The sequence below is a fragment of the Azospirillum sp. CT11-132 genome (assembly GCF_047302835.1).
In the GTDB taxonomy this organism is placed as follows: domain Bacteria; phylum Pseudomonadota; class Alphaproteobacteria; order Azospirillales; family Azospirillaceae; genus Azospirillum.
Map to the genome: position 1 here is coordinate 823,157 of NZ_JBGLZA010000002.1, position 57,671 is coordinate 880,827.

37 protein-coding genes (2 of these 37 running past the window's edge) are annotated in these 57,671 nt (G+C 66.6%); 18 read left to right on the forward strand and 19 right to left on the reverse strand.

The features are described from left to right. Positions 1-15,790 carry the 3' portion of a tandem-95 repeat protein gene (locus tag ACCD06_RS05425; protein WP_413339335.1) on the forward strand. Its footprint begins 326 nt before the window's first position, so the window shows 15,790 of its 16,116 coding nt (coding positions 327-16,116); its start codon lies off the left edge, out of view; the stop codon is at positions 15,788-15,790. Positions 15,791-15,830: 40 nt separating this feature from the next. On the opposite strand, the gene ACCD06_RS05430 is transcribed toward ACCD06_RS05425, so the two are convergent. Then, on the reverse strand, positions 15,831-16,307 hold the full coding sequence (locus ACCD06_RS05430) for a MarR family winged helix-turn-helix transcriptional regulator (RefSeq protein WP_109074666.1): 477 nt from the start codon (positions 16,305-16,307) through the stop codon (positions 15,831-15,833). 254 nt (positions 16,308-16,561) lie between these two features. On the opposite strand from ACCD06_RS05430, the gene ACCD06_RS05435 reads away from it, so the two are divergent. Both ACCD06_RS05435 and ACCD06_RS05440 read left to right on the forward strand, forming a co-directional pair. Then, positions 16,562-17,260 carry an HAD family hydrolase gene (locus tag ACCD06_RS05435; protein WP_109074667.1) on the forward strand — a complete coding sequence of 233 codons (699 nt, stop codon included), beginning with the start codon at positions 16,562-16,564 and terminating at the stop codon, positions 17,258-17,260. A 247-nt stretch (positions 17,261-17,507) separates the two neighbouring features. Continuing rightward, the gene (locus ACCD06_RS05440; RefSeq protein WP_109074668.1) at positions 17,508-17,693 is read left to right on the forward strand and encodes a hypothetical protein; all 186 of its coding nucleotides are present in this window, start codon (positions 17,508-17,510) and stop codon (positions 17,691-17,693) included. 269 nt (positions 17,694-17,962) lie between these two features. Here the strand turns inward: ACCD06_RS05440 and ACCD06_RS05445 are convergent, their stop codons facing one another. Next, complete coding sequence (locus ACCD06_RS05445) at positions 17,963-19,246, reverse strand: MFS transporter (protein ID WP_413339337.1); 1,284 nt, start codon at positions 19,244-19,246, stop codon at positions 17,963-17,965. 825 nt (positions 19,247-20,071) lie between these two features. Between ACCD06_RS05445 and nifJ the strand changes: the two genes are divergently transcribed. From nifJ to ACCD06_RS05475, 6 genes are all read left to right on the forward strand, one after another. Next, the gene (nifJ, locus tag ACCD06_RS05450) at positions 20,072-23,605 is read left to right on the forward strand and encodes a pyruvate:ferredoxin (flavodoxin) oxidoreductase (RefSeq protein WP_413339422.1); all 3,534 of its coding nucleotides are present in this window, start codon (positions 20,072-20,074) and stop codon (positions 23,603-23,605) included. Positions 23,606-23,936: 331 nt separating this feature from the next. Continuing rightward, entirely contained in the window at positions 23,937-25,442 is a 1,506-nt protein-coding gene (locus tag ACCD06_RS05455; protein WP_413339339.1) for a tagaturonate reductase, read from the forward strand. A 64-nt stretch (positions 25,443-25,506) separates the two neighbouring features. Then, positions 25,507-25,803, forward strand: coding sequence for a hypothetical protein (locus ACCD06_RS05460; RefSeq protein WP_109074673.1), 297 nt, complete (start codon positions 25,507-25,509; stop codon positions 25,801-25,803). A 51-nt stretch (positions 25,804-25,854) separates the two neighbouring features. Next, a complete protein-coding gene (locus ACCD06_RS05465) occupies positions 25,855-26,919 on the forward strand; it encodes a LacI family DNA-binding transcriptional regulator (RefSeq protein WP_109074674.1) in 1,065 nt (354 codons plus the stop codon). 177 nt (positions 26,920-27,096) lie between these two features. Further along, positions 27,097-28,140 (forward strand): serine hydrolase domain-containing protein, encoded by a 1,044-nt coding sequence (locus tag ACCD06_RS05470; RefSeq protein WP_413339341.1) that lies wholly within the window; start codon positions 27,097-27,099, stop codon positions 28,138-28,140. A 256-nt stretch (positions 28,141-28,396) separates the two neighbouring features. After that, the gene (locus ACCD06_RS05475; protein WP_413339343.1) at positions 28,397-29,839 is read left to right on the forward strand and encodes an FAD-binding oxidoreductase; all 1,443 of its coding nucleotides are present in this window, start codon (positions 28,397-28,399) and stop codon (positions 29,837-29,839) included. 22 nt (positions 29,840-29,861) lie between these two features. On the opposite strand, the gene pflA is transcribed toward ACCD06_RS05475, so the two are convergent. Together pflA and pflB are read right to left on the reverse strand one after the other, a co-directional pair. Then, the gene (gene pflA / locus ACCD06_RS05480; protein ID WP_413339345.1) at positions 29,862-30,629 is read right to left on the reverse strand and encodes a pyruvate formate-lyase-activating protein; all 768 of its coding nucleotides are present in this window, start codon (positions 30,627-30,629) and stop codon (positions 29,862-29,864) included. Positions 30,630-30,865: 236 nt separating this feature from the next. Continuing rightward, positions 30,866-33,136: a formate C-acetyltransferase gene (gene pflB, locus ACCD06_RS05485; protein WP_413339424.1), complete on the reverse strand. Its 2,271-nt coding sequence runs from the start codon at positions 33,134-33,136 to the stop codon at positions 30,866-30,868. 412 nt (positions 33,137-33,548) lie between these two features. Here pflB and ACCD06_RS05490 point away from each other — a divergent pair, with 412 nt between their 5' ends. After that, positions 33,549-34,433, forward strand: coding sequence for a MurR/RpiR family transcriptional regulator (locus ACCD06_RS05490; protein WP_413339347.1), 885 nt, complete (start codon positions 33,549-33,551; stop codon positions 34,431-34,433). 271 nt (positions 34,434-34,704) lie between these two features. Here ACCD06_RS05490 and ACCD06_RS05495 read toward each other — a convergent pair whose 3' ends face one another. Then, on the reverse strand, positions 34,705-35,082 hold the full coding sequence (locus ACCD06_RS05495) for a hypothetical protein (protein ID WP_109074679.1): 378 nt from the start codon (positions 35,080-35,082) through the stop codon (positions 34,705-34,707). Positions 35,083-35,288: 206 nt separating this feature from the next. Between ACCD06_RS05495 and rraA the strand changes: the two genes are divergently transcribed. The 4 genes from rraA to ACCD06_RS05515 all read left to right on the forward strand — a co-directional run bounded on the left by rraA (position 35,289) and on the right by ACCD06_RS05515 (position 39,306). Then, positions 35,289-35,804 (forward strand): ribonuclease E activity regulator RraA, encoded by a 516-nt coding sequence (rraA, locus tag ACCD06_RS05500; protein WP_413339350.1) that lies wholly within the window; start codon positions 35,289-35,291, stop codon positions 35,802-35,804. Between the two features lie 202 nt (positions 35,805-36,006). Continuing rightward, positions 36,007-38,598, forward strand: coding sequence for a bifunctional aconitate hydratase 2/2-methylisocitrate dehydratase (acnB, locus tag ACCD06_RS05505; RefSeq protein WP_136703202.1), 2,592 nt, complete (start codon positions 36,007-36,009; stop codon positions 38,596-38,598). A gap of 125 nt (positions 38,599-38,723) precedes the next feature. Beyond that, positions 38,724-39,002 carry a type II toxin-antitoxin system RelE/ParE family toxin gene (locus ACCD06_RS05510; protein ID WP_136703203.1) on the forward strand — a complete coding sequence of 93 codons (279 nt, stop codon included), beginning with the start codon at positions 38,724-38,726 and terminating at the stop codon, positions 39,000-39,002. Positions 39,003-39,018: 16 nt separating this feature from the next. Further along, a complete protein-coding gene (locus tag ACCD06_RS05515; protein WP_109074683.1) occupies positions 39,019-39,306 on the forward strand; it encodes a HigA family addiction module antitoxin in 288 nt (95 codons plus the stop codon). Positions 39,307-39,346: 40 nt separating this feature from the next. Here the strand turns inward: ACCD06_RS05515 and ACCD06_RS05520 are convergent, their stop codons facing one another. The 8 genes from ACCD06_RS05520 to ACCD06_RS05555 all read right to left on the reverse strand — a co-directional run bounded on the left by ACCD06_RS05520 (position 39,347) and on the right by ACCD06_RS05555 (position 46,858). Continuing rightward, entirely contained in the window at positions 39,347-40,252 is a 906-nt protein-coding gene (locus ACCD06_RS05520) for an MBL fold metallo-hydrolase (protein WP_413339352.1), read from the reverse strand. Positions 40,253-40,332: 80 nt separating this feature from the next. Continuing rightward, positions 40,333-41,109, reverse strand: coding sequence for an SDR family NAD(P)-dependent oxidoreductase (locus ACCD06_RS05525; RefSeq protein WP_413339354.1), 777 nt, complete (start codon positions 41,107-41,109; stop codon positions 40,333-40,335). A 27-nt stretch (positions 41,110-41,136) separates the two neighbouring features. Then, a complete protein-coding gene (locus ACCD06_RS05530; protein ID WP_413339356.1) occupies positions 41,137-42,666 on the reverse strand; it encodes a tripartite tricarboxylate transporter permease in 1,530 nt (509 codons plus the stop codon). A 51-nt stretch (positions 42,667-42,717) separates the two neighbouring features. Further along, entirely contained in the window at positions 42,718-43,254 is a 537-nt protein-coding gene (locus ACCD06_RS05535; RefSeq protein ID WP_413339358.1) for a tripartite tricarboxylate transporter TctB family protein, read from the reverse strand. 67 nt (positions 43,255-43,321) lie between these two features. After that, positions 43,322-44,311, reverse strand: a complete 990-nt coding sequence (locus ACCD06_RS05540; protein WP_109150023.1) for a tripartite tricarboxylate transporter substrate binding protein — start codon at positions 44,309-44,311, stop codon at positions 43,322-43,324. 65 nt (positions 44,312-44,376) lie between these two features. Beyond that, positions 44,377-45,030: a 2-dehydro-3-deoxy-6-phosphogalactonate aldolase gene (locus ACCD06_RS05545; RefSeq protein ID WP_413339360.1), complete on the reverse strand. Its 654-nt coding sequence runs from the start codon at positions 45,028-45,030 to the stop codon at positions 44,377-44,379. After that, a complete protein-coding gene (locus ACCD06_RS05550; protein ID WP_413339362.1) occupies positions 45,027-46,061 on the reverse strand; it encodes a 2-dehydro-3-deoxygalactonokinase in 1,035 nt (344 codons plus the stop codon). Before ACCD06_RS05550 ends, ACCD06_RS05545 begins: the two co-directional genes overlap by 4 nt. After that, entirely contained in the window at positions 46,046-46,858 is an 813-nt protein-coding gene (locus ACCD06_RS05555; protein WP_413339426.1) for an IclR family transcriptional regulator, read from the reverse strand. Before ACCD06_RS05555 ends, ACCD06_RS05550 begins: the two co-directional genes overlap by 16 nt. A gap of 243 nt (positions 46,859-47,101) precedes the next feature. Here ACCD06_RS05555 and ACCD06_RS05560 point away from each other — a divergent pair, with 243 nt between their 5' ends. Then, positions 47,102-48,211 (forward strand): ABC transporter substrate-binding protein, encoded by a 1,110-nt coding sequence (locus ACCD06_RS05560; RefSeq protein ID WP_109074691.1) that lies wholly within the window; start codon positions 47,102-47,104, stop codon positions 48,209-48,211. A gap of 24 nt (positions 48,212-48,235) precedes the next feature. Here the strand turns inward: ACCD06_RS05560 and ACCD06_RS05565 are convergent, their stop codons facing one another. After that, on the reverse strand, positions 48,236-51,250 hold the full coding sequence (locus ACCD06_RS05565; protein ID WP_413339364.1) for an MASE3 domain-containing protein: 3,015 nt from the start codon (positions 51,248-51,250) through the stop codon (positions 48,236-48,238). A gap of 463 nt (positions 51,251-51,713) precedes the next feature. On the opposite strand from ACCD06_RS05565, the gene ACCD06_RS05570 reads away from it, so the two are divergent. The 3 genes from ACCD06_RS05570 (at position 51,714) to ACCD06_RS05580 (ending at position 54,364) form a co-directional block, all read left to right on the forward strand. Further along, positions 51,714-52,046, forward strand: a complete 333-nt coding sequence (locus ACCD06_RS05570) for an antibiotic biosynthesis monooxygenase family protein (protein ID WP_413339366.1) — start codon at positions 51,714-51,716, stop codon at positions 52,044-52,046. A gap of 34 nt (positions 52,047-52,080) precedes the next feature. After that, entirely contained in the window at positions 52,081-52,971 is an 891-nt protein-coding gene (locus ACCD06_RS05575; RefSeq protein WP_413339368.1) for a pirin family protein, read from the forward strand. Positions 52,972-53,449: 478 nt separating this feature from the next. Further along, positions 53,450-54,364 carry a M48 family metallopeptidase gene (locus ACCD06_RS05580; RefSeq protein ID WP_413339370.1) on the forward strand — a complete coding sequence of 305 codons (915 nt, stop codon included), beginning with the start codon at positions 53,450-53,452 and terminating at the stop codon, positions 54,362-54,364. Positions 54,365-54,477: 113 nt separating this feature from the next. Here ACCD06_RS05580 and ACCD06_RS05585 read toward each other — a convergent pair whose 3' ends face one another. The 5 genes in view from ACCD06_RS05585 to sufD are tightly spaced (at most 23 nt apart) and all read right to left on the reverse strand, a layout consistent with a single transcriptional unit that may run on beyond the window. Next, positions 54,478-54,822: a HesB/IscA family protein gene (locus tag ACCD06_RS05585; protein WP_109074695.1), complete on the reverse strand. Its 345-nt coding sequence runs from the start codon at positions 54,820-54,822 to the stop codon at positions 54,478-54,480. A gap of 23 nt (positions 54,823-54,845) precedes the next feature. After that, a complete protein-coding gene (locus tag ACCD06_RS05590) occupies positions 54,846-55,295 on the reverse strand; it encodes an iron-sulfur cluster assembly protein (RefSeq protein WP_109074696.1) in 450 nt (149 codons plus the stop codon). 16 nt (positions 55,296-55,311) lie between these two features. Continuing rightward, on the reverse strand, positions 55,312-55,779 hold the full coding sequence (gene sufU, locus ACCD06_RS05595; RefSeq protein ID WP_085085654.1) for a Fe-S cluster assembly sulfur transfer protein SufU: 468 nt from the start codon (positions 55,777-55,779) through the stop codon (positions 55,312-55,314). Then, the gene (locus ACCD06_RS05600) at positions 55,776-57,038 is read right to left on the reverse strand and encodes a cysteine desulfurase (protein WP_413339373.1); all 1,263 of its coding nucleotides are present in this window, start codon (positions 57,036-57,038) and stop codon (positions 55,776-55,778) included. The genes sufU and ACCD06_RS05600 overlap by 4 nt, the downstream gene beginning before the upstream one ends. 2 nt (positions 57,039-57,040) lie before the next feature. Beyond that, a protein-coding gene (gene sufD, locus ACCD06_RS05605; RefSeq protein ID WP_413339375.1) for a Fe-S cluster assembly protein SufD crosses the window boundary here: on the reverse strand, positions 57,041-57,671 show its 3' end. The gene runs 737 nt beyond the window's last position; the window shows 631 of its 1,368 coding nt (coding positions 738-1,368); its start codon lies beyond the right edge, outside the window; its stop codon occupies positions 57,041-57,043.

Here is a 57,671-nt window from a genome sequence, read left to right on the forward strand (position 1 = left end):
GGCCGGCCCCGAAGGGTCGGGCCTGTCGGAGGGGGAGAGCCGCGAGGCCACCGGCAGCGCGGTGGAGCGGGCGGAGCTGCTGTCAAACGCGCGTACGACGACCACCTATACCGAACTCGCCGTCGCGCTTCCGGACATCCCCGTGCCCGAGACGCCCGATCAGGTGATCGACGACGGGACCGTCCCCAACGCCGCCCCCGTCACCGTCCTGGACGCCCCGACCGCTGCGCCCGACCTTACCGCCGCTGCCACCACCACTCCGGCGCCGGTGTCCGACACGCCCAGCCTGACGGTGGACGGCGTGTCGGGCGACGAGGACACGGCGATCGCCCTCGACATCGCCGCCGCCCTGACCGACACCGGCGGGACGGAGGTGCTGACCGTCACCCTGTCCGGCATTCCGGACGGGGCGGTGCTGCGCGACGGGTCCGGCGCGGTGCTGACGGTGGTGAACGGCAGCATCGTGCTGACCTCCTCGCAGGTTCCCGGCCTGACGCTGACGCCGCCGCCCAACAGCGGTGACAGCTTCTCCTTGACCGTGACCGCCACCAGCACCGACGGCAGCGCCACCCCCACCAGCGTCTCCACCACGCTGCCGGTCACCGTCAATCCGGTTTCCGACACGCCGACGCTCAGCGTCGCGGCGGTGACGGGGGCGGAGGATACGGCGATTCCGCTGACCATCAGCCCCGCCCTGACCGACACCGACGGGTCGGAGACGCTGAGCGTCACCATCGGCGGCATCCCGGACGGGGCGGTTCTGACCAACGCGGCCGGCGAGGCGCTGACCATCTCCGGCGGTTCCATCACCCTGACGCCTGCCCAGCTTGCCGGCCTGGCGATCACGCCGCCGCTGAACAGCGACGCGGACTTCACCCTGACCGTCACCGCGACCAGCCGGGACGGCACCGCCGCTCCGGCCAGCACCAGCATGCCGCTGGTGGTCACGGTGACCCCGGAGACCGATACGCCGACGCTGACGGTCAGCGCCGCGTCCGGCAATGAAGACACCGCCATCCCGCTGGCCATCAGCCCGGCCCTGACCGACACCGACGGGTCGGAAACGCTGACCATCACCATCAGCGGCGTTCCGGGCGGCGCGACGCTCAGCGCCGGCACCCACAATACCGACGGTACCTGGACGCTGACGCCGGCCCAGCTCGCCGGCCTGACCATCACGCCGCCGCAGAACAGCGACGTGGACTTCACCCTGACCGTCACCGCCACGGCAAAGGACGGCACGGCCGACCCGGTATCGGTGACACAGACCCTTGCGGTGGCGGTCGCGCCGGTGTCGGACACGCCGACGCTCACCGTCCAGACGGCGGCAGGCGACGAGGACACGGCGATCGCCCTGACGATCAATCCGGCCCTGACGGACACGGATGGATCGGAAACCCTCAGCATCACCATCTCCGGGATTCCGGACGGAGCGGTTCTGACCAACGCGGCCGGCGAGGCGCTGACCATCTCCGGCGGCTCGATCACCCTGACGCCTGCCCAGTTGGCCGGTCTGGCGATCACGCCGCCGGAGAACAGCGACGAGGACTTCACCCTCACCGTCACGGCCACCAGTAAGGACGGCGATGCCGCCACGGCAAGCACCAGCGCGCCCTTGCTGGTCACCGTCAATCCGGTGTCGGACACGCCGACCCTGACCGTCACCGCCGCCCAGGGCAATGAAGACACCGCCATCCCGCTGGCCATCAGCCCGGCCCTGACCGACACCGACGGGTCGGAGGCGCTGACGATCTCCATCGCCGGCGTTCCGGCTGGGGCGATGCTCAGCGCCGGCACGCACAATGCCGACGGAACCTGGACGCTGACTCCGGCGCAGCTCGCCGGCCTGACCATCACGCCGCTGGCGAACAGCGACGCGGACTTCACCCTCACGGTCACCGCCATCGCCAACGACGGCGTCGCTGCCGAAGCGACCAAGAGCGAAACCCTGCGCGTCACCGTCGATCCGGTGACCGATACCCCGACGCTCAGCGTCACCGCCGCCACCGGCAATGAAGACACCGCCATCGCGCTGGCGATCAACCCGGCCCTGACCGATCTGGATGGCTCGGAGACGCTGAGCATCACCATCAGCGGCATCCCCGCCGGTGCGACCCTCGGCAATACGGCGGGCGACGTGCTGACCGTCACCGGTGGCTCGATCACGCTGACCAAGGATCAGCTTGCCGGCCTGACCGTCACGCCGCCGTCGAACAGCGACGTCGACTTCACCCTGACCGTCACCGCCACGGCCAAGGACGGCACTGCCGATGCGGTCTCGGTGACCCGGACGCTGCCGGTGACCGTCAATCCGGTGTCGGACACCCCGACACTGAGCATCACCGCCGCTCGGGGCAACGAAGACACCGCCATCGCCCTGACGATCAACCCGGCGCTGACCGATCTGGACGGCTCGGAAGCCCTGAGCATCACCATCGCCGGCGTTCCGGCCGGTGCGACGCTCAGCGCCGGCAGTTCCGTGACCCAACCGGACGGCACCACCACCTGGACTCTGACCCCGGCCCAACTGGCCGGTCTGACCATCACGCCGCCGTCGAACAGCGATGTCGATTTCGACCTGACGGTCACCGCCATCGCCAAGGACGGCGCCGCCGTCGAAGCGACAAAGAGCGAAACCCTGCGCGTCACCGTCGACCCGGTAACCGACACGCCGACGCTGAGCGTCACCGCTGCGCGTGGCAACGAAGACACCGCCATCGCCCTGACGATCAGCCCCGCCCTAACCGACACCGACGGTTCGGAATCTCTGAGCATTGTCATTGCCGGCGTTCCGACCGGGGCAACGCTCAGCGCCGGCACGCACAACGCCGACGGGACCTGGACACTGACGCCGGCGCAGCTTGCCGGTCTGACCGTCACGCCGCCGTCGAACAGCGACGTGGACTTCACCCTGACCGTCACCGCCACGGCCAAGGACGGCAGCGCCGATGCGGTGTCGGTGTCCCGGACGCTGCCGGTGACCGTCAATCCGGTGTCGGACACCCCGACCCTGACCGTCACCGCCGCCCAAGGCAACGAAGACACCGCCATCGCCCTGACGATCAGCCCCGCCCTGACCGACACCGACGGTTCGGAAACGCTGAGCATCGTCATCGCCGGCGTTCCCACCGGGGCAACGCTCAGCGCGGGCACACACAATGCCGACGGGACCTGGACTCTGACCCCGGCCCAACTGACCGGTCTGACCATCACCCCGCCGTCGAACAGCGATGTCGATTTCGACCTGACCGTCACCGCCATTGCCAAGGATGGCGTCGCTGCCGTGGCGACCAAGAGCGAGACCCTGCATGTCACCGTCGATCCGGTGACCGACATGCCGACGCTCTCGGTTACCAGCGCCCGTGGCGACGAAGACACCGCCATCGCGCTGACGATCAGCCCGGCGCTGACCGATACCGACGGCTCGGAAGCGCTGAGCATCCGGATCACCGGCATCCCCGCCGGCGCCACGCTTGCCAACACGCTGAACAGCGCGCTGACGGTCACCAATGGTTCGATCACGCTGACCAAGGATCAGCTTGCGGGTCTGACCATCACGCCGCCGTCGAACAGCGACGTCGATTTCGACCTGACCGTCACCGCCGTCGCCAAGGACGGCGTCGCCGCCGAAGCGACGAAGAGCAAGACCCTGCACGTCACCGTCGATCCGGTGACCGATACCCCGACGCTCAGCGTCACCGCCGCCACCGGCAACGAAGACACCGCCATCGCCCTGGCGATCAACCCGGCGCTGACCGATCTGGACGGTTCGGAAACGCTGAGCATCACCATCAGCGGCATCCCCGCCGGCGCCACCCTCGGCAATTCGGCGGGCGACGTGCTGACCGTCACCGGTGGCTCGATTACGCTGGGTAAGGATCAGCTTGCCGGTCTTACCGTCACGCCGCCGTCGAACAGTGATGTCGACTTCACCCTGACCGTCACCGCCACGGCCAAGGACGGCACTGCCGGTGCGGTCTCGGTGACCCAGACGCTGCCGGTGACCGTCAACCCGGTGTCGGACACGCCGACGCTGAGCGTCACCAGTGCTCGTGGCAACGAAGACACCGCCATCGCGCTGACGATCGGCCCCGCCCTGACCGACACCGACGGTTCGGAATCTCTGAGCATTGTCATTGCCGGCGTTCCTACCGGGGCGACGCTCAGCGCAGGCACGCACAACGCCGACGGGACCTGGACTCTGACGCCGGCGCAACTGACCGGCTTGACCATCACGCCGCCAGAGAACAGCGACGTGGACTTCACCCTTACCGTCACCGCCATTGCCAAGGACGGCGTCGCTGCTGAAGCGACCAAGAGCGAAACCCTGCGCGTCACCGTCGACCCGGTGACCGACAAGCCGACGCTTTCCGTCACCGCTGCGCGTGGCAACGAAGACACCGCCATCGCTCTGACCATCAGCCCGGCCCTGACCGATACCGACAGCTCGGAAGCGCTGAGCATCGTCATCGCCGGCGTTCCCACCGGGGCAACGCTCAGCGCCGGCACGCACAATGCCGATGGGACCTGGACTCTGACCCCGACCCAACTGACTGGTCTGACCATCACGCCGCCGACGAACAGCGACGTTGATTTCGACCTGACGGTAACCGCCATTGCCAAGGACGGTGTCGCCACCGAAGCCACCAAGAGCGAGACCCTGCACGTCACCGTCGATCCGGTGACCGACACGCCGACGCTTTCCGTCACTGCTGCGCGCGGCAACGAAGACACCGCCATCGCGCTGGCGATCAACCCGGCCCTGACCGATCTGGACGGCTCGGAAGCGCTGAGCATTGTCATCGCCGGCGTTCCCACCGGCGCGACGCTCAGCGCCGGCACCCACAATGCCGATGGGACTTGGACTCTGACTCCGGCGCACCTGACCGGCCTGACCATCACCCCGCCGTCGAACAGTGACGTCGATTTCGACCTGACGGTGACCGCCATTGCCAAGGACGGCGTTGCCGCCGAAGCGACCAAGAGCGAGACCCTGCGCGTCACCGTCGACCCGGTGACCGACAAGCCGACGCTTTCCGTCACCGCCGCCCAAGGCAACGAAGACACCGCCATCGCTCTGACCATCAGCCCGGCCCTGACCGACACCGATGGCTCAGAAGCGCTGAGCATTGTCATCGCCGGCGTTCCCACCGGCGCGACCCTGAGCGCCGGCACGCACAATGCCGACGGGACCTGGACCCTAACCCCGGCCCAGCTGACCGGGCTGACGATCACGCCGCCGTCGAACAGCGATGTCGATTTCGACCTGACGGTAACCGCCATCGCCAAGGATGGCGTCGCTGCCGTGGCGACCAAGAGCGAGACTCTGCATGTCACCGTCGATCCGGTGACCGACATGCCGACGCTCTCGGTTACCAGTGCTCGTGGAAGCGAAGACACCGCCATCGCCCTGACGATCAGCCCCGCCCTGACCGACACCGACGGTTCGGAAGCGCTGAGCATCGTCATCGCCGGCGTTCCTACCGGGGCGACGCTCAGCGCCGGTACGCACAATGCCGATGGGACCTGGACCCTGACCCCGGCGCAGCTTGCCGGCCTGACTATCACCCCACCGTCGAACAGCGACGTCGATTTCGACCTGACCGTCACCGCCATTGCCAAGGACGGTGTCGCCGCCGAAGCGACCAAGAGCCAGACCCTGCGCGTCACCGTCGATCCGGTGACCGATACCCCGACGCTGAGCGTCACCGCCGCCACCGGCAACGAAGACACCGCCATAGCGCTGGCGATCAACCCGGCGCTGACCGATCTGGACAGCTCGGAGACGCTGAGCATCACCATCAGCGGCATCCCCGCCGGTGCAACGCTCGCCAACACGCTGAACGGCGCGCTGACGGTCACCGGCGGCTCGATCACGCTGACCAAGGATCAGCTTGCCGGCCTGACCGTCACGCCGCCATCGAACAGCGACGTCGACTTCACCCTGACCATCAAGGCTACGGCCAAGGACGGCACTGCCGATGCGGTCTCGGTGACCCAGACGCTGCCGGTGACCGTCAACCCGGTGTCGGACACGCCGACGCTCACCGTCACCGCGGCCCAAGGCAATGAAGACACCGCCATCGCCCTGACGATCAGCCCGGCCCTGACCGATCTGGACGGCTCGGAAGCGCTGAGCATTGTCATCGCCGGCGTTCCTACCGGTGCGACGCTCAGCGCCGGCACGCACAATGCCGACGGAACCTGGACCCTGACCCCGGCCCAGCTGACCGGCCTGACCATCACCCCGCCGTCGAACAGTGACGTCGATTTCGACCTGACGGTGACCGCCATTGCCAAGGACGGCGTCGCTGCCGAGGCGACCAAGAGCGAGACCCTGCGCGTCACCGTCGACCCGGTGACCGACACGCCGACGCTGAGCGTCACCGCCGCGCAGGGCAATGAAGACACCGCCATCGCGCTGACGATCAACCCGGCCCTGACCGACACCGACGGGTCGGAAACCTTGAGCATCCGGATCACCGGCATCCCCGCCGGCGCCACGCTCACCAACACGCTGAACGGCACACTGATGGTCACCGGCGGCTCGATCACGCTGACGAAGGATCAGCTCGCCGGCCTGAAGATCAAGCCGCCGTCGAACAGCGACCTCGACTTCGACCTGACGGTGACCGCCGTCGCCAAGGACGGCGTCGCCATTGAGGCTACCAAGAGCGAGACCCTGCACGTCACCGTCGATCCGGTGAGCGACACGCCGACGCTGAGCGTCACCGCCGCGCAGGGCAACGAAGACTCCGCCATCGCATTGTCGATCACCCCGGCCCTGACCGACACCGACGGGTCGGAAACCTTGAGCATCCGGATCACCGGCATCCCCGCCGGCGCCACGCTCGCCAACACGCTGAACGGCACGCTGACGGTCACCGGCGGCTCGATCACGCTGACCAAGGATCAGCTTGCCGGTCTGACCATCACGCCGCCGTCGAACAGCGACCTCGACTTCGACCTGACGGTCACCGCCGTCGCAAAGGATGGCGTCGCCGCCGAAGCGACGAAGAGCAAGACCCTGCACGTCACCGTCGACCCGGTGACCGACACGCCGACGCTGAGCGTCACCGCCGCGAGCGGCAACGAAGACACCGCCATCGCGCTGGACATCCGGTCGGCCCTGACCGATCTGGACGGTTCGGAAGCGCTGAGCATCACCATCGCCGGCGTCCCGGCCGACGCGACGCTCAGCGCCGGCACGCACAACGCCGATGGCACCTGGACGCTGACCCAGGCCCAGCTGTCCGGCCTGACCATCACGCCGCCGCACGACAGCGACGTCGACTTCACCCTGACCGTTACCGCCACGGCCACCGACCGCGGGCTATCCCCGGTTTCCGTCCAGACGACGCTGGCCGTCACCGTGGTGGCGGTGGCCGACACGCCGACGCTCGCCGTGACGCCCATCACCTACGACCTTGCGACCGGCCGGAACGACACGCTGACCGGCACCGCCGGCAACGACACGCTGTCGGGCGGCGCCGGCAACGACACCATCCGGGGCGGCGCCGGCGACGACCTGATCTACGGCGACGGCACCGGCATCTTCACCACCGCCCTGACCATCACCCCCGCCGTGACGGACGTCGACGGCTCGGAGTCGATCTCCAAGGTGACGATCTCCGGCGTTCCGGCCGATGCGACGCTCAGCGCCGGCACCCGCAACGGCGACGGGACCTGGACGCTGTCCCAGGCCCAGCTGTCCGGCCTGACCCTGACCGCCAAGGAGGGGGACAGCGCCACCCCCATCACCCTCACCGTGGTCACGACCTCGGAGGAGCGGGAGAACGGCAGCACCGCCGACAGCGTCTCCCAGACGCTGACCATCCAGTTCACCAACACGCCCAAGGGCAACGACAGCCTGGAGGGCGGCGACGGCAACGACACCGTCTATGGCGGCGCCGGCAAGGACACGCTGGTCGGCGGGGCGGGCGACGACAGCCTCGATGGCGGCACCGACAACGATCTGTTGGCCGGCGGACTTGGCAACGACACCATCGACGGCGGCGCCGGCAACGACACCGTCACCTATGCGGACTCGGCCACCGCGGTGAACGCGAACCTCACGACCGGGGTCGGCACCGGCGAGGGCACCGACACCCTGCGCAATCTGGAGAATGTCACCGGCTCGGCCTTCGACGACACCATCACCGGCGACGGCGGCGCCAACATCCTGCTCGGCGGCGGAGGCAAGGACACCATCACCGGCGGGGCGGGCAGGGACACCATCCATGGTGGGGCCGGCGACGATCTGTCGATCTTCACCGTCGGCACCGATGGCGGCACCTCGTCCAGCCCGGAATTGCAGGATGGCGATGCCGGCATCGACACCTTCCGGGTGATGCTGACCGGTTCGCAGCTGTCGAACGCATCGATCCTGGCCGACCTCCGCACCCTGCGCAACCGGATCGAGGCCACCGCCGCCGATCCCAATGCCGCGACCAACGACGCCGACGTCTCCAAGGCCGCCACCCTGAGCGCGCTCGGCATCAAGGTGGCGGATTTCGAGAAGCTGGAGCTCTATGTCGACGGCCAGCCGGTCGATGTCCGCACGGCGCTGAACTACGCGCCGACCGCGACGGCGGACAGCACCTCCACCCGCGAGGATGTCGCGGTCAACGGCCGGCTGGGCGCCACCGACCAGGACACGCTCAACGGCCGCACCGACGACACGCTGACCTACAAGGGCCCCGGCGACAACGGCCAGCCGGTGCGTCTGGCACACGGCACGCTGGTGGTGAACGCCGACGGCACCTTCACCTACACGCCGGACGCCGATTTCAGCGGTACGGAGACCTTCTCCTTCACGGTGACGGACGGCTACGGCGGCACCTCCACCGCCACCCAGACGATCCAAGTGATGCCGCAGGCCGACGCCATTGCGCTGACCACGCTGACCGCGCGCGGCAACGAGGACGCGGCCGGCGGCATCGCGCTCGCCCCGACCATCACGCTGAGCGACATCGACGCCGCCAGCCCGGAAAAGGTGGAAAGCGTCACCCTGACCATGGCCGCCTCGCAGCAGGACGTGGCCGGCGCCAAGCTGTACGTGAACGGCGTCGAGTTGACCCGTAGCGGTCCCGATGCCTCCGGAAACTACAGCTGGACCATCCCGACCACGGCGCTGGCGGCCGGCGGGACGGCCGGGACCTGGACGGTCCAGGGCCTGACGGTCGTCACCACCCACAACTCCGACGCCGACCTCGCCTACACGCTGAAGGTCGGCACCAAGGACAGCACCAGCGCCGGCACGGTGTATGGCACGCAGACGGCGACCGGCACCATCACCGTTGATGCGGTGGCAGATGCGCCCACCGTGACCGCCGCCGCCGCCGCGACGGACGAGGACACCTCCGTCGCGCTGACGATCACCCCGGCCCTGACCGACACCGACGGGTCGGAGAGCATCGGCTACGTCACCATCTCCGGCGTTCCGGACGGGGCCAGCCTGAATTTCGGCAGCGTTCTCAGCACCCAGGGCGACGGCAGCAAGACCTGGAAGGTGGATGCGGCCGATCTGCCGAACCTGCGCCTGACGCCGCAGCACGACTTCTCCGGCACCATCACCCTCAGCGTCACCGCGACCTCGGTGGAACGGGAGAACGGCTCGACCGCCGTATCGGCGCCGGCCACCCTGTCGGTGACCGTGACCGGCGTCGCCGACGCCCCCATCGTCATCCCCACGGCCGCCACCGGCAACGAGGACAGCGCCATCCCGCTGACCATCGACGCCCACCTGTCCGACGTGACCGGGGAGACGCTGGACCACATCACCATCACCGGCGTGCCGGAGGGGGCGACCCTGTCCGCCGGCACCCACAATGCCGACGGCAGCTGGACCCTGACGCCGGGCCAGTTGAGCGGCCTGAGCTTCACGCCGCCGCTGAATTATTCCGGTACGGTGACGCTGAAGATCACCGCCACCTCGGTGGAGGGGACGAGCACCGCCACCTCGGCGCAGCAGTCGCTGGCGGTGACCGTCAACGCGGTCGCCGATACGCCGGTGCTGTCGGCGTCCGACGCCGTGGGGCGCGAGGACACCGCCATTCCGCTGTCGGTGGTCGCCGCCCTGACCGACCGCGACGGTTCGGAAAGCCTCAGCATCCTGGTCGGCGGCGTGCCGGCCGGGGCGACGCTGAACCATGGCCATTACGACGCGGGCCTTGGCAAGTGGGTGCTGACCCAGGCCGACCTGTCCGGCCTGACCATCACCCCGCCGGCCAATTCCAACACCGGCTTCGACCTGACCTTCACCGCGCGGGCGACGGAAAGCTCCAACGGGTCCATCGCCGATGCGACGGCGATGACCGTTCATGTCGATGTGCAGGGCGTGGCCGACGTGGTGACGCCGAACGGCACGCTCACCGCCCGCGGCAACGAGGACACCGCGATCAACCTGCGGCTCGGCGATCTGGTGATGGTCGACAATGACGGGTCGGAGCGCCTGTCGCTGGTCGTCAGCAACCTGCCGTCCGGCTCCTGGCTGTCGCTGGCGGCTGGGCACGAGAGCGGGCTGGTCTATCTCGGCAACGGCCGCTGGTCGGTCGATGTGGAGTATCGCAACGAGCTGACCCTGACGACGAAGAAGGACTTCGCCGGCACGATCACCCTGAAGGTGGACGTCATCACCACCGACAGCAACGGCGCGCCGATCATCACCGTGAACGGCGTGACCTCCGGCGGGACGCTGAAGGACACCCGCGACCTGACCGTCACCGTCGACCCCAAGACGGACGAGCCGGTCGTCTCCATCAGCGCCCACGCGCAGGAGGACGCCGTCGGCGGCATCCCGCTGACCATCTCCGCCCTGACCGGCGACAGCGACGGGTCGGAGCATATCTCCTCCATCGTCATCTCCGGCCTCCCGGCCTGGGTCACCCTGACCAGCACGGATGCCGGCGCGCTGACCGACAACCATGACGGCAGCTGGACCGTCGATCCGGCCAAGCTCGGAAATCTGCGGCTGAACGTGCCGGCCAACAACGCCGACGACTTCACCATCACCATCAAGGTGACGGCGGTGGACGGTACCGACAGCCTGACCAAGACCTACACCCCGAAGGTCACCGTCACCGCCGTCGCCGACGCGCCGGTGTCGCATGCGGCCGACGGTTCGGCGGTGGCCTACCATGTCGATAACCTGTCGACGACCGGCGTGCCGGACGGTTTGGTTCTCGACCTGAACGCCTTCCTGCAGGACACCGACGGTTCCGAAAAGCTGGCGGTCACCATTTCCGGCGTGCCGAAGGGCACGGTGCTGTCGCGCGGCCTCGACAACGGCAACGGCACCTGGACGCTGACCGCCGAGGAGTATGCCCGGGCGCTGGGCGAGGGCGGCCTGAAGCTGACCGTCAAGGACGCCAATGCCACCGGCATCACCCACAGCGTGTCGGGCACCGTCGACACGGCCAGCGTCACCCTGACCGTCAATCCCTACAGCATCGAAAGCGAGGGCGACCGCAACACCAGCGTGTCCGACAGCTTCGTGCTGAGTTGGACCACCACGGCCGCGACGGGTGGCGGGTCCACGGGTGGTGGTGACACCGGCGGCGGCACCGGTGGCGGCTCGACCGGCGGCGGATCGACGGGGGGAGGCTCCACCGGCGGCGGCTCCACCGATGTCGCCGACAGCCCGCTGCTGACCGTTCAGGCGGCTTCCGGCAACGAGGACACGGCCATTGCGCTCGACATCACCGCCGCGCTGGCCGACACCGACGGGTCGGAGGTCCTGGCCAGCATCGTCATCGAAGGGGTGCCGACCGGCGCCTCGCTGTCCGGCGGCTATCTGGACTCCACCACCGGGAAATGGGTGCTGACTCCCGACCAGCTTTCCGGGCTGAAATTCACCCCGCCGCACGACGCCAGTGGGACCTTCCAGCTGACGGTGACCGCCGTCGCGCGTGAGATCAGCAACGCCGACCGGGCGACCACGACCAAGACCCTGGCGGTCGAGGTGGCGCCGGTCAGCGACGCCCCCGCCATCAGCGCCAGCTCCGTCACGGCGCGGGAGGATCACGCCGCCAGCCTGTCCATCTCCGCCGCCGTCACCGATCTGGTCGGCACGGGGGAGGTGATCACCGCGCTGAAGGTGACGGTTCCGGCCGGCTTCACCCTGTCGGCTGGCACCTCGCTCGGCAACGGAGTCTATGATCTCACCGGCCTGTCCGCATCGGATCGCGCGGCGCTGACGCTGACGCCGCCGGCCAACTATGCCGGCACGGTGACCCTGACGGTGGAGGCGGCCGCCCAGGACGGCACCGCTACGCCCGCCTGGTCGACCAAGACGCTGTCCGTCACCTACACGGCCGCCGCCGACGCGCCCGCCGTCATCGTCCATGACGCGACCGGCGCGGAGGACACGCCCATCGCCCTGAACCTGTCGGCCAGCCTCGTCGACACCGACGGGTCGGAGACGATGGCGGTCATCCTGTCGGGCCTGCCGGCGGGCGCGGTTCTGAACCACGGCTCCAACAACGGCGACGGGTCCTGGACCCTGAAGCCGTCGGAACTGTCGGGCCTGACCGTCACGCCGCCGCGCAACTATTCCGGCGGCATGGACCTGACGCTGACCGCGACCAGCCTGGAAAGCTCCAACAAGGACACGGCGAGCACGACCGCCAACATTCATGTCGATGTAACGGCGGTCACCGACGCCCCCACCGTCATCGTCACCAATGCGTCCGGCAACGAGGATTCGCTGATCGCGCTGAACCTGACGGCGGCGCTGGTCGACACCGACGGGTCGGAGACGATGGCCGTCGTGCTGTCCGGCCTGCCGGCCGGCGCGGTGCTGGTGGATGCCAACGGCAACATTCTGACGCCCACCGCCGGTTCGGTCAGCCTGACCGCCGCCCAGCTGTCGGGCCTCAAGCTTCAGCCGCCGGCCGATGCCGGCACCGACTTCAACCTGACCCTGACCGCGACGACGACGGAGACCGTCGGCGGCGCCACCGCGACCACCAGTCAGCTGTTCCGCGTCAGCGTCGATCCGGTCGCCGACCAGCCCATCCTGACCTGGGCGCCGCTGACTGGGACCGAGGACACGGGGTTACCGCTGAACCTCGCCGTGGCGCTGGCCGACACCGACGGGTCGGAGCGGCTGGGGCTGCTGACGATCACCGGCGTGCCGACCGGTGCGCTGCTGTCGGCCGGCACCCACAACGCCGACGGCAGCTGGACCCTGACGCCGGCCCAGCTCAACGGCCTGATCCTGACGCCGCCGGCCAACAGCGATGCGCCGATCAGCCTCACCGTCACCGCCGTCAGCATTGAATCCAACGGCAGCACGGCGACCAGGGTCGTCACCGTTCCGATCACCCTCCACGCGGTGTCGGACACCCCGACGCTGTCCGTCACCGCCGCCGCCGGCAACGAGGACTCGGCCATCGCCCTGGCGATCAACCCGGCGCTGACCGATTTCGACGGGTCGGAGACGCTGACCGTCACCATCACCGGCATTCCGGACGGTGCCCAGCTGTCCAACGCGGCGGGCGACGTGCTGACCATCACGGGCGGGTCCATCACGCTGACGGCCGGGCAATGGACCGGTCTGGCGATCACGCCACCCTCCAACAAGGGTGACGACTTCACCCTGACCGTCACGGCGACCGCCACCGACGGCACCGCCACGCCGGTCAGCACCAGCGCGTCGCTGCCCGTCACGGTGACCCCGGTGACCGACACGCCGACCCTGACCGTCACCGCCGCGACCGGTGACGAGGACACCACCATCGCGCTGACGATCACCCCGGCCCTGACCGATCTCGACGGGTCGGAGACGCTGACGGTCACCATCGCCGGCATCCCCGACGGCGCTCATCTGTCCAACACGGCGGGCGAAGTGCTGACCGTTTCCGGCGGCTCCATCACCCTCACCCCCGGACAGCTCGCCGGTCTGGCGATCACGCCGCCGTCGAACGACGACCATGATTTCAGTCTGACCGTCACCGCCACCGCCAAGGACGGCAACGCCAGCCCGGTCTCGGTGACCTCCACCCTGCCGGTGACGGTCAACCCGGTGTCCGACGCCCCGACCCTGACCGTGACCGCGGCGGCCGGCGACGAGGATGCGGCGATCCCGCTGACCATCACCTCGGCGCTGACCGACAGTTCGGAGCTGCTGAGCATCACTATCGCCGGCGTTCCGGCCGGTGCGACGCTCAGCGCCGGTACGCACAACAGTGACGGGACCTGGACCCTGACTCCGGCCCAGCTGTCCGGCCTGACGATCACGCCGCCGCTGAATGACGACGGCGACTTCACCCTGACCGTCACCGCGACCTCCACCGACGGCACCGCTACCCCGGCCTCCGTCGTGGCGCAGCTGCCGGTCACCGTCCGCGCCCTGTCCGACGCGCCGACCCTGCATGTCGATCCGGCCTCGGTGGCGGAGGATGGCACGGTCGCCCTGTCGATCACTCCGGCCCTGACCGACGCGTCGGAGACGCTGAGCGTCACCATCGCCGACATCCCGGCCGGCGCCACCCTGTCGAACACGGCGGGCGACACGCTGACCATCATCAACGGCTCGATCACGCTGACGCCGGCCCAGCTTGCCGGGCTGGCGATCACGCCGGCCCACGACAGCGGCAGCAGCTTCACCCTGTCGGTCACCGCCACCTCGACGGACGGCACCGCCACGCCGGCGACCGTCAACAAACCGCTGGCGGTGACGGTGACCCCGGTCGCCGACACGCCGACGCTGCTCACCCCCGCCGTGCACGGCAACGAGGACACGGCGATCACGCTGACGATCACCGCCGCCTCGACCGACAGCGACGGGTCGGAGACGCTGTCGGTGCGGATCACCGGAATGCCGGACGGCGCCAGCCTGAACCACGGCACCCACAACGGCGACGGTAGCTGGACCCTCGCCGCTTCGGATCTTGCCGGCCTGACCTATACCCCGCCGGCCAACGCCCATGGCACGGTCGACCTGTCGGTCACCGTGACCGCCCACGATGGCACCGACACCGCGGCGGTGACGCAGACGCTCAGCGTGACGGTCGATCCGGTGAACGACAAGCCGACCCTCCCCGCCGCCCACGCCACGACCGTCATCGCCGCGGGCACGACCGATCATCCGGCAGTTGTCGCCGACGCGACGATCACCGATGTGGACAGCAGCGTTATGTCCGGCATGTCGATCCGCATCGCCGCCGGATCGCAGACAGGCGACGCGCTGAACCTCGACAGCCTGACCATCGACACCGACCCGTCGACCGGCCGCAGGACGGTGTCGGGCACCGGGATCGAGGTCAGCTGGGACGACAGCACCCACCAGCTGTCCTTGTCGGGCAGCGCCTCCACCGCGACCTACACCGACATCCTCCAGCATCTGGCGCTCAGCCCGAACGGCGGCGGCGCCCGGACGCTGGAGGTGACGGTCAGCGACGACCAGGGACTGTCCAGCGATCCGCTGGCGGTGCAGGTGCTGGTCTCGGCCGATGCGACGATGACCGGCAGCAGCGGCGCCGACATCCTGCATGCCGGAAGCGGCACCACCAGCATGTCCGGCGGGGCCGGCGACGACCTGTTCATCTTCGCCCCGCGCGACGGCAACCTGACCATCGACGGCGGGGTGGGCTGGACCGACGTGGTGGAGGTCGGCGCCTTCGTCGCCAATGCCGGCACCAACTGGCTCCAGCAGCTGGACGGGCACGCCTACACCATCGACCCGTCGGGCCACGGCCTGACCTTCACCCAGGAGACGACCGTCACGCTGGAGGACCAGAACCATCACCAGCTGGTGCTGCAGAACATCGAACGGCTGACGTTCTGACCGGATGGAGGCAGTGGGACAGCGGAGTGGGGCGGGGCGGTCAGGCGACCGGCGCGCCGTCCTCCGCGGTCGCGGTGCCCGCCTGCATGTGGGTGATGATCCGCTTCATCAGGCGGCCCAGCATCGCCCGTTCGTCCTCCGCCATGGCGGCAAGCGGCGGGGTCAGCGACTGGCGCAGGGGGTCGCGGTGCAGCAGGGCCCGCCCCTCGTCCGTCAGGTCGAACAGCCAGCCGCGCTTGAATCCCGGATGCGGACGGCGGGCCAGAAACCCCTTGTCCACCAGGGTGGACACCGTGCGCGACACCGGTGCCAGATGGATCCGCTGGAACCGGGCCAGCGCGGTCAGGGTGCGCGCCGGCTCCGGCGCGTCATGGAAATAGCGCAACGCCACCCATTGCGCCGGGAAAAGTCCTTCGGTGAAGCTGATGCCATAGACAAGCCGGCTGACCTGATCCAGCAATGTGACCAGATCCTCGTCTGTCGACCAAGCGTCGCCATGCCCCGGCCTTTCCGACACGCGCTTCTCTCCCTACAGGCATTGCGCCGAACATACAGGCGGCAAGCTTGGGCGCGGACTGTAGCGAAGTCAACGCGCCAGCGGAAGCGCCAGTCTTCGCGTCTGCGTGGTGAAGCCACCGTGAAAGTTCGCGTGGATTATCGTCGAGGAAAATCCATCGCCGTCCTCCGCAAATCCTTGGCAAAACGCGCCGGCCGGTCCCACGTCTGGTCCTGTCGAATTCGACCCGCTTCCACAACCCGCGGACAATGGACATGACCGGCTATCCCCACGTGACCAACGCCTTCCTGTTCGACCTGGACGGCACGCTGACCGACACGGTGTACCAGCATGTGCTGGCCTGGAAGGAGGCGCTGGACGAGGAGGGGATTGCCCTGTCGGTCTGGCGCATCCACCGCAAGATCGGCATGAGCGGCGGGCTGTTCACCAACATGTTGCTGCGCGAGACCGGCCTCGCCATCGACCAGGACCTGCTCGACCGGCTGCGCCATCGCCATACGCAGGCCTACAAGCGGCTGGCCGCCGGCGTCGTCCCGCTGCCCGGCGCCCGCGATCTGCTGGACACGCTGACGGAGTTGAACATCCCCTGGGCCATCGCGACCAGCGGCCGGATGGAGACGGCGCGGCCGGCGCTGGAAAAGCTGGGCGTCGATCCCGAACGCGCCGCGGTCATCACCCGCGACGAGGTCGAATATGCCAAGCCGGACCCCGACCTGTTCCTGGCCGCCGCCGCGCGCATCGGCGTCGACATTACCAGCGCCTTCGTGGTCGGCGACAGCATCTGGGACATGATCGCCGCCAAGCGGGCGCGTGCGCTCGGCATCGGCCTGCTGTCCGGCGGCTATGGCCGGGAGGAGCTTGAGCGCTCCGGCGCGTTGCGCGTCTACGAGGATCCGGCCGACATGCTGACACACCTGGACGAGGTGGGCGGTCGCCGCGGGCTGGCGCAGTAAAAGATCGTCCTGCATCAAGTAACCAGCCCGGTCCCTGTTTACAGAACGGATCGGAGCGCTGTGATCACCTTCCGCAGTCTGCATCATGCGCGGTCACAGCGCTATGATGCAGTGCAACATCATCATGAAGGACATGCGGGATCGGCGCGTTTCACAGCGGCGCGCCGGTGGCAGCATGGGTTTGCCGATGACGCCGACGCCGCTCCCCGACGCCCGATCATCGCAATTCCAGCCAAGGAGCCGTCGCATGTCCTCCCATCAGCCGTCCTCTCACAAGCCCGCCGCGCGCCACACGATCGCCCGCGCCCTTGTCGCTTCGGCCTTCGCGCTGGCCTCGCTGCTGTCGGTCGCCGCCGCTGCCGCCGTCTCCGCCCAGCCGGACCGCGCCGCGCCCGCAATCGAGATCGACAGCCAGTCCTTCCTGTTCAACTGATCGGCTCCGGACAAAAGAAGAGCCGCCGGTGATACCGGCGGCTCTGAAGTCCGAGAGGAACGTCCAACAAGTTGTGCCGGGTCAACCCACGGCGCATCCAGCGGTACGGGACTAATATACTAATATCTCATCCGTGTGGCAAGCAACTTCGTCCTTGCGGTTAGCTTTTTTGTCCAGCGGTCCGCCCGGCCGGTGTCATTCCCCATGCTCAACGGAAAACGCCCCCCGCGCAAGGCGGGAGGGCGTTCCGATTGCGCTGAAGGAATGCGTCAGTCGGCGCCGGCCGCGGCGTTCGGCATGGCGGCGGCGGGCTTGCCCCCCCGCTGACCCAGGACCAGGGCGATGATGGCGAAGGCGGCCAGATCGAACACGGTCAGGCAGGCGAACAGCGGCTCGTACCCGATGGTGGTGGCCAGCTGGCCGATGATCAGCGAGAAGATCATGCCGCCCATATAGCCGGCCATGCCGCCAAAACCGGTCGCCGTGGCGACGTCCTGCTTCTCGAAGGTGTCGGTGACCAGGGCATAGAGCAGGCTGGACAGCATCTGGTGGGCGAAGGCGCCGAGCGAGAACAGGAAGATGGCGGCGATCGGGCTGACGGTGAAGCTGATCAGGGCCGGGCCGACCATGCACACCGCACCCACGCCGACGCCGGCGATGCGGGAGTTGACCAGCGACATCTTGAAGCGCTTGACGAAGAAGGGCGACAGGTAACCGCTGAGGATGCAGCCGATGTCGCCGGCCAGGAACGGCAGCCAGGCGAACAGGGCGAACTGCTTGATGTCCATGCCGCGGGTGGAGACCATGTACAGCGGGATCCAGAAGCTGAAGGTCTGCCACGCCGGCTCGGTCAGGAAACGGGCGGCGGCGATGCTCCAGAACTTGCCCTTGCCCAGCACGCGCTTCACCGACGGCTTCGGCAGCTCGACATGCGCCTGGCCTTCCAGGATATAGTCGTGCTCTTCCTTGGTCAGGCGCGGATGGTTCTCCGGGTTGCGGTACAGCATGTACCACAGGGCCGACATGCCGACGCCCAGCAGACCGGTGACGATGAAGGCTTCCTGCCAGCCATAGGTCAGCGACAGCCAGATGACGAAGGGCGGGGCGACCATCGCGCCGATCGAGCTGCCGGTGTTGAACCAGCCGGTGGCGATGGAGCGCTCCTTGGCCGGGAACCACAGGGTGGAGGTCTTCACGCCCGACGGCATCGCCGCCGCTTCGCTGACGCCCAGCAGGCCGCGGAAGAAGGCCATCGATTGCCAGCTCCCGGCCAGTGCATGCGCGGCGGCGGCGGCGCCCCAGACGAAGGCGAACATCGCATAGCCGAGCTTCAGCCCGACCAGATCGGTGATGTAACCGGCGACCGGCTGCATCAGGCTGTAGCAAAGCTGGAAGGCGCTGACGATGAAGGAATACTGCTCGGTCGAGAAGTGGAGCTGTTCCTTCAGCGTCGGCGCCAGGATGCCCAGCGTGTTGCGGTCGATGTAGTTGACCACGGTGCCCAGCATCATCAGGGCAAGGATTTGCCACCGCAAACCACGGATCTTGTTCATGTTTTCCTCACATGCCTGCCACGGCAGGCGCCGGTGCGCACGTACAGGCCCTAAGGCGGCGATCCTCGGGCGGGGATGCCTTGCCGGCGGGTGTTCGGTGCCGGGCGACGGTGTCGCTTCCACTCCGTTTCAAGAGGGGCGGGAGCATCGCTGATAGAGTTATATTAATATATCAGTGTGCGCCGCAAGTGGTTTTCCGGGACCGCCGTCTGCCCTTGCGAAAATGTCGCAGGACGATGATGCGGTGCGCTGACTTCTTCGCAGTCGCAGCATAATCACGTCCTTACCGACGGACGCCATTTGCTGCAATGCAATGTAATTTCGGGTTGAAACGCCTGTTCTTCTGTTCGGATTTTTGGCCGAGAGCCGATCGCCCCGGCGCATCCGCATGTAGGAAGCCACAGCGCCCGGTCGTGATAAATGACTTGTATCAATAGTCTGCGCCCGCCTTTCGCCCCTCCCGGCGGTCGCTTTCACCCCATCGTTTGTCGGCAATCCCGCAGCAAAGCTCGGCATTCACCCAATGCTGCGCTGCGACAAATTGGAGCCTTCCTTGCAAAAGTAATATATCAGACGCTGGTGCAGCGCAGAACGGCGCCACCCGGAAATTCTGCGCGGAACTGACGAGTGTCAATGTGTCCGGCCCGCTCCGGATGGACCATTCCCCCTGGCCGACAGCCGTTTCCCGCCGGTTTTTGAAAACGCCTTCCCATTGTCGAAGACGCGGCCATGGAGACGACCGTCGCCAGCAGAGAGGACATTTCCGGCATGACCCAGAGCCCACCCTCCACGGCCTCCTCCCGGCCGGCAGCCGCCATCCGCATCATGGACGGCAACGAGGCGGCGGCCTCGGTGGCTTACCGCGCCAGCGACGTCATCGCGATCTATCCGATCACGCCCAGCTCGCCGATGGGAGAGTTCGCCGACGAATGGTCGGCGGCGCGTCGTCCCAACCTGTGGGGTGGCGTGCCCCAGGTGGTGGAGATGCAGTCGGAAGGCGGTGCCGCCGGTGCGGTCCACGGCGCGTTGCAGGCGGGCGCGCTGGCCACGACCTTCACCGCGTCGCAGGGCCTGCTGCTGATGATCCCCAACATGTACAAGATCGCCGGAGAGCTGACGCCCTTCTGCATGCATGTGGCGGCGCGCACCCTGGCGACTCACGCGCTGTCGATCTTCGGCGACCATTCCGACGTGATGGCCTGCCGGCAGACCGGCTTTGCCATGCTGGCCTCGGCCAATGTGCAGGAGGCGCAGGATCTGGCGCTGGTCGCCCATGCCGCCACCCTGCGGGCGCGCGTGCCCTTCCTGCATTTCTTCGACGGCTTCCGCACCTCGCATGAGTTCAACTGCGTCGAGCCTCTTGCCGACGGGGATCTGCGCGCCCTGATCGACGATGTTTGCGTCGACGCCCACCGCCGCCGCGGCCTGACGCCCGACCATCCCGTTGTCCGCGGCACCGCGCAGAATCCCGACGTCTTCTTCCAGGCCCGCGAGGCCGCCAACCCCTGGTACGAGGCCTGTCCGGCCATCGTGCAGGAGATGATGGACCGGCTCGCCGCCCGCACCGGCCGCGCCTACCGCTTATTCGACTATCACGGCCATCCGCAGGCGGAGCGGGTGGTGATCGTCATGGGGTCGGGGGCCGAGACCTGCAACGGTGCGGTCGATCGGCTGGTGGGGGAGGGCGAGCGGGTCGGCTGCCTGACCGTCCGCCTGTTCCGCCCCCTCTCGATTGCCGACTTCGTCTCCGCCCTGCCGCCGACGGTGCGCCGCATCGCCGTGCTCGACCGCACCAAGGAGCCGGGAGCGGTCGCCGACCCGCTTTATCTCGACGTGGTCGCCGCCCTGGCCGAGGCCCGCGCGGCCGATGCCTCCGCAGCCGATCCCATGGTCATTGCCGGCCGCTACGGCCTGTCCTCCAAGGAATTCACCCCCGCCATGGCGAAGGCGGTGTTCGACGAGTTGGGCCGCGACCGACCGAAGCGCCGCTTCACCATCGGCATCACCGACGACGTCACCCATCACTCGATCCCTTGGGACCCGGCTTGGGGCGTGGAGGAGCCGGGCGTGTCGCGCGCCGTCTTCTTCGGCCTCGGCGCCGACGGCACCGTGGGTGCCAACAAGAACTCGCTCAAGATCATCCAGTCCCGAACCGGCGGCCACGCCCAGGCCTATTTCGTCTATGACAGCCGCAAGTCCGGCTCGACCACCGTCTCGCATCTGCGCTTCTCCAAGGACCCGATCCGCGCCCCCTACCTGATCGGCCAAGCCCAGTTCGTCGCCTGCCACCATCTGCCGCTGATGGAACGGGTGGAGGTGGTGGAGATGGCCGCCCCCGGCGCCACCATCCTGCTGAACGCCCCCGGCACGCCTGAGCAGGTCTGGGACGCCCTGCCGGCCGAGGTGCAGCGCCTCTGCATAGACCGCAAGCTGTCGCTGCACGCCATCGACGCCGGTGCGGTGGCACGGGAGGTCGGGCTCGGCCGCCGCGTCAACACCATCATGCAGACCTGCTTCTTCAAGCTGTCCGGCGTGATGCCGGTCGAGGACGCCATCGCCGAGATCAAGGCGGCCATCGCCAAGACCTACGCCCGCCGCGGCGAGGAGGTGATGAAACGCAACGTCGCCGCCGTCGATCAGGCGCTGACCCATTTGTGCGCCGTTCCGGTGCCCGACCATATCACCGCCGACCACGACCGCCCGGCTCCCGTACCCGAAACGGCTCCCGATTTCGTCAAGCGCGTCACCGCCATGATGATCGCCGGCCATGGCGACCGGCTGCCGGTGTCGGCCTTCCCGGTGGACGGCACATGGCCGACCGGCACCTCCAAATATGAGCACCGCAACATCGCGGCGGAGGCGCCGGGCTGGAACGCCGACCTCTGCATCGAATGCAACAAGTGCGTGCTGGTCTGCCCGCATGCCGCCATCCGCGCCACCGTGGTGCCGGAATCGGCGCTGGCCGACGCGCCCGCCGGCTTCGAGACCATCCCCTACAAGGGCCGCGAATTCCCCGGCGGGCGTTATCGCCTGCAGACATCGCCCGCCGACTGCACCGGCTGCACGCTGTGCGTCGCCGTCTGTCCGGCGGAAGAGAAAGATGGCCCAGGAAACGAAAAGGGCGGCCGCAAGGCGCTGGAGATGCGGCCGGTCCAGGCGCTGGCCGGCCAGCAGGAGGCCTTCGACTTCTTCCGCAGCCTGCCCGCCATCCCGCGCGAGTCGGTGCCCGTCACCGTCAAGCACAGCCAGCTGCTGGAGCCGCTGTTCGAGTTCTCGGGCGCCTGCGCCGGCTGTGGCGAGACGCCTTACATCAAGATGCTGACCCAGCTGTTTGGCGACCGCATGGTGATGGCGAACGCCACCGGCTGTTCCTCGATCTATGGCGGCAATCTGCCGACCACGCCCTACACCACCGACGCCAGCGGCCACGGCCCGGCCTGGGCCAATTCTCTGTTCGAAGACAATGCGGAGTTCGGCCTCGGCCTGCGCGTCGCCATCGACGGCATGGCCGAACAGGCGCGCGACACGCTGGCCCTGCTGTCGGCCCAACTGGAACCCGGTCTGGTGACCGCGCTGCTGGAGGCCGACCAGTCCGACTCCGCCGGCATCGCCGCCCAGCGCACCCGCGTCGCCACCCTGATGGCGCAGCTCGCGCCGCTGAAGGACCCGCTGGCCCGTCGGCTGGAGCAGCTGGCCGACTATCTGGTCCGCAAATGCGTGTGGATCGTCGGCGGCGACGGCTGGGCCTACGACATCGGCTATGGCGGTCTCGACCACGCGCTGGCCTCGGGCCGCGACGTGAACATCCTGGTGATGGATACGGAGGTCTATTCCAACACCGGCGGCCAGCAGTCGAAGGCCACCCCGATCGGCGCCTCGGCCAAGTTCGCCACCGCAGGCCGGTCGGCGGCCAAGAAGGATCTGGGGCTGATGGCGATGGCCTACGACCATGTCTATGTCGCCCGCACTGCCTTCGGCGCCCGCGACAGCCACACGCTGAATGCCTTTATGGAGGCCGAATCCTACCACGGCCCGTCTCTGGTCCTCGCCTACAGCCATTGCGTCGCCCATGGCTACGAGCTGTCGCACGGGCTGGAGCACCAGAAGCTGGCGGTGGAAAGCGGTCACTGGCCGCTCTACCGCCGTGACCCGCGCCGGCTGGCCGACGGCAAGACCGCCCTGCAACTGGATAGCGGCGCCCCCTCCGCCGGCCTCGCCGCCTTCATGGCCGGCGAGTCCCGCTTCAGCGCGGTCGAGCGTGCCAACCCTGAGCGCTATCACGCGCTGCTGGACGAAGCCGAAGCGGAGATCCGCCGCAAGCGCCACCTGTTCGAGCATATGGCGGGGTTCAAGGAGTAGGGGAGGCGTTAGACCCCCACCCTAACCCTCCCCCGCTCTCAGCGGACCACCGGTCCGCCTGTCGCGTCAGCACAAAGCGGAGCTTTGTGCGGGAGCTGGGCGGGGGAGGGGATTAAGCGCTTGTTCGAAAAAGAAGCGGCAGTCCCTCCCCCGCCCAGCGGGGGAGGTTAGGTGGGGGTCTAACCCCGCACGAATCCCACTTCCCAACCACAATGCCGCACCCTTTTCCCCTTGCCCCACCCATTAATATATTAGTATATTTAACCCATCGCCCGTGCCTGCCGTCAACGCACCGGGCCCCGATCTTCAGCTCCTGTAAGGATGCCCAGTCATGCGTTCCCTGACCCGTGACCAGCTTGCCGGCGGCGCGTTCGACGTCGCTCACACCGGTGGCGCTCCGACCCTGCCCGTGACCATCCTCCAGGTCGGCGACGGCAATTTCCTGCGCGGCTTCGTCGATTGGATGGTCGATGTCGCCAACGGCCAGGGACTGACCAAAGCTGGCGTCGCCATCGCCCAGCCGCTCGACCAGGGCATCGCCCCGCTGCTGAAGGCGCAGGACAATCTCTACACCGTCCTGCTGCGCGGCATCGAGAATGGGCGCGAGGTCGAATCCCGCCGCGTCGTCTCCTGCGTGTCGGAAGCGCTGAACCCCTACGCCGACTGGGCGCGCATGGTCGAACTGGCCACGTCCCCGGCGCTGCGCTTCTTCGTCTCCAACACCACCGAGGCCGGCATCGCCGACCGCGAGGAGGCCTATGCCCCCGGCACCTGCCCGGACAGCTTCCCGGCCAAGGTCGCGGTCCTGCTGTACGCCCGCTACAAGGCGTTGGGCGGCACCGCCGACAGCGGTCTGGTCTTCCTGCCCTGCGAGCTGATCGAGGCCAACGGCGCCAACCTGAAGCGCATCGTCCTGGCCCACGCCAAGCGCTGGGGCCTGGAGGCCGGCTTTGCCGACTGGATCGAGACTCACAACCACTTCCTGAACACGCTGGTCGACCGCATCGTCCCCGGCTACCCCAAGGACGAGGCCGCCGCCCTCGGCGCCAAGTGGGGCTATGAAGACAAGCTGGCCGTCGCCGCCGAGCCGTTCCATGTCTGGGTGATCGAGGGTCCGGCCCATCTGGCCGAGGAGCTGCCGCTGCACAAGGCCGGCCTCAACGTGGTGTGGACCGACGACCTGCAGCCCTACCGCACCCGCAAGGTCCGCATCCTGAACGGCGCCCACACCGCCAGCGCGCTGGCCGCCTATTGCGCCGGTCTCGACACCGTCAAGTCGATGATGGACGACGCGACCGTCTCCGCTTACCTGAACAAGGTGATGTTCGAGGAGATCGTCCCCTACGTGCCCCTGCCGGAGGCGGAGCGCCAGGACTACGCCCGCACCATCATGGAGCGGTTCGGCAACCCCTATATCCGGCACGAGCTGATCTCGATCACGCTGAACTCGGTGTCGAAGTGGCAGGTGCGCGTCCTGCCCAGCCTGAAGGACGCGGTCACCCGCAACGGCTCGGCCCCGGCCGGCCTGTCCTTCTCGCTGGCGGCCCTGCTGCGCTTCTATCGCGGCACGCTGGCCGACGGCGCCTACACCGGCAGGCGCGAGGCCGGGTCCTACCTGATCAGCGACAATGCCGAGGTGATCGCCGCCATGAGCGCCGCCTGGGCCGCCAACGCCGGTGATGCCAAGGCGCTGGTCGCCGCCATCCTGTCCGACGCCCGCCTGTGGAAGGAGGACCTGACCGCCATCCCCGGCCTTGCCGCGCGGGTGGCCGACAGCCTCGCCGCCATCGAGGCGAAGGGCATGAAGGCCGCCATGGCCGAGTTGGTTGCCGGCTGATCCGGCCGCCATTTTATGAAGCGGGGCGTGTCCGATGGGATGCGCCCCGCTGGGCATGACATCAATGACACCCCTTCTGACCCGGCGGATCGCCGAACTGGAACTCGATGCGGCGGTGCTGCGCCATCGCCTGCTGCATATCCCGCTCGCGCTGCAAGAGGATTGCGGACTGCAGGCTTGCCATAGGATCATCGGTCGCGAAGCGCTGACCCTGTTCCGGGCCGTCCGGCAGGAGACGCGCGACGATGACGACGAATGCGACCGTGCGCTCTGCCGGATCGAGGCCGCCTATCAGCTCGTTCACGACGCGATCGAGGCCCTTGCCGTCCTTGCGCTCGCCGATCCGCCGACGCGGCACTGACCGGCCGCCCCCTGATGGGCAAGGCCACCTGATGCGTGAGGAAGACCGACGATGCAGACGACCGAAACCAGGAAGCGGACGCGCCGCGGCACCCAGCGGGTGACGATGACCGACGTGGCCGCCGCCGCCGACGTGTCGCCCAGCACCGTCTCGCTCTATCTCCGCCGGCCGGAATCGGTGTCGCGCCACCTCGCCGAACGCATCGCGCGGGTGATCGACGAGATGGGCTATGTGCCCAATCTGGTCGCCGGCAGCCTCGCCGCGGCGCGCAGCCGCACCGTCGGCGTCATCCTGCCGTCGATCCTGAACTCCTTCTTCGCCGAGACCTACAACACGCTCCAGGGCATGTTCCAGGCGGCGCATTACCAGACCCTGCTGGGCGTCAGCGAATTCAGCCCGGAGGAGGAGGAAAGCCTGATCCGCGCCTTCCTCGCCTGGTCGCCGGCGGCGATGGTGGTGACCGGCTTCCACCACACCGAGCGGACCCGCGCCATGCTGGCCTCCTGCGGCGTGCCGGTGGTGGAGATGTGGGACATGCCGGGGCACCCCGGCGAGGCTGTCAACATCAGCGTCGGCTTCTCGCATTTCGAGGTCGGCCGCATGCAGACCAGCCACCTCTACGACCAGGGCAGCCGCAAGGTCGCCTATATCGGCGCCGCCGCCAGCCAGGACCTGCGCGTGCGCAGCCGCACCGACGGTTACGAGGCGGAGGTGATGCGCCGCGGCCTGCACGATCCCATCGACTTCACCGTTCCCGATGCGGCGACGACGGAGGTCGGCCGCTGGCTGATCGACGAGATCCTGACCCGCCATCCCGACATCGACGGCGTGGTCTGCTCCAACGACGCTCTGGCGCTGGGCGTGCTGTTCGAGGTCACCCGCCGCGACCTGCGCGTGCCCGACGATCTGGCGGTGGTGGGCTTCGGCGATCTGCCCTTCAGCAACTCCTGCCCGCCGCCGCTGACCACCGTCCGTCCGCCCCAGCGCGAGATCGGCCGTCTCAGCGCCACCCAGATCCTGGCGGCCTTGAACGGCACCCGCGTCACGGCGAAGCACCACAACCTGGACTGCGAACTGGTGATCCGCGGCAGCACCCGGCCGGTCGCGAAGCGGTAGCTTCCGCGTCTTGCCGTTTCCCGATTGCAAGGCATACCCTCAAATTCGGTTATGGCTTTCGGCGTATCTCTGCCGAGCCGTTCACTGGATGGGACAGGGATCATGCAGGCGCAAGGATTGGACGGACCCGGAGGATTCCGGAACTTCATCAGGCGTTTGCCCCGGCTGATGCCGGGCTTGGCGCTACTGCTGGCCCTTGCGGTTCCGCTGTCCGAAGCTGGCGCCGCCAAGCCCGATCGCCTGCAACGGCTGCTCGACCGCTTCCTCGCCGACGAGGAACTGGATGGCGGCATCCTGCTGGTGTCGGGTCCAGACGGGCGGCGGGTGGTGGTGTCCGGCATCGCCGACCGCAAGGGAGAGCGGCCGGTGACGGAGGACACCCGCTTCTACGTCGCCTCCGTCGGCAAGATGGCGACCGCCGCTGCCGTGCTGCAACAGGTGGAGGAGGGCCTGCTCTCGCTCGACCAGCCGGTGCGGGGATTGGCCCCCGACCTGCCGCTGGACAAGCTGGCCAACGCCAACCGGGCGCGTCTGGTCCATCTGCTCGACCACAGCTCGGGCATTCCCGACTACATCACCGACGCCTATCAGGAGGATGAGGCGGCCAAGCCGGAAAAGCTGCCGCGCAACGGCGCTCTGCTCGCCTATGCGGCGGGGGAGAAGGCGACCGGGCCGGTCGGCGGGCATTACGAGTATTCCAACAGCAACTATGTCCTGCTCGGCCACATCGCATCGCTGCGCGACGGCGTTCCCTTCGCGCAGGTTTTGCGGAACCGGGTGCTGGAACAGGCCGGGATGGCTTCGACCAGTGTGGGCGCCGATCCGCGCGACCGCAGCCTTGCCCACGGCTATACCGAGGAAGGCGACGTCAGCCGCCGGTCCTGGGTGGCGACCACCGGCGACGGGCCGCTGGTCACCACCGTCGGCGATCTGGAACGCTTCGTCTTCGCCCTGTTCCGCGACAACCGGCTGCTGGGGGCGGCGACTGTCCGGCGCATGCTGACCCCGTCGGAGAACGAGGAAGGGCAGGGGCTTGGCGTCGCGCTGTGGAAGGACCGCTGGGGACGCGGCGTCGGCCATGACGGGCGTTACGACGGGTTCGAGGCCGATGTCCGCTATTACCCTGGCCGCCGCACCGCGCTGATCTTCCTGACGAACGGCAACCAGCAGAGCGACGGCGCCCTGCTGGATGCGGTGGCGGAGGAGGTATTCAGCCCCTGAGCAGAAAGGCAGTGTGCAAACAGGCGGTGACCGGCCAGCCGCGCACCGGCACACGCAACAGCGACATGATGTCTCGATAATCGACGCTGTGCGTGCTCTGTTGACGGAATTTATTATCGTTAGGATAATAAGTTTCTATAAACACAACTCATAAAGAAGGGTTGGCAGGCTCATGGTGCTCGGACTGCATTCTTCCCGCCGCAACTTCCTTGTCGGGGCCGGCCGTTTCGCAGGCGCGGCGGCCGCGGTTCGGCTTATGCCCGGTTCCGCCTTCGCGGCGGAGGGGGGCGGGGCCTACTGTCCGCCGCCTTCGGCCTGGACGGATCTGGCGAAAGCGGTGAAGGGAGGGGCGGTGCTGCGGCCGGAGGATCCCTTCTTCGCCGATATCTGCCGCCCGAACAACCTGCGCTATGGCGCCACCCTGCCGGCCGGCATCGCGCGTTGCGCGAACCCGCTGGACGTCCAGGCCTGCATCAAGTGGGTGAAGGAGCAGGCCATGCCCTTCGCCGTCCGCTCCGGCGGCCACAGCTACGCCGGCTTCTCCACCACGCCCGGCCTGCTGATCGACATGTCGCTGATGACGGGGGCCGAACTGCTGCCGGGCAAGGACGGGCTGGTCACGGTCCAGGGCGGCACGCTCAACTCCGCCGTCTACAAACAGATGGAGCGGCTGGGCCGCACCATCACCCACGGGCGCTGCGATTCGGTCGGCGCCGCCGGCTTCCTGCTGGGCGGCGGCATCGGCTTCAACATGCGCAAGTTCGGCATGGCGTCCGACCTGCTGCGGGCGACCGAACTGGTGACGGCGGACGGCAGCCATGTGAAGGCCGATTCCGCCACCGAGTCCGCCCTCTATTGGGCCTGCCGTGGTGGTGCCGGCGGCAATTTCGGCATCAACACCTCCTTCACCCTGGAAACCCGCCCGGCGGAGGCGGTCACCGTCTTCAATCTGGTCTGGACCCAGAACCTGCCGAAGGTCCTGAAGCTCCTGCTCACCGAACTGGCCAGCGCGCCCGACGATTTCGGCAGCAAGATCAGCGTCACCATTCCCAGCCGCCAGGAACGCTGCGACAAGGTGCCGGTCAGCATCTCCGTCCTCGGCCAGCTGCACAAATCGAACCTGACGCTGAAGGACATCTTCAAATCCACCTGGGAGATGATCGACAAGTCGAAGTCGGTGGTGAAGGAGGATGTGCCCTACTGGACGGCACAGGACTTCCTGGTGGAGACGACCTTCCCGTACTACTACCAGGAAAAATCCAGCTACATGAAGGCGGCGGACATCGGCGACGAGGCGATTGCCGCGATGTTCGACTGGGCGGCGAAGATGCCCGCCACCTCGATGCCGGTGGCCTTCAAATTCTTCCAGGTCGGCGGCGCCATCAACCGCGTCGGCCCGACCGACACCGCTTATGTCCACCGCGGCTATGACTGGCTGTTCTCGGTCGAGGCCAACTGGTGGCGGCCGACGGATTCGGCCCTGCTGATCGAGCAGGCGCTGGAGTGGCAGCAGCGCTTCTACGACGACGTCAACCGCCGCACCAAGGCGCAGGGCGCCTTCCAGAACTTCCCCGATCCGTCTCTGGCCGATTGGCAGCGGGCCTACTACGGCGAGAACCTCACCAAGCTGGCCCAGGTGAAGAAGGCGGTCGATCCGGCCATGCTCTTCACCTTCGCCCAGGCGATCCGCCCGGCGTAATCACGGCAGGACGGCTGCGGGTTCAGTCCGCCCGCAGCCCCCGCGCCTGGAACTGCCCCCGCACCCGCTCCACCAGCTCGTGCGAGGGCGGTTCGGTGTCGGTCAGCATGTATTTGCGCCCCAATGCCTTCCATTTATGCTCGCCCATCTTGTGGAAGGGCAGCACGTCGACCCGGTCGACCACGCCCAGCCCGGCGACGAACTCCGCCAGTCCGTCGATCTCGGCCGCGTCGTCGGTCAGGTTGGGGACCAGCACATAGCGCAGCCAGATGCGCTTGTTCATCCCGGCCAGCCGTTCGGCGAACTCCAGCGTCGGGCGCAGCGGAACGCCGGTCAGGTGGCGATAGGTCTTTTCGGAAAACGCCTTGATGTCGAGAAGGACGAGGTCGACGTCCTCCAGCAGATGATCGTCGGCATGGTTGCCGAGGAAGCCGGAGGTGTCGAGCGCGGTGTGCATGCCCAGCGCCTTCGCCCCGCGCAGGATGGCGGCGGCGAACTCCGGCTGCACCAGCGGCTCGCCGCCGCTCAGCGTCAGGCCGCCATGGGCTCGCTTCAGGAATTCGGCATAGAGAGCGATGTCGTCGAGGACTTCGGTCGAGGTCGTCCGCGTCCCGTCATGCATGTGCTGGGTGTCGGGGTTGTGGCAGTACAGGCAGCGCAGCGGACAGCCGGACATGAACAGCACATAGCGGATCCCCGGCCCATCCACCGTGCCGCCGGTCTCGACCGAATGAACCCAGCCGGAAACGGAGCCGGGGCGGGCTTGGGGGAGGGTGGGAGGCTGTGTCATGGGAGCTTGCTCTTTAAAAAAATCGGACCGCCTCGCCCTCTCTCCCCGGGGGAGAGGGAGGGGACCCACGCCGAAGGCGTGGGGAGGGTGAGGGGGCCGGCGCGCTTAGCGCGCCGCCGAGGGGCATACTGCCCCTTGGCAATCCCCTGGCACAGGCTGGAGCCTGTGCTGCCCCCTCACCCTAACCCTCTCCCCAGGGGGGAGAGGGGATTTTACAAGGGTGAGTTGGTCGCTCCTCAATGCTTGTCGTGGAACGTCCGGCTGATCACGTCGAGCTGCTGCTCGCGCGTCAGCTTGATGAAGTTCACCGCGTAACCGGACACCCGGATGGTCAGCTGCGGATACAGCTCCGGATGGTCCATGGCATGCAGCAGCGTTTCACGGTCGAAGACGTTGACGTTGATGTGGTGGCCACCCTGGTGGGCATAGCCGTCCAGCATGCCGACCAGATTGCTCACCCGCTCGTCCTCGGTGCGGCCCAACGCACCCGGGACGATGGTGAAGGTGTAGCTGATGCCGTCCTGCGCGTGCGAATAGGGCAGCTTCGCCACGCTGGCCATCGACGCGATGGCGCCCTTCCTGTCCCGCCCGTGCATCGGGTTGGCACCCGGCGCGAAGGGTTGGCCGGCCTTGCGGCCGTCCGGCGTGTTGCCGGTCTTCTTGCCGTAGACCACGTTGGAGGTGATCGTCAGCACCGACTGCGTCGGCATGGCGTTCCGGTAGGCCTTCTGCTTGCGCAGCGCCGTCATGAAGCGCTCGACCGCCCACACCGCGATGTCGTCGACCCGGGCGTCGTTGTTGCCGAAGGCCGGATAGTCGCCCTCGATCTCGAAGTCGGTGGCGAGGCCGCTGGCGTCGCGGATGACCTTCACCTTGGCAAACTTGATCGCCGACAGGCTGTCCGCCACCACGCTCAGGCCGGCGATGCCGCAGGCCATGGTGCGCAGGATGTCGCGGTCATGCAGGGCCATCTCCATCCGCTCGTACATGTACTTGTCATGCATGTAGTGGATGGCGTTCAGCGCGTTCATGTAGACCTTGGCCAGCCACTCCATCATCGGCTCGAAGCGGGCCATGACCTCGTCATAGTCCAGCACGTCGCCGGTGATGGGCGCGAAGGCCGGGCCGATCTGCTCGCCCGAAACCTCGTCCTTGCCGCCGTTGATTGCGTACAGCAGCGTCTTGGCCAGATTGGCGCGGGCGCCGAAGAACTGCATCTGCTTGCCGATGCGCATCGCCGACACGCAGCAGGCGATGCCGTAATCGTCGCCCCAATAGCCGCGCATCAGGTCGTCGTTCTCGTACTGGACCGAGCAGGTCTTGATCGAGGTGTCGGCGCAGAAGCGCTTGAAGCCGTCCGGCAGTTGTTCCGACCACAGGACCGTCAGGTTCGGTTCCGGCGCCGGACCCAGATTGTGCAGGGTCTGCAGCATGCGGAAGTTGGTCTTGGTGACCAGCGTCCGGCCGTCCAGCCCCATGCCGCCCAGGCATTCCGTGACCCAGGTCGGGTCGCCCGAGAACAGCTGGTCGTATTCCGGCGTGCGCAGGAAGCGGACCATGCGCAGCTTCATCACGAAATGGTCGATCATCTCCTGGGCTTCCGCCTCGGTGATGACGCCGTCGCGCAGGTCGCGCTCGATGTAGATGTCGAGGAAGCTGGACACCCGGCCCAGCGACATCGCCGCGCCGTTGGCTTCCTTCACCGCGGCCAGATAGGCCAGATAGGTCCACTGCACCGCTTCCCGCGCCGTCGCGGCCGGACGCTTGACGTCGAAGCCGTAGGAGGCGGCCATTTCGACCAGCTCCTTCAGCGCGCGGATCTGCTCGGAGATTTCCTCGCGCAGGCGCAGCACGTCCTCGTCGATGCGGCTGACCTCCAGCGAGGCGAGCTGGGCCTTCTTGTCCTTGATGAGGAAATCGGCGCCGTAGAGAGCGAGCCGGCGATAGTCGCCGATGATGCGGCCGCGGCCATAGGCGTCGGGCAGGCCAGTGATGACGCCGGACTTGCGGCAGCGCAGCATCTCGGGCGTGTACACGTCGAACACGCCGTCATTGTGCGTCTTGCGCAGGGCCGGGAAGATCTCTTCCAGCTTCGGCGACGGGGTGAAGCCGTAGGCTTCCAGGCCCGTCTTGACCATGCGCCAGCCGCCGAATGGCATGATCGCGCGCTTCAGCGGCTTTTCGGTCTGCAGGCCGACGATGACCTCCAGTTCCGGGTCGATGTAGCCGGCGGCGTGCGAGGTGATGGAGGCGAAGACTTCGGTGTCGGCGTCCAGTACGCCGCCCTTGGCGGCGCGTTCCTGCTTCAGCAGGTCGGTGACCTTGGCGAACAGCGCGGTGGTGCGGGCGGTGGGACCGGCGACGAAGCCCGCGTCGCCTTCATAAGGGCACAGGTTGCGCTGGATGAAATCGCGGACGTCGACCGAGCGGCGCCAGACGCCCGGGGCGAAACCGCGCCAGGGGTCGGCGGCGGACTGCTGCTCCGTTGTCTGGGCAAGTCCGTCCATCAGCAGGGTGTCCATGATGACTCCTCAGAGATTCAGACGTCGGCGCGGATCATAGGCCGTGTCGGCAGTCTCGTGGTGCCCGCGAACCGCGCGGGACGATTGGAAGCATAGGCGCGATGGGCGCCGGATTCGTTGATACACGTCATATTTTCAGAGCGGGCGGTGGACGGCAGATGCCATGGTTGGATGCCGTGATTTGCGCCCGCTCTGTAGTTTTACTACATACCCCCGGACGGGCTTTCGGACAAGGCGAACCGGCTCGACATTTTGTCGCAGGGCCAAGTCTGGCAGCTTGGAAAGGCTTGGAAAGGACGCTTCGGCCGGGTGATGGAATCGGTCGTTCGCAGCGCTGTATATGTAGCTTTGCTACATGTGCTAGGCTGACCCACAATCAGAAGGGAGAGCCCCCAGAATGCTGGCGAGAATCGCCGCCGTCCGCGACCAGATCCGGCCATCGGAACGCAAGCTGGCCGACTATGCGATGGCCCATCCGGGCGACGTCATCAACCTGTCGATGGCCGAACTCGCCGACCGGGTCGGGGTGAGCGAGCCGACGGTGGCGCGTTTCTGCGCGGCTCTCGGCTGCCGCGGCTTTCGCGAATTCAAGATCAAGCTGGCGCAGGACATCGCCGGCGGCATGCCCTTCCTGCACCAGGACCTGTCGGCGGGCGGGGAGTTGAATGCCGAGGGCGGGGTGCCGGGAGCGGTGCTGGCCGGCAAGCTGTTCGACCGCACCATCGCCACGCTGATGCAGGTGCGCAACAATCTGCCGGCCGACGCGGTGGACCGCGCCGCCGATGTTCTGGCCCCCGCCAGACGGATCGAATTCTACGGTTCCGGCAATTCCGGCACGGTGGCGGAGGATATCCAGCGCAAGTTCTTCCGGCTGGGCATGCCGACGGTCGCCTACACCGACTCCCACGTTTATTTCGCCTCCGCCCTGACGCTGGCGAAGGGCGACGCGGTGGTCGCGGTGTCCAGCACCGGCCGCACCCGTGACATCCTCGATGCCGTGCGGAACGCCCGCAAGGCCGGCGCCGACGTGGTGGCGCTGACCCGCTCCGGCTCGCCGCTGGCGGAGATGGCGACGGTCAGCCTCGTCGCCGACATCGCCGACGATTTCGACATCCATTCGCCGATGACCGTCCGCATCGCCCATCTGGTGCTGGGCGACATCCTGTCGATCGCCGTGGCGTTGCGCATGGGCGACACGTTGCAGGAGCGGCTGAAGCGCCACGACCGCGCCGTTGACGCCCATGTATCGGAGACCGTGTCGGCGCGGGCCGGCGATAGTTAAGACAGGTCAGAGGTTCGCATGGAGGGGCCGCAGGCCGCGTCCCTTTCAACAAATGCGCCAAAAAGGAACGAAATCCTATAAAATCCGGCCTTCTCATCCGCATGCGGAGGCCGGTCAGATGGAACAGCATCAGGCATCATGTTTCACCATGTTCCATCTACCCGACGCCCTTCCTTTCGGAAGGACGGGGCGCTGCGACATGGAACGACAGCCGGGATCCTGTTCCACGCTGTTCCATCCGCCCGGCCCTCCACCCAATCGGGCGGCGGGTTCACCGGCTTCCCGGCAGCGTCGCCCCGCCGCGGGCATAGACCTGGATCGGCCGGCAATCCTCGTCCAGCGTGACAACCAGGGAGCCGGGCTGGTCCTTCAGATAGACCCAGGCGTCCCAGCGGACGATCGCGTCGCGGAACTCGTCGCGGTAGAGGCCGTAGCTCAGGCCGCGGATGTCCCCGGCCGGAACATGCATCCCCGTCAGCACCGCCGCAGTCTGCGGGTTGCACTCTCCCGCGGAGTAGCGCTCCAGCGCGCTCAGCACCGCCGGGTCGGGCTGCGCCACCGGCGGGGGCGAGATGACGGAGGCGCAGGCCGAGACCAGAAGGGTCAGCGCACCGGCCGCGCCGGCGGCGGCAATCTTCGGCATGGTCATGGAGGACACCACGGGTTCTTCTCGTCTTTCCGGAAATATGGGCGCGGGTCGCTGCGGCGTCGACTGCACGTTCGGCAGGCCTCCTGCGTCATGTTCGCCGACCTGCCGTCGTCGCGCCGCGCCGCCCTTGCCTCCCGCCCGCCTTTGGCGCAAGAGGTGACGGGAGAAAGTCCCTGCACCGTTCACGCTGCGGAGCCCCGATCGCCATGAGCACAGATCAGATCACCACCGCCTTCACCCCGACCTGCGACCTGTTCGACCGTTTCAAGGACGATGCCCGCTACGTCCTGCCGGGCTTCCGCGACTTCGGCGCCGTCACCCGCTTCACCGGCGAGGTCGTCACCGTGAAGTGCCTGGAGGACAATTCCCGCGTCAAGGAACTGCTGGCCACCCCCGGCGCCGGCCGCGTCCTGGTGGTCGACGGCGCCGGCAGCCTGCGCTGCGCCCTGATGGGCGACATGATCGCCGCGTCCGCCGTCAAGAACGGCTGGGCCGGGGTGGTGATCTGGGGCTGCGTCCGCGACGTGGCCGAACTGGCGACCCTGCCGCTCGGCATCAAGGCGCTGGCGTCGATCCCGCGCGCCTCCACCCGCCGCGACCAGGGGCTGGTCGATGTGCCGGTCGAACTGCCGGGCGCGGCGATCCGGCCCGGCGATATCCTGTTCGCCGACGAGGACGGCATCGTCCTGCTGACGCCGCAGCAGGCCGCCGCGCTGAAGTAAAGCGGGGCTGGCGAAGTGGTCATACCAAGCGCCGGTAATACCAGTGCAAAAGGAATGGCTGCTTCATCCTGCCCGCTTCACATAAGCGGGGCGCCCCCTTGCACTTTCATTTAAGCGGGCATATAAACCCGACCTGAGTTCAAGCGGGCCGTCTCACGGTTCCCATCCAAGGGCCGGCCTTTCATTTATGAGGAACCCTGCCGTGCTCGAAGCCTATCGCCAGCACGCGGCCGAACGCGCCGCCCTCGGAATCCCGGCCCTGCCCCTGACCGCGAAGCAGACGTCGGAGCTGATCGACCTGCTGAAGGCCCCGCCGGCGGGCGAGGAGGCCTTCCTCCTCGACCTCATCACCCACCGCGTTCCGGCCGGCGTCGATGACGCCGCCCGCGTCAAGGCCGGCTTCCTGGCCGCCGTCGCCAAGGGCAACGACAGCTCGCCGCTGATCTCCAAGGTCAAGGCCACCGAACTGCTGGGCACCATGCTCGGCGGCTTCAACGTCCAGCCGCTGATCGACCTGCTGTCGGACGCCGAATGCGGCGCCGCCGCCGCGGAAGGCCTGAAGAAGACCCTGCTGGTCTTCGACTTCTTCCATGACGTCAAGGAACTGGCCGACAAGGGCAACGCCAACGCCAAGGCGGTGCTGCAGTCCTGGGCCGATGCCGAGTGGTTCACCTCGCGTCCGGAAGTCCCGGCGTCGATGACGCTGACCGTCTTCAAGGTGTCGGGCGAGACCAACACCGACGACCTGTCGCCGGCCCCGGATGCCTGGAGCCGTCCGGACATCCCGCTGCACGCGCTGGCGATGCTGAAGAACCCGCGTCCGGGCATCGAGGCCGACGAGCCGGGCCAGCGCGGCCCGACCAAGCAGCTGGAAGCGCTGAAGCAGAAGGGCAACCTGATCGCCTATGTCGGCGACGTGGTCGGCACCGGCTCCTCGCGCAAGTCCGCCACCAACTCGGTGCTGTGGTTCACCGGCGAGGACATCCCGTTCGTCCCGAACAAGCGTTTCGGCGGCGTTTGCCTCGGCACCAAGATCGCCCCGATCTTCTACAACACGATGGAAGACGCCGGCGCGCTGCCCATCGAGTTGGACGTCAACAAGATGGAGATGGGCGACGTCATCGAGCTGCGCCCCTATGAAGGCAAGGCCCTGAAGAACGGCGAGGTCATCGCCGAGTTCACCGTGAAGTCCGAGGTGATCTTCGACGAGGTGCGTGCCGGCGGCCGCATCCCGCTGATCATCGGCCGCGGCCTGACCGCCCGCGCCCGCGAGGCGCTGGGTCTGGCTCCCTCGACCCTGTTCCGCCAGTCCGCCGCCCCGGCCGACACCGGAAAGGGCTTCACGCTGGCCCAGAAGATGGTCGGCCGCGCCTGTGGCTTGGCCGAAGGCAAGGGCGTCCGTCCGGGCACCTATTGCGAACCGAAGATGACCACGGTCGGGTCGCAGGACACCACCGGCCCGATGACCCGCGACGAGTTGAAGGACCTGGCCTGCCTGGGCTTCTCGGCCGACCTCGTGATGCAGTCCTTCTGCCACACCGCCGCTTATCCGAAGCTGGTGGACGTGAAGATGCACCATGAGCTGCCGGACTTCATCTCCACCCGCGGCGGCGTCGCGCTGCGTCCGGGCGACGGCGTCATCCACTCCTGGCTGAACCGCCTGCTGCTGCCGGACACCGTCGGCACCGGCGGCGACAGCCACACCCGCTTCCCGATCGGCATCAGCTTCCCGGCCGGCTCCGGTCTGGTCGCCTTCGCCGCCGCCACCGGCGTCATGCCGCTGGACATGCCAGAATCGGTCCTGGTCCGCTTCAAGGGCACGATGCAGCCGGGCGTCACCCTGCGTGACCTCGTCAACGCCATCCCGCTCTACGCGATCAAGGCCGGTCTGCTGACGGTCGAGAAGAAGGGCAAGAAGAACATCTTCTCCGGCCGCATCCTGGAGATCGAGGGTCTGCCGGAGTTGAAGGTCGAGCAGGCATTCGAGCTGTCCGATGCCTCCGCTGAGCGGTCGGCGGCGGGCTGCACCGTGCAGCTCAGCAAAGAGCCGATCATCGAGTACATGACCTCCAACATCACGCTGATGAAGTGGATGATCGCCAACGGGTACGCCGATGCGCGCACCCTGGAGCGCCGCATCAAGGCGATGGAGGCTTGGATCGCCGATCCGCAGCTGCTGAAGCCCGATGCCGACGCCGAGTATGCCGCGGTGATCGAGATCGATCTGGCCGACATCAAGGAGCCGATCCTGGCCTGCCCGAACGATCCGGACGACGTGAAGACGCTGTCCGAGGTCGCCGGCGACAAGATCGACGAGGTGTTCATCGGCTCCTGCATGACCAACATCGGCCACTTCCGCGCCGCCGGTAAGATCCTGAACGGCAAGTCGGACATCCCGACCCGCCTGTGGATCGCCCCGCCGACGAAGATGGACGCGATGATGCTGACCGAAGAAGGCTACTACGCCACCCTCGGCAAGGCCGGCGCCCGCATGGAGATGCCGGGCTGCTCGCTGTGCATGGGCAACCAGGCGCAGGTCCGCAAGGGTTCGACCGCCATCTCGACCTCGACCCGCAACTTCCCAAACCGTCTGGGTATTGACACCCGCGTCTACCTGTCGTCGGCCGAACTGGCCGCCGTCGCGGCGCTGCTGGGCAAGATCCCGACCACCGAGGAGTATCTGGCCCAGGTCGGCGTGGTGAACCAGGCCGCCGCCGACATCTACCGCTACATGAACTTCGACCAGATCCCGGCTTTCCAGGAAGTCGCGGACAAGGTCGCCGTTCCGGCCTGATAGCAGGACACAGCGGTCGCTAACGAAAACCCCCGTCGGAGCGATCCGGCGGGGGTTTTTTTGTTGCCATTCCCTCTTCCGAGGAAATGCTTGACGTTTAACGTTTTCCGTTATATGGTGTTTGAATGATACGCAGTTTCCGTGATCGGCGAACCAAGGCGCTGTATGACGGCGAAGCCGTCCGTCAGTTCGGTGCCATCTCCAAAGTCGCTGTTCGGAAACTGGACATGCTGAACGCTGCGGCAGTGTTGGAGGATTTGCGTTCGCCACCGGGGAACCGACTGGAAGCGCTCAGAGGAGATCGAGCTGGGCAGCATAGCATCCGCATCAACGACCAATGGCGTGTCTGCTTCGTCTGGCGCGAGGACGGCGTCTACGAGGTGGAGATCGTTGATTACCATTAGGAGGGGGGATCAGACGATGCGCGTCAAAACACATCCCGGCGAAGTCCTGCGGGAGGAATTCATGGAGCCGCTGGGGCTGACGGCCAATGCGCTGTCCATTGCTCTGCGTGTTCCCGCCACCCGGATTGGCGAGATCGTCAACGAACGTCGGGGCATCAGTGCCGACACCGCCTTACGCCTTGCCCGTTACTTCGGCACCACGCCACAATTCTGGCTGAACCTGCAGTCCGACTATGACCTGTCGGTTGCCGCCAGCGAGCATGGCGCGGAGATCGAACGCGACGTCCATCCCCGCGCAGCGTGACGCTCACCAACGTCGACATCGCCCTTATGACTGTGTTTCACTATTCCTCTGGCCCGCGATAAGCGGTCCCGTCCTCCGCCCGTGCCGGTTTTTCCAGATAGATCCCGCGGCGCGGGGTGGCGATGCTGTCGAACTCGTCGGCCAGCCGGTGCAGGGCGGTTCGCATCTCGGCTCCGTGCATTGGTTCGCCATGGCCGGTGATGACCAGTTCCGGTTCCAGGGCCGCCAGCCGGGCGACTGAACCCTTGGCCTTGTCCCATTCGACGGTGAAGTACATGGGCGGTCCGTGCATTTCCGCCCGCTGAACCGCCACTGCATAGGCCGACTCCTGCCCCGTGGTGACGAAGGCGTCGCCGACGATCATCGAGCGGTCTTGCTCCCGCCAGAAGGAGACATGGCCGACGCTGTGCCCCGGTGTGTGAACCCAGCGCCAGCCGGGCATCACCGGAACCGATCCATCCTCGGGCAGGGCTCGCAAGCGGGAACTGACGTCCACCGGCTTGCGCGGATAGAAGCGCGCCAATGCCGCCATCGCGCCGCCACCGACCGACGGATCTCCCGGCGGGTAGGCGGCCTGCCCGTTCAGATAGGGATGCTCCAGCGGGTGGGCGTAGACCGGGGTATCCCACTCCTCCGCCAGATCCTCCAGCGCCCCGACATGGTCGAAATGGCCGTGGGTCATGACGATGGCGGCTGGCCGGGAATAGCGGCCGAACCGCTCCGCCGCCGCGCTGCGGATGAAGCCCTTGGTACCGATCAGTCCGGTGTCGATCAGCACCCATTCGCGGTCGCCGGCTCGCGGCGGACCCCAGAACACCACATTGACGATGCCGAGCCGCCGATAGGCGAGGTCAGGCGCGATCTCGTGCGTATGATCGTTGCGCAGCGCGTCGAGTGCCGGATCGATCGCGCTGCTGTCCTCCGACAAGGGGATTTGCGTGGCCATGGTCGTCCATCTCCTGCCCGTGTCTTCCGACAACAGCGTGGAGCGGCGCTTGTCCTGCAGTCCCCTGCCGGTCTAGCCCTTTACGGCATGAACTGGCCGCCGTTCACGTCCAGAATCTGCCCGGTGATGTAGCCGGAGCAGGCGTGGGAGGCGAAGAACAGGAAGGTCGGTGCGCATTCCTCCGGCTTGCCGAAGCGGCCCATCGGAATGCCGATCGACACGCGGGCCTTGGCCGCCTCGTCCTTGTCGGCGTGGAAAGCGGTGTCGAAGGTGCCCGGCGACACGGTGTTGAAGCGGATGCCCTCCTTGGTGTGGAAGGCGACCCAGTTCTTCTGGATGTTGTGCAGCCACGCCTTGGCCGCCCCATACAGCCCGGCGCCCGGCCCGCCGCCGGTATAGCCGGCGACCGATCCGACCAGGATCACCGACGCGGTCTGCCCGCTGTCCTTGGCCGACTGCCGCAGATGGGGCAGGGCATGCTTGGTGGTCATCAGGGCGGAGCGGGCGTTCAGGTCGGTCACCGCGTCGAAGAACTCGTCGTCGATCTCCTCCAGCGGCTTGCGGCTGACCAGCCCGCCGGCATTGTTGATCAGCACGTCGATGCCGCCGAACCGTTCGACGAAGGCGTCCACCACCGCCTTGCAGGCAGCGCTGTCGCTCAGGTCGCCGGCGAAGAAGGCAGCTTCGCCGCCCGCCTGCTCCATCGCGGCCAGGGTGGAGTCGAGATTGGCCGGCGCCTTGCGGCCGTTGATGCCGACCTTGGCGCCGCAGCGGGCGAAAGCCTGAGCCGCGGCCAGCCCGATCCCCTGGGTCGAGCCGGTGATGAGGACGCGGCGGCCCTTCAGATCGTCGAACATGGACAGGTTTCCTTCGTCAGGCTTGAATCATCTGGTTTGGTTCAGGGGACCAGCGGTGCCGGCCCGCCGGCTCTCCGTCCGGTGGGCGCGCCAGCGCTTCACCAGCGGCAGCAGCAGGGTCAGGATGGCGACGGTCAGCAGGACCACAGTGATCGGCCGGGTGTAGAGGAAGTCGTAGCTTCCGCCCGACAGCGACAGCGCCCGGCGGAAATTGGCCTCCGCCATCGGCCCCATGATCAGCGCCAGCACCACCGGGGAGGCCGGGAAGTCCCACTTCTGCATGAAGTATCCGGCGACACCTGCCGCCAGCATGATCCAGATGTCGAACAGGCTGTTGTTGATGGCGTAGGTGCCGACGATGCACAGGACCAGGATCACCGGCGTCAGCACCGACTTCGGCATTTGCAGGACCCGGCCCATGAAGCGCAGGGAGCCCAGCCCGATCACCAGCATGGCGACGTAGCAGAACAGCATGCCGGCGAACAGGGTGAAGACCAGATCCGCATGCTCCTTCAGCAGCAGCGGCCCCGGCTGCAGCCCCTGCAGCGTCAGCGCGCCCAGCATCACCGCCGTCACCGCGTCACCCGGAATGCCCAGCGTCAGCATGGTCAGCAGCGCGCCGCCGGTGCAGCCGTTGGCGCCGGCTTCGCACGCGGCGACGCCGGCCAGTTCACCCTTGCCGTAATTCTCCGGCGTCCGGCTGAACCGCTTGGCCTCGTTGTAGGCGACATAGGCGGCAATGTCGGCGCCGGCACCCGGAATGATGCCGATCACGATGCCGAGGCCGGAGGAGCGCGCCACCGTGCCCAGCATGCGGCGATAGGTCGGCCAATCCGGCAGGATGCGGCCCAGCGCCGCCGCCATGCCCAAACGGATCTTCGGGTCCTCCAGCGTCTTGAAGGCTTCGGCCGCGGCGAACAGGCCGATCATCACCGGGATGAAGGGGACGTTGAACAGCTCTGTATAGCCGCCGGTGTAGCGGGGAAAGCCGTCCATCGGGTCCATGCCGACCGTGGCGATCAGCAGCCCGAGGAAGCCGGCGATCAGGCCCTTGACGACCGAGCGGCCGGAGATGCTGGCGATGATGCTCAACCCGAAGACGGCCAGCGCGAAGCTCTCCGGCGCGCTGAACTCAAGGGCGAAGCCGGCCAGGATCGGGGCCATGAAGATCAGCACGATGATGCTGGCGGTGCCACCCAGGAAGGAGGACAGCGTCGCCGTGCCGAGCGCCACGCCGGCCATGCCCTTTCTTGTCAGCTCGAAGCCATCCATCGCCGTGGCGGCGGCGGCCGGGGTGCCGGGGATGCGTAGCAGGATCGCCGTCACCGACCCGCCATAGACGCCGCCGAAGAAGACGCCGGAAATCATCAGCAGGCCGGACACCGGGTCCATGCCGAAGGTGAAGGGCAGCAGGATGGCGACGCCCATGGTCGCGGTCAGGCCGGGAAGGGCGCCGATGACGATGCCCAGCGCTACGCCGACCAGTGCCAGAAGCAGCGCCAGCGGGTTCGACGCCAGCGTGGCGAAGCCGCCCATCAGAAGATTGAGTTCATGCATGGCGGCTGTCTCCCACCGGGCAAGGGGTGGTAACGGGAAGGGGGCGGCTGGTCATTCGAACAGGCTCCCAACCGGCAGCGGCACCTGCAGCAGGTAATGGAAAACGCCGTAGATCAGCGCGGTCACGCCGACCGCCAGCACCGGATTCCACACCGGGCTGCGTTGTCCCATCAACGCCATGATGACCGCCATGTAGACGGCGGTGGCCGGGCCATAGCCGACCTGCTCCATGGCGGCGATGCAGGCGCCGGTCGCCAGCATCCCCAGCGCGACGCCGGCATAGCCGGCAATGCCGACCGGCGCCTGCCCATTGGCGGCGGGGGCGGTGGGTGTACGCAGGGTGTTGGCGATCAGGATCAGGCACAGCAGGATCAGCGCGCCGGCATGGATGATGGGGAAGCGCGCGGCGCCGACATCGGCGGCGAGCATGCTCTTCGGAAAATCGGATGTCGCGGCGATGGCCGATGCGGCGACCGCGATCAGAACGACGGAGATCACCAGGTTGGCGATCTTGGTCGTCAGCGGCATGGCGATGCCGGAATCGTCGCTGGAGCCGGGGCGGTCGCTCCCGGCGGGCGGGTTGCTCATGGTCCGGTCTCCTCAACCGATGAAGAAATCCCGGCGGCGAACCGCCGGGGGCTGCGTCGGTCAGGCGTTACTTCGCCATGCCCAGCTTGGTCATCAGGCCCTTGAAGAAGGCGTTGTCCTTCTGCATGACCTGACCGAACTCCGGACCGTCGGCATAGGCCCAGGTCAGGTTCATCTTGGCCAGCTGGTCACGGAAGCCCTGGTCCTCCGCCGCGGCCTTGCTGGCGGTGCGCAGGGTTTCGACCACCGCGGCCGGGGTCTTCTTCGGCACGACGATGCCGCGCCAGGTGGCGACGGACAGGTCGATGCCCTTCTCCTTCAGCGTGGGCACGTCGGGGAAGGCTTTCTGGCGCTGGTCAGCCATGACGGCCAACATGCGGAGCTGGCCGGCGGCGAGCTGGCTCGACACCTCAGCCGGGCTGACCGAAACCGCCTCGATATGGCCGCCCAGCAGCGAGGTGACGGCCGGGTTGGCGCCGTCGAAGGGGACATGGTTGAAGGTCGTGCCGGTCTTTTCCTGCATCGCTTCGGCAGCAAGGTGCCAGATGGCGCCGGTGCCGGAGTTGCCGATGCGCACCTTGCCGGGATTGGCCTTGGCGTAGTCCAGGAACTCCTCGATCGTCTTCCAGGGCGCGTCGGCCTTGACCGTGATGGCGCTCGGCTCCGCATTCAGGCGGGCGATGGGCGTGAAGTCGTCCACGGTGAAGCGGGCGACACCCATATGCGGCAGCAGGGTGATCTCCACCGTGCCCATGCCGATCTTGTAGCCGTCGGGACGGGCGGCCATGATCTCGGTCAGGCCGACGGCGCCGCCGCCGCCGGTCTTGTTGACCACGCCCATCGACTGCGGCAGGTGCTTCTTCGCCGCGTCGGCGAAGGCGCGGGCGACGAGGTCGGTGCCGCCGCCGGCGGCGTAGGGGACGATCAACTCGATCGGCTTGGTCGGATAGTCGGCGGCAAAGGCCGCACCGGGCAGGGTCGCGGCTCCGGCGATCAGCACGCCCGCGGACAGGCCGACCGTCAGTGCACGGCGGGAAAGGCGATTGGTAACCTTCATGGGATTCCCTCTAAGGTGCGCCGGCGTGTGCGCCGGTCGTTGGGTGATGAAAATGGAAGGTGAATTCAGCGGACGGCGGTCCCTTCCGCCCAAGCCTGGGCGAAGCGGGCCGCACGGGCGGCCAAGTCGGCAACCGGCAAGCCCGGGCTGTAGAGGGCGGAGCCAAGACCGAAGCCGGCGGCACCCGCAACCCGGTAAGGCTGCATGGTATCGGGCGTGATTCCGCCGACGGGGAGCAGCCGCACGCTGTGCGGAACCACCGCGCGCAGAGCCTTCACCACCGGCGGGGTGATCTGCTCCGCCGGGAACAGCTTCAGCGCATCGGCGCCGGCGGCGAGCGCCGTAAAGGCCTCCGTCGCGGTGGCGACGCCGGGAACACAGATCATCGACCGCGACTTGGCGGCGCGGATGATCGCGGTGTCCGCATGCGGCATCACCACCAGATCGGCGCCGATGGCGGCCAGCCTGTCGACCTGATCCAGCGCCAGGACCGTCCCGGCGCCAACCAGCGCGTCCCGCGGCAGGGCGCGACGGATGGCCTCAATGCTGTCGAACGGATCGGGCGAGTTCAGCGGCACCTCGATCAGCCGGAAGCCGGCGTCATAGAGCGCATTGGCCGCAGGCACAGCCTCCGCCGGAGTGAGGCCGCGCAGGATCGCGACCAGCGGCAGGGCGGCGAAGGCGGCGTCGACGCGGGCGGAAAGCGAAAGCTCTGTCATGGTGCGCTCTTGATGCTGGAGGGCGTGGCAGATGCGGAGGACAGCAGTCCGGCCGCCGCGGCGAACTGGAACAGGCCGCGGGGGGCGGTATTGCCAAGCTGCGCGGCAGGCGTGGTGCCGAAGGCGGCGAGGCCGCGGTTGTAGCGGCGGCAAAGCGCCGGATCGCCGATCAGCAGCAGCGGCGTGCCGGCCGGCATCTCTGCCAGAAGCGCCAGTCCGGACCGCAACTCGTGCCCGATCAGCAGGCCCGACAGATAATGCGCCAGCGCTTCCGGCGGCAGGCGCTTGGTCAGCCCCAGCGTGCGGGTGGCGAACAGCTGGTGCGGCAGGTCGCCCGGCCCGGCCGATTGAGCCGCCCGGATGCCGATGGCGAAGGCCGCCTCCTCATCCTCCGGCGTCGCGTCGACCCCGGCCGGCATCAGGCGGCCGAGCAGGGAGTGCGTCTTCAGGACCGCGAACAGTTCACCCGTCATGTAGGTGGAGAAGCCGGCGATGCGGCCGTCGGCGACCTGGACCCATTTGGAGTGGGTGCCGGGCATGGCGACGCAGGCATTGCGCGCCCAACCGGCATTCTCGGCCAGCGCTCCGGCGATCTGGATTTCCTCGCCCCGCATCACGTCGGGAATCGCGGTGCCGGGATCATGCAGGACGCCCGGCGCAATCAGGATCTGGCGGCCGGCCGCCGTCTCGACCCGTGCCGCCTGGTCGGCCAGCGTCGTTGCGTCGGCCGGCGTGGTGACATAGGGCGCCTCGACCCAGCCCTGGGCGCTGCCGACCATGCCGCCGGCCACCACCGGCAGGGTGGGGTGGGTGTCCAGCCAGTCGCCGCACAGAAGGGTCAATGCCGCATCGAAACCCGCGGCGCCGGGCTGCGGCAGGTTCTGAATGCCGTGTCCGTTCGACCGCTCGGCCAGAATGCGGGCGGAGCCGTCCAGCAGGAAGCCGCGCAGGCTCGACGTGCCCCAATCCAGCCCGATCAGCGCGGGACGGTTGGAGGTGGTTCCGGCAGAGGAGGTTACGGTGCGGTCCATCCCAGATCCTTGGAAATTGCCTCCGCCGTCGCGCGGACCAGCGGGCCCAGCGTCGCCATGCGGTCGTCAGGCATGTAGGGGACGGCGCTGGCGACGCTGACCGCCGCCACCACCAGATTCCGGCCGTCGCGCACCGGTGCGGCGACGCAGCGGATGCCGAGTTCGTTTTCTTCCAAATCCATCGCCCATCCCTGGGCGACGTAGCGGTTCAGTTGTTCCTCGAACACCGGCAGGTCCGCCGGACGCGGGCGGCCGACGGGCGACTCTGCCGGACAGGTCATCGCATGGAGCTCCCGCCAGCGCGCCGGCGGCATCCCAAGCATCAGCGCCTTGCCCAGTCCGGTGGAGGCGAGCGGCATACGCTGTCCGGTGCGCGACCGCATTTCCAACCCGCGGGTACCGGGAATCTTGTCGAGGTAGAAAACCTCGCCATTCTCCTCGACGCCGAGGTGGACGGTGTCGCCGGTGGCCTGGGCCAGCGCCTCGATATGCGGGCGGGCGATGGCGACCAGCGGGCGCTGTTCCAGCGCCTTCATGCCGAGTTGGATGAGCTTGGGTCCCAGCAGGTAGCCCTTGTAGGGGATGTGGTGGAGATAGCCCTCCGCCACCAGACTGGTGAGCATGCGGTTGGTGGTGCTGCGTGGGGTGCCGAGCCGTGCTGCGATGCCCTTCACGTCGCCGATGCCGTCCGCCACGCATTCCAGAAGCGCAAGTCCGCGCAGCAAGGTCTGTGTTCCGGTGCCCTGGGTCCTTCCGGCATCAGCCTTCTGCTCTGTCGCTCCCATCTCCGCGCCCATGGTTTGTTTGACCACCATTGATTTCCCCGATGCTGGCGCATGCGCCAAAGTGTGTCAAATAATTTTGCATGATACCAAATAGTGGGACACTCATAACGGCGACGAACGGTCGCGGCTGCCTTCGGAGCGCTGCGAAACCCATGATCGCGCTTTCAAATTCCTGTCGTATCGGTCAGAAAAGGAAACATGCCGGGACCGGCGGATATGGTCCCGTACAAAACAGCAATCCTGGGAGAACCAACCATGCGTCTCACCGTCCTTTCCTTCGTCAGCGCGACGGCGCTGCTGGCCGGCTTCGGCACGGCGCAGGCCGACATCGTGATCGGACTCGGCACGGCGACCACGGGGCCGGTGGCGGCACTGGGTGAGCAGTCGGTGTATGGCGCCAAGCAGGCGGTCGCGGACATCAACGCCAAGGGCGGCGTGCTGGGCCAGAAGCTGGTGCTGAAGGTGGGCGACGACGCTTGCGACCCGCGGCAGGCGGTGGCCGTCGCCAACCAGTTCGTGCGCGATCAGGTTACCGCCGTGGTCGGCCATCTCTGCTCCGGCGCCAGCATCCCGGCGGCCGACGTCTACCAGGAGGAAGGCGTGGTGATGGTCACCCCGACCGCCACCAACCCGCTGCTGACCGCCAAGGGCCATCCGAACATCTTCCGCGTCTGCGGCCGTGACGACCAGCAGGGCGTGGTTGCCGGCAATTATCTGGCTGAGCACTTCAAGGGCAAGAACATCGCCGTGCTGGACGACAAGCAGGCCTATGGCAAGGGGCTGGCCGACGTCGTGGTGCAGACGCTGGAGAAGGCGGGTGGCAAGGTCGCCTATCGCGGGTCGGTGACGGCCGGCGAGAAGGACTTCTCGGCGCTGATCACCAGCCTGAAGGACAAGAACATCGATGCCGTCTATTACGGCGGTTACCATCCGGAACTGGGTCTGATCGTCCGTCAGGCGCAGGAGCAGGGGCTGAAGCCGCAGTTCATCGCCGGTGACGGCCTGAACAACCAGGAATACTGGTCGATCACCGGTCCGGCCGGCGAGGGCACGCTCTACACCGACAGCGCGTCGGCGGCCAGCGATCCCAAGGCGCAGGAACTGATCGCCTCCTTCAAGAAGGCCGGCCTGCCGGAGCCGGGCAACTTCGCCTTCTACAGCTACGCCGCAGTCCAGGTCATTGCCGAGGGCCTGCAGAAGTCCGGCGGCACCGACAGCGGGAAGTTGGCGAAGGCCCTGCACGCCAACAGCTTCGACACCGTTGTCGGTCCGGTGGAGTTCGACAAGAAGGGTGACATCACCAAGCCGAACTACGTCATGTATGTCTGGAGCAACGGCCAGCCCAAGATGATTGCCCAGAAGTAACAGGGTTCCGGAGCCGGCCCGGTCTCAGGCATGGGCCGGCTCTTCCATGACTGTGAGTTCCGACTTCGTCACGTATTTGCGGATGAAGTCTTCGACAGGCATCGGCCGATCGAAATAATAACCCTGGAAGATCGTGCAACCGCGGTCTTCCAGGAAGTCCCGTTCGGCTGCCGTCTCGACCCCCTCCGCCACCGCCTTCAGGCCGAGCCGGCTGGCAATCGACAGCATCGTCTCCACCAGCACGGCATTGTGGCTGTTGCGATTGACATCCTGGACGAAGGAGCGGTCGATCTTGATTTCCCCCACCGGCAACTGTTTCAGGTAGGACAGCGACGAGAAGCCGGTGCCGAAATCGTCCAGTGAGAAGGCAATCCCGAAGGCCGCCAGTTCCGACATCTTGGCGACGGTGTCGGCGCAGTCGCTGACGGCGATGCCCTCGGTGATCTCCAGCGTCAGACGGCGCGGGTCGGTGCGGGTGGCGCGCAGGGCGGCGATGACGCCCGCGCAGAAGGTCTGCTGACGGAACTGGCGCGGGCTGATGTTGACAGACAGGTGGCAATCGCTGCCGGCATCGGCCAGACGGCGCAGCACATGACAGGCCTCCAGCAGGATCCAGTCGCCCAGCGGCAGGATCAGACCGGACTCCTCCGCCACCGCGATGAAGGCGCCGGGGGCGACGAAGCCGCGCTGCGGATGCTGCCAGCGGATCAGCGCCTCCGCCGCCACCAGCGTGCCGTTGGCCCGGGTCTGCGGCTGCAGGAACAGGGTGAATTCCCCGGCATCGACCGCCTTGCGCAAATCCTGCTGCAACAGCAGACGCGCCTGGGCGTCCACCAGCATGGTGGGGTCATAGTCGCGGATGGTGTTCCGTCCGCCGTCCTTGGCGGCATACATGGCGGTGTCCGCCTGTTTCAGCAGGTCCTCCACCGATTCGTCCGGCGACTTGGGGAAGACGGTCAGGCCGATGCTGGCGAAGATGCTGTGTTCGCAACGGTCGAGCTGGAAGGGTTGGGCCACCGCCAACCGCAGCTTTTCCGCCACCCGCCGGGCGATCTCCGCCCCCTCGTCCGCCGTCGCACCCAGGTCGGGCAGAAGGATGACGAACTCGTCGCCGCTCAGCCGGCTGACCAGATCGCCCTTGCGCAGGGTGGCGTTCAGCCGCGCCGCCAGTTCGCGCAGCAGCATGTCGCCGACGATGTGGCCGCGGGCGTCGTTCAGTCCCTTGAAGTCGTCGAGGTCGAGGAACATCAGCGCGCCATAGCGGCCGGTCTGGCGGGCAGCCCGCAGATGACCGTCGAGATACTCCAGCAGCAGGCGGCGGTTCGGCAGGTCGGTCAGCGGGTCGTAGTAGGCGAGCTTTTCGATCTGCCGCTCCGTCCGCTTCCGTTCGGTGACGTCCATCACCACGGTCAGGTAGCCGCGCACCGAGCCGCCGCTGTCGCGCAGCATGCTGGTCAGGGTGGAAACGGAAATGCGTGCGCCATCCCTGCGCAGTCCTGTCCATTCGCCGGGTTCGGGCTGGCCGCGATCGCGGGTGCGGGCGACCAGCGCATCGAAACCCGCCCGCACCGGCCGGCCCAGTTCCGCGGAAAGGATGTCGGCATGGGCGCGCAGTTCGTCCTGGTCGTACAGGCGCGGCAGGTCGGTGGTGCCGACGATCTCCTCCGACGGATAACCGAAGATCCGCTCCGCCTCGCGGTTGAAGACGCGGACGACGCCGTCCAGTGTGGTGGCGATGATGCCGCAGGCCGCGCTCTCCAGGATGCCGGTGTTCAGCGACAGGCTGTCCTTCAACGCCTCGCGGCTGGCATAGGTCTCGGTCACGTCCTGGAAGACCATGACGACGCCGTGCAGCGCGCCGTCGTGATCGCGGATGGGGGACGCCATGTCGGCGATGTGGCTGCGGCTGCCGTCGCGCGCCACCAGCACCGTGTGGTTGGCGAGGCCGACCATCTGGCCGTTCTCCAGCACCTGCTGGACCGGCACCGGCACCCGTTGCCCCGTCTCGGCATTCTCGATATCGAACACCTCGGCGACCGGTCGGCCGACCGCTTCGGCCACCGTCCAGCCTGTCAGGCGTTCCGCCACCGGGTTCATCAGGGCAACGCGGCCGGCGGTGTCGGTGGCGATCAGCCCGTCGCCGATCGACAGCAGCGTGACGCGCGCCCGCTCCTTCTCCCGCCACAGGTCGCGCTGGGAACTGTGCAGGGCGTCATAGGGATGGTGCACGGCGGTGACGAACACGGCCCGGTACAGGTACCAGTAGCCGATGACCTTGTAGATGTGCCCGGCCACATTGGCGAGGTCGTAGACGCTGAGATAGAGCGTGAAGCACATCTCGCTGATCGCGATGGCGACGGCGGCGATGACAAGGCGATGGACGTCCAGAGTCTGCGCCGCGCGCCGGCGGCGGTGGAAAATCAAGGCGGCGCCGGCATAGAGAAGAACCAGCGCATATTCGGCCGCCACCTTCAGCGGCGTCAGCCCCTGGCCGGGCAGATAGGTGCGCGGCAGCAGGTCCGGGTACCACAGGATGGCGAAGAACAGCGCGGCGGTGGCCAGCAGCACCCCGACGATCAGCGGATAGCGCAGCGCCGCCGATCCCGGGCGCCAGGGCAGGGTCGCCGCCATCAGCAGGGCGATCGCCGCCATCAGCCGGGCGCCGAGCCAGAAGGCGATGGCTTTCTCCGGCCCCGACGGCGTCACGAAGTCGGGCATTCCCGCATAGGACAGCAGATGACCGAAATCGAGCAGCGCCACGCCGAGGAAGCCGGTGGACAGGGCCAGCAGGGCCGGCGGAGTCTCGGCGGTGTGGGAATGCCAGCCGATGGCGAAGATCAGGGCGGCGACGGCGATGGCGAAGGTTTCGAAGAAGGTATGCAGCGGCAGGTAATGCGCAATCTCCATCGAACCGGGGAGACGGGCGGCCTGAAGGACCAGCAGGAAGGGAATGGAGAGGATGATGAGCGTCGCGATGGCGCCGGGCGGCTTCGTGCGACCCTGCAGCGCCCCCGTCTTCGCCGGACCTGTTGAAGTCATTCCGTCCCCCCTGGCCGCTTGGTCGGTCGCCCGGTTTGCGGTGTTTATACCTCTTTTGCGTATATTAGAGCTTAACGGTATCGGCAGTCCATGCTCCGCCGCCTCCCGCCGTTCCGAAGGTTTGAAACACCGTGAAACATCTCCGTGGCGACTGTTCAATGTTCCATCCGCCGGGATCGGCTGGGAAGGTCGGGGCTTGGCGGATGCTGTGCATGCGGGGGCCTTCGGGGCAGGAGAGGGGGAGGGCATTTTACCCCAGCCGGGGACGGTCTGCGGGAGCGGCAGAGAAAATCAGTCGCAAGTTACTGGAATATAAAGAGAAATGTCGATTGCTCGGCGGTGGGCCATTATCCCGGCCCTGGTTCCGATCGGGCATATGGGGGAGCGGCGTCAGGTCGATTGCCGGTCTGGCCTTCCACCCTTATCCTCGACCGGGTCGGGCCTGTCGACCAATCGGGAAGGAATGCGCATGTTCATCGCGATGAACCGTTTCAAGGTCCGCCACGGGGCCGAGCAGGAATTCGAAGAGGTCTGGCTGAACCGCGAGGTCCATCTGCACAAGGTGCCGGGCTTCGTCGAATTCCATATGCTGCGCGGGCCGGACCGGGACGAATACCGGCTCTATTCCTCCCACACCGTGTGGGACTCGGAAGCCGCTTTCCAGGCCTGGACGCGGTCGGAGGCCTTCCGCAACGCCCATGGCAACGCCGGCGCGCGCAAGCCGCTGTATGTCGGGCCGCCGGAGTTCGAAGGGTTCGAAGTGATCCAGACCGTGCCGCGCGATCCGAACGCCTGACCCCAAAACATTTGAACCGACGGGAGGAAGACCCATGCTGGAGCTGGTGATCGAGCAGCGGCGAAAGAGCCTCGGCGGATTCGAAGTGGGGCGGATTCTGCCCTTCGTTCAGCGGCGGATGGTCGGCCCCTTCGTTTTCTTCGACCATATGGGGCCGGTCGATTTCGAGCCGGGCCTGCCCCGCGACGTCGACGTGCGCCCCCACCCGCACATCGGGCTGTCGACCGTCACCTACCTGTTCGAGGGCGAGATCATGCACCGCGACAGCGTGGGCTCCGAACAGGCGATCCGGCCGGGCGAGGTGAACTGGATGACCGCCGGGCGCGGCATCACCCATTCCGAACGCTTCGAGCGCGCCCGGATGGAAGGCGGGCGGATGCATGGAATCCAGGCCTGGGTCGCCCTGCCCGAAGCGGATGAGGAGACCGATCCGGCCTTCAGCCATTACGGAACAGGCGACCTGCCGGTATTCGAGGAGGGTGGCGTGCACGGCCGGCTGGTGGCGGGGGAGGCCTTCGGTTCCAAGGCGGGGGTGAAGACCCATTCGCCGCTGTTCTACATCCACTGGGATCTCGCCCCCGGCGCCCGCGTGTCCTTGCCGGAAGACGGGTGGGAGCGCGCGGCCTATGTGGTGGCCGGTAGCGTGGAGGCCGAGGGGCAGCGCGTCGAAGCCGGGCGGATGATCGTCTTCGCCCCTGGGCAGCCGGCGCAACTGACCGCCGCCACGCAATCCATCGTCATGGCGATCGGCGGCGAGCCGCTGGGGCAGCGCTTCATCGACTGGAACTTTGTGTCCTCATCGAAGGAGCGCATCGAACAGGCCAAGGCCGACTGGCGGGCCGGGCGCATGAAGTTGCCGGACCTGGACGACGGCGAGTTCATCCCGCTGCCGGAGATGCCGAAGCCGGCCAACCCGATGTCGTGATTTGGATGACAAGTTACCGAAGCTGCTGGTGGCATTCCTGAAATTGAGAAGGAAAAGCGGAGTGCCTTATGGGGACCAATCGCTGCGAAGCGATTGTGTCGCTGGATTTGTTTGCCGACTGGATTTTGCGAATTCTAGTGAAGGATAGTTTTCGATCTCCTTCTGTAAGGCATTGGGCTATGATGGATTTGGCATTTTTTTCTGCCATACATTCATGCTCTTTTTTGTAAATGTCTTATGCGTTGTGCAGGCGGGCAAACAAAAATCTAGTCTCTATACAAAATGATCTTCGCAACGCCAGAGCAGAACGAAGCCTTGCAAGCTCATGGCACATTCTCCTGTCGTTGTCCTACATCCGTATTATTATCGGTAAAAAAAGAACATATTTGCGTTGATTGTCGCATTCCATGCATAGGGAGGATGTGCATATACTCAAAAGAGCTTGTTATGAATTCAATCAACTATTTGGAGAGTTAATATGAGTGCTTACACCATAAATAATGGAGCGACATTCGATGTGAAGCAATATCTTCACCCAATGACGAATTCAAGGTTTGTGGTTGCAGTGATAGCGGTGTTGCCGATAATTTTATGGATCGCTTACATGAGTCTTAATAACCACATATTCTTTATCTTTGTAAGTTCGTATACAGCTCTATTGTTTCTGGCAATTTGGATTGGTATGGAGTTTACGAAAGCGCTACTTGTCGGAAACGCAGTGAAAGTAGGATATGATAACTTTCCACAGATCGCAACCATATTGGAATCTGTAAAAGATAAGATTGGGTATCATAAGGATGTGGAGATATACATCGTAGAGAGTGGAACTGTGAACATGATACTGCACAGATTCTTTTCAACAAAATTTATCGTGATACATTCATCCTTTGTCGAATCTTGCGAATCGGCCAAAAATTATCGAGACATAGAATGGGCAATAGCGAGATTTGTTGGGTACATGAAAGTAAAAAAAGACCACTATTTCCCAATTGTTTTTGAAATAATGGAGGCCATCAAGAAATTCCCGCTTCTGAATTTGCTTGTTTTGCCTTATGAGCGTTGCATTATCTATTCTGGTGACAGAATTGGTCTGGCGCTTTGCGGTGAGGTAGAAGCGGCAATTACAGGAATGAGCAAGCTACTGATTGGAAAAGCTCTATACGGGAAGGTTTCCAGTGATACATTTATTTTCCAATCTCGTATTGTAAACAGTAGTTTTTTCGCTGGTGTCGCACGATTCTTTTCTTCTTACCCTCATATGACTGACCGCTATTTGAATATCATGGCATTCGTGAAGGAAACGGTTCCGGAGCATTATCTGGAATTTGTCGCCAAGCACCACATTGACAGAGTTAAGCTTGAAGAAGCTCTCAGAGACCGTCACGGAAGATAGATGGAAATTAAGCCCTAAGAGATTTAGGCGTACGTCAATGTAAAAATCTTCAACTCGATGTCGAGATTCGGCTGCGCAGGGGGCATCGGAGCAGCCCCCTGTGCAGCAACCGTTCAAACGTGGAAGCTCTCGCCGCAGCCGCAGCGGCCCTTCTCGTTCGGATTCTTGAAAACGAAGCCGGTCTGGAACTTGTCGTCGACATAGTCCATCTCGCTGCCGATCAGGAACATGACGGCGGCCGGGTCGATCAGGACGGTGACGCCCTTGTCCTCCACCACCTCGTCGAACTTCAGCTTTTCCTTGGCATACTGAACGTCATAGCTGAGGCCGGAGCAGCCGCGCGCCTTCACGCCGATGCGCAGGCCGACGACTTCGTCGTTGGCCTTGGACATCAGCGCCTTGACGCGATCCGCGGCGGCGTCGGTGATCGTGAGCGCCTTGGGCAGGGAACGGGCCATGGTGACGGTCTCCTAAATACTGCTCAGAACATATCCAGTTGAAGGCGGGCTTCTTCGGACATCATGCCCTGGTGCCAGGGCGGCTCCCACACCAGCTCGATCTTGACCTCGTTGACGTCCTCGACGCCCAGAACGGCCTGACGGACCTGCTCGGGCAGTTCGCCGGCCACCGGACACATGGGGCTGGTCAGCGTCATATCAATCTCGACATTGCGCTGGCCATCCATGTCCACACGGTAGATCAGGCCGAGTTCCCAGATGTCGACCGGGATTTCGGGGTCGTAGCAGGTCTTGATGGCCGCCACGACGCGATCCATGATCTCCTCCCGCGGGTCGTAACCCTCGGGCGGCTTGGGCATCGGCGCGAAGTCCTTGGACTCGGAGCCCTCATTCGCCGCGTCGGCCTTCAACTGCGCCTCGGCTTCGGCCGGGTTCGGGGCGATCGGGCGCTGCGTCAGTGCTTCATCGGGCATTTCGATCCCCCTTCCCTCAATACTGGTCGCTGGAGGCCGCAGCCTCGCCGTGGAGTGCCGCGTTCATGGCGTGCCAGGCCAGCGTCGCGCACTTCACCCGCACCGGGAACTGGCGCACACCGGACATCACCATCAGCTTTTCCATGGTCTCGTCATCGACACCCTCGGGGATGTCGGGCTCGTCCTGGGTGCACAGCTCGTGGAAGGCGTGGAACAGCTTCTCCGCCTCTGCCGCCGTCTTGCCGCGCACCAGTTCCGTCATCATCGAGGCGCTGGCGGTGGAGATGGCGCAGCCGCGGCCCTGGAAGGCCACATCGTCCACCACCCCGTCCTTCAGGGTCAGATAGACCATGAAACGGTCGCCGCACATCGGGTTCTCGCCCTTCGCTTCGCGATTGGCGTCGTCGGGATGGCGGAAATTGCGGGGATTCTTGCCGTGGTCCAGGATCACTTCCTGATACAGCTCGCGCAGATCGTCCATCATGCTCCGAAGAACTCCTTGACCGCCTGGAGGGACTGGACGAGGGCGTCGGCTTCCTCCCGCGTGTTGTACAGGCCGAAAGAGGCGCGGACGGTCGGTCCGACGCCGAACCGCTCGGCCAGCGGCTCGGCGCAATGGCGGCCGACCCGCACGGCGACGCCATACTGGTCGACGATGGTGCCGACATCGTGCGGGTGCACGCCCTCCAGTGCGAAGGAGATGATCGGTCCCTTGCCGGGCGCGGTGCCGACGATCCGCAGGCCGTCGATCTGCGACAACTGCTGCGTCGCGTATTGCAGCAGATCGTGCTCGTGCGCGGCGATGGCGTCGCGGCCGAGAGCCTCTACATAGTCGATGGCGGCGCCCAGGCCGATGACCTCGGTGATCGGTGGCGTGCCGGCCTCGAAGCGCGAGGGCGGCGCCTTGAAGGTGGTGCCTTCGAAGGTGACGCTCTCGATCATGTCGCCGCCGCCCTGGTAGGGAGGCATCTTCTTCAGCAGGTCGTACTTGCCGTACAGCACGCCGAGGCCGGTCGGTCCATAGAGCTTGTGCGCGGTGAAGACGTAGAAATCGGCGTCGATGTCCTGCACGTCGACCGTGCCGTGCACCACCGCCTGGCTGCCGTCGAACAGGACAGGCACGCCGCGCTCATGCGCCAGCCTGGCGATGGCCTTGGCCGGGGTGACGGTGCCGAGAACGTTGGAGCAGTGGGTGATCGCCACCAGCTTCGTGCGGTCGGACAGCAGGTCCTTGTAGGCGTCCATGTCGAGGACGCCGTCCTCGTCGCAGGGCACGACCTTGATGACGATCTTCTTCTCGGCCTGGAGCAGCTGCCACGGAACGATGTTCGCGTGGTGCTCCATGATCGACAGGATGACCTCGTCGCCTTCGTTCAGGAAGGTGCGGCCATAGCTGGCGGCCACGAGGTTGATCGCCTCGGTCGAGCTGCGGGTAAAGACGATGCAGCGGTCGTTGGGCGCGTTCAGGAAGCGCGCGACCTTGGTGCGCACCGCCTCGAACTGGTCGGTCGCGGTCTGCGACAGGAAATGAACGCCGCGGTGGATGTTGGAATAGTCCTCCTCCAGGAAGCGGGTCATGGCCTGGATGACCTGACGCGGCTTCTGGGCGGATGCCCCGCTGTCCAGATAGACCAGCGGCTTGCCGGGCTTTCCCTTCCTGGCGTGGACGCTGCGGGCGAGGATCGGGAAATCCTCCCGCACCCGCTGCACGTCGTAGGCTTGGTTCAGGATGGCATCGGACATGGTTACTTCTGCTCCTCCAGCCAGCCGGCCACGATTTCCTGGAAGGCGTCGCGGATCGACTCCTCGGCGATCTCCTCAAAGGATTCCGACAGGAACGCGCCGATCAGCAGGCCCTGGGCGGTGTCGCGGTCGATGCCGCGGGCGCGCAGGTAGAACAGCGCGTCGTCGTCCAGCTCGCCCGCGGTGCAGCCGTGGCTGCACTTCACGTCGTCGGCATGGATTTCCAGTTCCGGCTTGCTGTCGATCTCGGCCCCGTCGGACAGCAGCAGGGCGCGGTTCAGCTGATAGCCGTCGGTCTTCTGCGCATCCGGGCAGACGGTGATCTTGCCCTGGAACACCGCGCGCGCCGTGTCGTCGATGACGCCCTTGTAGACCTCGCGGCTGGTGCCGTTGGGCTGGGCGTGGACGATCAGCGTGGTGGTGTCGGCATGCTGGGTGCCGCGGACCAGATAGCCGCCGCTGACATGGGTGCGGGCGTCGGTGCCGTCGAGGCGGCTGACCACCTCATTGCGCGACAGCTTCGCACCCGTCGTCAGGATGAAGTTGTCGTAGCAGCCGCCGGTCGCCACCGTCGCCGCGATGTGCGACAGGTGGATGGCGCCGGCGCCCTCACGCTGCGACTTGTAATGGTGC

Coding starts and splice junctions, on each gene's coding strand:
- nifJ (WP_413339422.1), top strand. CDS start 20,072: ATGGACGGCAACGAGGCGGCGGCCTCGGTGGCTTACCGCGCCAGCGAC.
- ACCD06_RS05440 (WP_109074668.1), top strand. CDS start 17,508: ATGTCCTCCCATCAGCCGTCCTCTCACAAGCCCGCCGCGCGCCACACG.
- ACCD06_RS05445 (WP_413339337.1), bottom strand. CDS start 19,246: ATGAACAAGATCCGTGGTTTGCGGTGGCAAATCCTTGCCCTGATGATG.
- ACCD06_RS05560 (WP_109074691.1), top strand. CDS start 47,102: ATGCGTCTCACCGTCCTTTCCTTCGTCAGCGCGACGGCGCTGCTGGCC.
- ACCD06_RS05535 (WP_413339358.1), bottom strand. CDS start 43,254: ATGAGCAACCCGCCCGCCGGGAGCGACCGCCCCGGCTCCAGCGACGAT.
- ACCD06_RS05600 (WP_413339373.1), bottom strand. CDS start 57,038: ATGTCCGATGCCATCCTGAACCAAGCCTACGACGTGCAGCGGGTGCGG.
- ACCD06_RS05435 (WP_109074667.1), top strand. CDS start 16,562: ATGACCGGCTATCCCCACGTGACCAACGCCTTCCTGTTCGACCTGGAC.
- ACCD06_RS05530 (WP_413339356.1), bottom strand. CDS start 42,666: ATGCATGAACTCAATCTTCTGATGGGCGGCTTCGCCACGCTGGCGTCG.
- ACCD06_RS05575 (WP_413339368.1), top strand. CDS start 52,081: ATGCTGGAGCTGGTGATCGAGCAGCGGCGAAAGAGCCTCGGCGGATTC.
- ACCD06_RS05515 (WP_109074683.1), top strand. CDS start 39,019: ATGCGCGTCAAAACACATCCCGGCGAAGTCCTGCGGGAGGAATTCATG.
- ACCD06_RS05465 (WP_109074674.1), top strand. CDS start 25,855: ATGCAGACGACCGAAACCAGGAAGCGGACGCGCCGCGGCACCCAGCGG.
- ACCD06_RS05460 (WP_109074673.1), top strand. CDS start 25,507: ATGACACCCCTTCTGACCCGGCGGATCGCCGAACTGGAACTCGATGCG.
- ACCD06_RS05565 (WP_413339364.1), bottom strand. CDS start 51,250: ATGACTTCAACAGGTCCGGCGAAGACGGGGGCGCTGCAGGGTCGCACG.
- sufU (WP_085085654.1), bottom strand. CDS start 55,779: ATGATGGACGATCTGCGCGAGCTGTATCAGGAAGTGATCCTGGACCAC.
- rraA (WP_413339350.1), top strand. CDS start 35,289: ATGAGCACAGATCAGATCACCACCGCCTTCACCCCGACCTGCGACCTG.
- ACCD06_RS05520 (WP_413339352.1), bottom strand. CDS start 40,252: ATGGCCACGCAAATCCCCTTGTCGGAGGACAGCAGCGCGATCGATCCG.
- ACCD06_RS05545 (WP_413339360.1), bottom strand. CDS start 45,030: ATGACAGAGCTTTCGCTTTCCGCCCGCGTCGACGCCGCCTTCGCCGCC.
- ACCD06_RS05570 (WP_413339366.1), top strand. CDS start 51,714: ATGCGCATGTTCATCGCGATGAACCGTTTCAAGGTCCGCCACGGGGCC.
- ACCD06_RS05585 (WP_109074695.1), bottom strand. CDS start 54,822: ATGGCCCGTTCCCTGCCCAAGGCGCTCACGATCACCGACGCCGCCGCG.
- ACCD06_RS05525 (WP_413339354.1), bottom strand. CDS start 41,109: ATGTTCGACGATCTGAAGGGCCGCCGCGTCCTCATCACCGGCTCGACC.
- ACCD06_RS05550 (WP_413339362.1), bottom strand. CDS start 46,061: ATGGACCGCACCGTAACCTCCTCTGCCGGAACCACCTCCAACCGTCCC.
- ACCD06_RS05540 (WP_109150023.1), bottom strand. CDS start 44,311: ATGAAGGTTACCAATCGCCTTTCCCGCCGTGCACTGACGGTCGGCCTG.
- pflB (WP_413339424.1), bottom strand. CDS start 33,136: ATGGACGGACTTGCCCAGACAACGGAGCAGCAGTCCGCCGCCGACCCC.
- ACCD06_RS05555 (WP_413339426.1), bottom strand. CDS start 46,858: ATGGGCGCGGAGATGGGAGCGACAGAGCAGAAGGCTGATGCCGGAAGG.
- ACCD06_RS05510 (WP_136703203.1), top strand. CDS start 38,724: ATGATACGCAGTTTCCGTGATCGGCGAACCAAGGCGCTGTATGACGGC.
- ACCD06_RS05475 (WP_413339343.1), top strand. CDS start 28,397: ATGCCCGGTTCCGCCTTCGCGGCGGAGGGGGGCGGGGCCTACTGTCCG.
- ACCD06_RS05495 (WP_109074679.1), bottom strand. CDS start 35,082: ATGACCATGCCGAAGATTGCCGCCGCCGGCGCGGCCGGTGCGCTGACC.
- pflA (WP_413339345.1), bottom strand. CDS start 30,629: ATGACACAGCCTCCCACCCTCCCCCAAGCCCGCCCCGGCTCCGTTTCC.
- ACCD06_RS05590 (WP_109074696.1), bottom strand. CDS start 55,295: ATGCCCGATGAAGCACTGACGCAGCGCCCGATCGCCCCGAACCCGGCC.
- ACCD06_RS05455 (WP_413339339.1), top strand. CDS start 23,937: ATGCGTTCCCTGACCCGTGACCAGCTTGCCGGCGGCGCGTTCGACGTC.
- ACCD06_RS05580 (WP_413339370.1), top strand. CDS start 53,450: ATGAGTGCTTACACCATAAATAATGGAGCGACATTCGATGTGAAGCAA.
- ACCD06_RS05490 (WP_413339347.1), top strand. CDS start 33,549: ATGCTGGCGAGAATCGCCGCCGTCCGCGACCAGATCCGGCCATCGGAA.